The 57671-nt window shown below is 44.5% G+C and carries 46 protein-coding genes (1 of these 46 running past the window's edge); 16 read left to right on the forward strand and 30 right to left on the reverse strand.

Features of this window, described 5'->3' with window-relative positions; genetic code table 11:
* Nucleotides 1-181 precede the first annotated feature (181 nt).
* Together NC99_RS11785 and NC99_RS11790 are read right to left on the reverse strand one after the other, a co-directional pair.
* Nucleotides 182-463, reverse strand: a complete 282-nt coding sequence (locus tag NC99_RS11785) for a hypothetical protein (RefSeq protein ID WP_053183902.1) — start codon at nucleotides 461-463, stop codon at nucleotides 182-184.
* Between the two features lie 125 nt (nucleotides 464-588).
* Nucleotides 589-1215, reverse strand: a complete 627-nt coding sequence (locus NC99_RS11790; RefSeq protein ID WP_053183905.1) for a hypothetical protein — start codon at nucleotides 1213-1215, stop codon at nucleotides 589-591.
* Nucleotides 1216-1687: 472 nt separating this feature from the next.
* On the opposite strand from NC99_RS11790, the gene NC99_RS11795 reads away from it, so the two are divergent.
* From NC99_RS11795 to NC99_RS11870, 16 genes are all read left to right on the forward strand, one after another.
* Nucleotides 1688-2050 carry a hypothetical protein gene (locus NC99_RS11795; RefSeq protein ID WP_053183907.1) on the forward strand — a complete coding sequence of 121 codons (363 nt, stop codon included), beginning with the start codon at nucleotides 1688-1690 and terminating at the stop codon, nucleotides 2048-2050.
* A 21-nt stretch (nucleotides 2051-2071) separates the two neighbouring features.
* Entirely contained in the window at nucleotides 2072-2386 is a 315-nt protein-coding gene (locus NC99_RS11800; protein WP_082326455.1) for a DUF4134 domain-containing protein, read from the forward strand.
* Nucleotides 2386-2709, forward strand: coding sequence for a DUF4133 domain-containing protein (locus NC99_RS11805; RefSeq protein ID WP_053183909.1), 324 nt, complete (start codon nucleotides 2386-2388; stop codon nucleotides 2707-2709). The genes NC99_RS11800 and NC99_RS11805 overlap by 1 nt, the downstream gene beginning before the upstream one ends.
* Nucleotides 2706-5135 carry a TraG family conjugative transposon ATPase gene (locus NC99_RS11810; protein ID WP_053183911.1) on the forward strand — a complete coding sequence of 810 codons (2430 nt, stop codon included), beginning with the start codon at nucleotides 2706-2708 and terminating at the stop codon, nucleotides 5133-5135. Before NC99_RS11805 ends, NC99_RS11810 begins: the two co-directional genes overlap by 4 nt.
* A gap of 1 nt (nucleotide 5136) precedes the next feature.
* Entirely contained in the window at nucleotides 5137-5802 is a 666-nt protein-coding gene (locus NC99_RS11815; protein WP_053183913.1) for a hypothetical protein, read from the forward strand.
* Between the two features lie 83 nt (nucleotides 5803-5885).
* Nucleotides 5886-6611, forward strand: a complete 726-nt coding sequence (locus tag NC99_RS11820) for a hypothetical protein (RefSeq protein ID WP_053183915.1) — start codon at nucleotides 5886-5888, stop codon at nucleotides 6609-6611.
* A gap of 36 nt (nucleotides 6612-6647) precedes the next feature.
* Nucleotides 6648-7598: a hypothetical protein gene (locus tag NC99_RS11825; protein ID WP_157624833.1), complete on the forward strand. Its 951-nt coding sequence runs from the start codon at nucleotides 6648-6650 to the stop codon at nucleotides 7596-7598.
* 61 nt (nucleotides 7599-7659) lie between these two features.
* Nucleotides 7660-8286 carry a conjugative transposon protein TraK gene (gene traK, locus NC99_RS11830; RefSeq protein ID WP_053183919.1) on the forward strand — a complete coding sequence of 209 codons (627 nt, stop codon included), beginning with the start codon at nucleotides 7660-7662 and terminating at the stop codon, nucleotides 8284-8286.
* Between the two features lie 20 nt (nucleotides 8287-8306).
* Nucleotides 8307-8675, forward strand: coding sequence for a hypothetical protein (locus NC99_RS11835; protein ID WP_053183921.1), 369 nt, complete (start codon nucleotides 8307-8309; stop codon nucleotides 8673-8675).
* A complete protein-coding gene (gene traM / locus NC99_RS11840; protein ID WP_053183923.1) occupies nucleotides 8650-9858 on the forward strand; it encodes a conjugative transposon protein TraM in 1209 nt (402 codons plus the stop codon). The genes NC99_RS11835 and traM overlap by 26 nt, the downstream gene beginning before the upstream one ends.
* Nucleotides 9859-9866: 8 nt before the next feature.
* Nucleotides 9867-10676 carry a DUF4138 domain-containing protein gene (locus NC99_RS11845; RefSeq protein WP_053183925.1) on the forward strand — a complete coding sequence of 270 codons (810 nt, stop codon included), beginning with the start codon at nucleotides 9867-9869 and terminating at the stop codon, nucleotides 10674-10676.
* A gap of 81 nt (nucleotides 10677-10757) precedes the next feature.
* Nucleotides 10758-12785 (forward strand): YWFCY domain-containing protein, encoded by a 2028-nt coding sequence (locus NC99_RS11850; protein WP_053183926.1) that lies wholly within the window; start codon nucleotides 10758-10760, stop codon nucleotides 12783-12785.
* Nucleotides 12786-12796: 11 nt separating this feature from the next.
* A complete protein-coding gene (locus NC99_RS11855) occupies nucleotides 12797-13315 on the forward strand; it encodes a PH domain-containing protein (protein ID WP_053183928.1) in 519 nt (172 codons plus the stop codon).
* Nucleotides 13316-13333: 18 nt separating this feature from the next.
* Nucleotides 13334-14023 carry a DUF3945 domain-containing protein gene (locus tag NC99_RS11860; RefSeq protein WP_053183929.1) on the forward strand — a complete coding sequence of 230 codons (690 nt, stop codon included), beginning with the start codon at nucleotides 13334-13336 and terminating at the stop codon, nucleotides 14021-14023.
* A 250-nt stretch (nucleotides 14024-14273) separates the two neighbouring features.
* Nucleotides 14274-14642, forward strand: a complete 369-nt coding sequence (locus NC99_RS11865) for a plasmid mobilization protein (protein ID WP_082326456.1) — start codon at nucleotides 14274-14276, stop codon at nucleotides 14640-14642.
* Nucleotides 14643-14673: 31 nt separating this feature from the next.
* A complete protein-coding gene (locus NC99_RS11870) occupies nucleotides 14674-15594 on the forward strand; it encodes a relaxase/mobilization nuclease domain-containing protein (protein ID WP_053183931.1) in 921 nt (306 codons plus the stop codon).
* A 78-nt stretch (nucleotides 15595-15672) separates the two neighbouring features.
* On the opposite strand, the gene NC99_RS11875 is transcribed toward NC99_RS11870, so the two are convergent.
* The 28 genes from NC99_RS11875 to NC99_RS12010 all read right to left on the reverse strand — a co-directional run.
* Entirely contained in the window at nucleotides 15673-17751 is a 2079-nt protein-coding gene (locus NC99_RS11875) for an alpha-galactosidase (RefSeq protein ID WP_162231208.1), read from the reverse strand.
* Between the two features lie 62 nt (nucleotides 17752-17813).
* Nucleotides 17814-19253 (reverse strand): carbon starvation CstA family protein, encoded by a 1440-nt coding sequence (locus NC99_RS11880; RefSeq protein ID WP_053183933.1) that lies wholly within the window; start codon nucleotides 19251-19253, stop codon nucleotides 17814-17816.
* Nucleotides 19254-19280: 27 nt separating this feature from the next.
* Entirely contained in the window at nucleotides 19281-20396 is a 1116-nt protein-coding gene (locus tag NC99_RS11885) for a hypothetical protein (protein WP_157624835.1), read from the reverse strand.
* A gap of 86 nt (nucleotides 20397-20482) precedes the next feature.
* Nucleotides 20483-22336 (reverse strand): FAD-dependent oxidoreductase, encoded by a 1854-nt coding sequence (locus NC99_RS11890; protein WP_053183937.1) that lies wholly within the window; start codon nucleotides 22334-22336, stop codon nucleotides 20483-20485.
* Nucleotides 22337-22392: 56 nt separating this feature from the next.
* Nucleotides 22393-24861, reverse strand: coding sequence for a hypothetical protein (locus tag NC99_RS11895; RefSeq protein WP_053183939.1), 2469 nt, complete (start codon nucleotides 24859-24861; stop codon nucleotides 22393-22395).
* An 88-nt stretch (nucleotides 24862-24949) separates the two neighbouring features.
* Nucleotides 24950-26641, reverse strand: coding sequence for a RagB/SusD family nutrient uptake outer membrane protein (locus tag NC99_RS11900; protein ID WP_053183940.1), 1692 nt, complete (start codon nucleotides 26639-26641; stop codon nucleotides 24950-24952).
* 13 nt (nucleotides 26642-26654) lie between these two features.
* A complete protein-coding gene (locus NC99_RS11905) occupies nucleotides 26655-30029 on the reverse strand; it encodes a TonB-dependent receptor (protein WP_053183941.1) in 3375 nt (1124 codons plus the stop codon).
* Nucleotides 30030-30121: 92 nt separating this feature from the next.
* Nucleotides 30122-30979 (reverse strand): FecR family protein, encoded by an 858-nt coding sequence (locus tag NC99_RS11910; protein ID WP_162231209.1) that lies wholly within the window; start codon nucleotides 30977-30979, stop codon nucleotides 30122-30124.
* A 219-nt stretch (nucleotides 30980-31198) separates the two neighbouring features.
* Nucleotides 31199-31786 (reverse strand): RNA polymerase sigma-70 factor, encoded by a 588-nt coding sequence (locus NC99_RS11915; protein ID WP_053183946.1) that lies wholly within the window; start codon nucleotides 31784-31786, stop codon nucleotides 31199-31201.
* A gap of 277 nt (nucleotides 31787-32063) precedes the next feature.
* Nucleotides 32064-35057 carry a type I restriction endonuclease subunit R gene (locus tag NC99_RS11920; RefSeq protein WP_053183947.1) on the reverse strand — a complete coding sequence of 998 codons (2994 nt, stop codon included), beginning with the start codon at nucleotides 35055-35057 and terminating at the stop codon, nucleotides 32064-32066.
* Between the two features lie 11 nt (nucleotides 35058-35068).
* Nucleotides 35069-35398: a hypothetical protein gene (locus NC99_RS11925; RefSeq protein WP_053183950.1), complete on the reverse strand. Its 330-nt coding sequence runs from the start codon at nucleotides 35396-35398 to the stop codon at nucleotides 35069-35071.
* 121 nt (nucleotides 35399-35519) lie between these two features.
* Complete coding sequence (locus NC99_RS11930; RefSeq protein WP_053183952.1) at nucleotides 35520-36854, reverse strand: restriction endonuclease subunit S; 1335 nt, start codon at nucleotides 36852-36854, stop codon at nucleotides 35520-35522.
* On the reverse strand, nucleotides 36851-38668 hold the full coding sequence (locus NC99_RS11935) for a type I restriction-modification system subunit M (protein WP_053183954.1): 1818 nt from the start codon (nucleotides 38666-38668) through the stop codon (nucleotides 36851-36853). The genes NC99_RS11930 and NC99_RS11935 overlap by 4 nt, the downstream gene beginning before the upstream one ends.
* A gap of 86 nt (nucleotides 38669-38754) precedes the next feature.
* Nucleotides 38755-39660, reverse strand: coding sequence for a restriction endonuclease (locus tag NC99_RS11940; RefSeq protein ID WP_053183956.1), 906 nt, complete (start codon nucleotides 39658-39660; stop codon nucleotides 38755-38757).
* 526 nt (nucleotides 39661-40186) lie between these two features.
* The gene (locus NC99_RS11945; RefSeq protein ID WP_053183957.1) at nucleotides 40187-41026 is read right to left on the reverse strand and encodes a DUF4886 domain-containing protein; all 840 of its coding nucleotides are present in this window, start codon (nucleotides 41024-41026) and stop codon (nucleotides 40187-40189) included.
* Nucleotides 41023-41883 (reverse strand): sugar phosphate isomerase/epimerase family protein, encoded by an 861-nt coding sequence (locus NC99_RS11950; RefSeq protein WP_053183959.1) that lies wholly within the window; start codon nucleotides 41881-41883, stop codon nucleotides 41023-41025. The genes NC99_RS11945 and NC99_RS11950 overlap by 4 nt, the downstream gene beginning before the upstream one ends.
* A gap of 36 nt (nucleotides 41884-41919) precedes the next feature.
* Entirely contained in the window at nucleotides 41920-43641 is a 1722-nt protein-coding gene (locus NC99_RS11955) for an FAD-dependent oxidoreductase (RefSeq protein ID WP_053183990.1), read from the reverse strand.
* 121 nt (nucleotides 43642-43762) lie between these two features.
* Nucleotides 43763-44917, reverse strand: coding sequence for an SGNH/GDSL hydrolase family protein (locus NC99_RS11960; protein ID WP_053183961.1), 1155 nt, complete (start codon nucleotides 44915-44917; stop codon nucleotides 43763-43765).
* Complete coding sequence (locus NC99_RS11965; protein WP_239684448.1) at nucleotides 44914-46098, reverse strand: AGE family epimerase/isomerase; 1185 nt, start codon at nucleotides 46096-46098, stop codon at nucleotides 44914-44916. The genes NC99_RS11960 and NC99_RS11965 overlap by 4 nt, the downstream gene beginning before the upstream one ends.
* A gap of 11 nt (nucleotides 46099-46109) precedes the next feature.
* Complete coding sequence (locus NC99_RS11970; RefSeq protein WP_053183964.1) at nucleotides 46110-47045, reverse strand: DUF4434 domain-containing protein; 936 nt, start codon at nucleotides 47043-47045, stop codon at nucleotides 46110-46112.
* A gap of 37 nt (nucleotides 47046-47082) precedes the next feature.
* Nucleotides 47083-47808: a GDSL-type esterase/lipase family protein gene (locus tag NC99_RS11975; RefSeq protein ID WP_157624837.1), complete on the reverse strand. Its 726-nt coding sequence runs from the start codon at nucleotides 47806-47808 to the stop codon at nucleotides 47083-47085.
* Nucleotides 47795-49627: a sodium:solute symporter family protein gene (locus tag NC99_RS11980; protein WP_053183968.1), complete on the reverse strand. Its 1833-nt coding sequence runs from the start codon at nucleotides 49625-49627 to the stop codon at nucleotides 47795-47797. The genes NC99_RS11975 and NC99_RS11980 overlap by 14 nt, the downstream gene beginning before the upstream one ends.
* A 91-nt stretch (nucleotides 49628-49718) precedes the next feature.
* Nucleotides 49719-51173, reverse strand: coding sequence for a calcineurin-like phosphoesterase C-terminal domain-containing protein (locus tag NC99_RS11985; RefSeq protein WP_053183969.1), 1455 nt, complete (start codon nucleotides 51171-51173; stop codon nucleotides 49719-49721).
* Nucleotides 51174-51202: 29 nt separating this feature from the next.
* A complete protein-coding gene (locus NC99_RS11990) occupies nucleotides 51203-52576 on the reverse strand; it encodes an alpha amylase family protein (protein ID WP_053183971.1) in 1374 nt (457 codons plus the stop codon).
* Nucleotides 52577-52609: 33 nt separating this feature from the next.
* On the reverse strand, nucleotides 52610-53953 hold the full coding sequence (locus tag NC99_RS11995) for an alpha amylase family protein (RefSeq protein WP_082326457.1): 1344 nt from the start codon (nucleotides 53951-53953) through the stop codon (nucleotides 52610-52612).
* Between the two features lie 96 nt (nucleotides 53954-54049).
* Nucleotides 54050-55747 carry a DUF5018 domain-containing protein gene (locus tag NC99_RS12000; RefSeq protein WP_053183975.1) on the reverse strand — a complete coding sequence of 566 codons (1698 nt, stop codon included), beginning with the start codon at nucleotides 55745-55747 and terminating at the stop codon, nucleotides 54050-54052.
* Nucleotides 55738-57372: a RagB/SusD family nutrient uptake outer membrane protein gene (locus tag NC99_RS12005; protein ID WP_053183976.1), complete on the reverse strand. Its 1635-nt coding sequence runs from the start codon at nucleotides 57370-57372 to the stop codon at nucleotides 55738-55740. The genes NC99_RS12000 and NC99_RS12005 overlap by 10 nt, the downstream gene beginning before the upstream one ends.
* A gap of 18 nt (nucleotides 57373-57390) precedes the next feature.
* A protein-coding gene (locus tag NC99_RS12010; protein WP_239684449.1) for a SusC/RagA family TonB-linked outer membrane protein crosses the window boundary here: on the reverse strand, nucleotides 57391-57671 show its final stretch. 2830 nt of this gene lie beyond the right edge of the window; only the last 281 of its 3111 coding nucleotides appear in the window; its start codon lies off the right edge, out of view — the gene reads right to left on this strand; it ends in the stop codon at nucleotides 57391-57393.

Consider the following 57671-nt stretch of genomic DNA (forward strand, 5'->3'; position numbering starts at 1 on the left):
AGTGCAAATTTCATATATGTAGGCTATTTCGTAATCAGATTGTCTTTATTAAAATGCACGTGTTGCTCCTGATTTATAAGGATATTCGCAGGGGATGTTGGGGCATTTTTCAAATCCAATCTGGTAGTTATCGGCCTTTGCATATTATCAAGAGTGGAGGTAAGATAGAAATTGTCCAATGCTAATGGTCGCTTTCTTTTCGCATTTCTGCCAAAATATTACCATGTGTCAAACTGTATTTCTTCTTCTTACAGCGTTCCATTGCTCTTCGTACAGCATCAGGATCGACCTGGATAAATAATTCCAGTTCTTGCTTTTCTTGGTCGCTCCTTTGAAATGCTTCAGATGCATCAAATCTTCCGTGGTATCTAGTTCCAGCATATTTCTCAGAAAGAAAACGAAAAGCTCCAAACAAGATAAGTCCAAAAACAATAACTAAGATTAAACCGATTATGCCTTCCATTTGAATTTAATTTATGTCTTTAACGTTATCATATTCAAGAACAAGATGCATACATATTAGTCCTCGAATATAATAAATTCTGCTTTTATTTTTTCCATCTCTCCCGATCCATTTTCAATCAAAACTTAGCTCAAGATCGCTAAGCCATATATAAATATCGCAAGAAAAAAGGATACAATTTGCCATCTATGGCATCTCCATGTAGTATCTCCCAATATTTTTGATTCTTTTCTTAGTCTTTCAAATTTTTCGATAACCAAACCGCTATTAAAATCACTTTCAATTATAAAGTCTATTTTTCCCAAAAGATGATTTTTGAAGATGGGGTAGTGTTTAAGCCCTGATATGTCTATTATCTTACTGTCAATAAGCCCCTTTGATCTGTCTTCGGCTATTACATTTTTTTTATTTCGAACAAGATATCTTTTTCTGGAAAGAGCTAGATGCCGTGTTATTCTATAATCAAACAATCTGGACAAAATAGATTTGAAACCATTTCCTGCTGATAAAACTATTAAAATTATTGAAATAATGTAAAGCGCTAATGCCCAACTAAATTCTGAATAGCATGAAATATCGAGCTTAGGGAATGTTTCTTTACTAGTACCCAAATACGCCAAAAAAGCTATTCCTACTGTCGTAAAAAGATTTATTGAATAGCCTAATTGGCTAATTGTTCTCTCAGTCCAGAAGTTATCCCTATTTGTGTACTCAGTTAGTTTATTCTCGTATTCTGCTTCTGTCATTTTCATCGTTGACACTGTTTCATTTATGATTTGTGTACCCGCCCGCCCCTTCGTTTAAGCGCAGCGGAAACAAAGAGTTCGCTGTTTTGAGTTTGCCGCTCAATTCTCATTAAACTGCTTGGATCTATCCGAATTTCCAACATACCAAAGGTCTTTTTCCCTCCCCAAGATAAAGATTTTTGCTGATGAACACATGATCTATTTTCTGTTTTATATTTTTCTCTCGGCTGTTTCGCTTTTAACCTTCGAATTCCCGTCACGCGCGCCCATCCCCGTCTTTTACCGCTTTGATCCTATCCCGGAGGTACTGGAACGGAACCGCACCCCATTCTTTGCTTAACCATATAAAACACCCCACCTGACAAGGACTGTACAACAATTTAATTCCCACTTTCCAAACTTTGTCCCGGTGATTTGAAAAAGCGCTTCTGCCGCTTTCAATTATCACCGGAGTAGTAACCCATAAAACACACAGAAAATGTTTGGAATCGATCAAATCAGCTGGGGACAGTTTGGCACTTTTATCCTGATTTTTCTTGGACTATGGTACCTGTGGGTGATCCTGATGGCAATTGCCCACCAGACAGGTCTTAGCCGAAATACCCTTTTTGAAGAGGATCAAGCGAGCAGCTTTGCGAAGGAAGATTTCAAGCCGATTGCCGTTTGTTCATGGGATTTCCCGTCACAATTAATGCCGTTTGCCCATGAAACGGCTATCCCCCTGCCGGTATCTTTTTATGAAGAAACCGGGCTGGATGAGGGCTATGCAATCGACCGCTTTGCCAGCCCGAACGATCCCCACCTTCCTGCAATTCTTGAACAAGTCCAGTATCAACAGTAACCCTTTTAAATTTTAGCGATCATGAAAACAACGATTCAACGATTCTTCTCCAAAGCGGCCGCGATTGCTGCCGCCGCCCTCTTTTGGGCTTCCGATGCTTTGGCCCAATCATCTGCCGGGATTGACCAGGCCACCGCAGAAGTCAGCTCTTACGTCGATCCGGTCTCCAACCTGATTATTGCCATTGGCGCCGTGGTTGGGCTGATTGGCGGTGTCCGTGTGTATATCAAGTGGCAGAGTGGCGACCAGGACACCCAGAAAGCCATCATGGGCTGGTTTGGCGCCTGTTTGTTCCTGATCCTGGTGGGCGTTGTCATCAAATCCTTTTTTGCCTGATGGAAAGCTATTCGGTCAAAAAAGTCGATACCCGGTTGTATATCAAAGGGCTTTCGGGCCCTTTGGTTTTCCGGGCGCTCTACGGAATCCTGGCTGCCTTTTTCGGATTCTCCGGGCTGTATATCTTCCTGGGGGTTTTCCCGGCAATCATCCTGATCGTGCCGGCATTCTTTGCCTACCTCTATCGGCTGAATACCATCCAACGGAAATACGGCCCGGAAGGCTGGGACAAAAAACGGACGGCCCGCAAACTCCCGCAGTTTATCAGTTGCAAACGCCGGATCAATCACTCGGGACAATTTCCCAAAACAGAACAACTATGAGAATCAGAAAGCTTGAGAATACACTGCCCATACTGGGATTTAACGGGGACATCCAGCTATCCAACAACCTGGACCTGACCATCGGATTCCGGCTGAAGCTTCCCGAAGTACTGTCTTGTAGCCGCGAAAAGCTGTACATGCTGCACGATACTTTCCAGCGGGTGATTAACCTGTTACCCTCCGGGAGTCTGGTGCACAAGCAGGACTTGTTTTTGGTTCAGAAATTTGACGGGAAAAAACAGTACATCGCCAATGAAAAAGGACATCCCGCGAGCTTGGATGCCAGCTACCTGAAACACTTTGAAGGCCGCCAGTCCCTGAGCCACGAATGTTTTCTGTATGTCAGCCTGCTGAACCGGGGCCTTTTGAAAAACTACCTGGAGTCGGCCCTGATCTTGTCGCGCCGCGAGCGCAAGCTGGAAAACCTGCGCTTTGACAGGATCACGGAACTGAAAAGCAACCTGACGGCTGTTTTTACCCAAAACGGGATTGGTTGTCAGCCACTGACCGGTACAGAAGCCACCGGAGATGAAAAAAGCCTGGGGCTGATCGAGCGCTTTTTAAGCCTGAACTTTACCGATGACCACCCGGTATTGGGTGGCATTGATTTCCGCGACCGGCTGAAGGTGATGGACCAGTTTGTGGAAATTCTGAGTTTGAGCGATTATTCCCACATCCCGGGAGAGCTTCGCCCCTGGACCGACCATCCGCAAACCGGGCTGCCGGTGTCGATGGTGTACCCGGTGAGCTTTCACCTGCCGTTTTCGCACATCACCAACCAGTTTATCTACCTGCCCGAGCAACAGGAGATCAAAGCATCCCTGGAAAGCAGCTATAAAAAGATCTATAGTCTCTCGAAGTTCTCTTCGGAAAATAAGGTCAATGCAGGGCTGATCGAATCGTTCCTGGACCAGGCACAAGCTTCAGGTGAAAAGATCGTAAAAACCCATTTTAACGTGATGTTGTTTGATGCGTCGCTGAATGATCTGAAACAGCATAAAAGTGAAGCGGCTTCTGCCTTTTCCCTGATGAACTGCTTTCCGTACCGGCACAGCCACGATTTGCCCATGTTGTTTTTTGCCTGTGTGCCGTATTCCACGCAGCTTCCCGAGACGGAACTGTTCATCACCCAGGTGCCACAGGCCTGCTGCCTGACCGGCTTTGAAGGAGAAATCCAAAACAGCACTTCAGATTTTACCATCCGTCTGTCCGACCGGCTGGAAGGCTGCCCGGTGCAAATCGATATCTCGGATGAGCCCATGCAGCGCCACCTGATCCATAACCGTAACAAGATCATCATTGGCGGATCAGGCTCCGGGAAGTCGTTTTTTACCAACCACCTGCTGCGCCAATATGCCGAAAGTGAAAACTGCCACATTGTTTTGCTGGATGTGGGAAGAAGCTACGAGCTGTTGACCCGCTACCTGGATGAACGGCTCAAAGCTCAAGGCGGGGCCATGATGGTGGAATTCACCCCGGAAACCCCGATCTCGTTTAACCCGTTCCTGGTGGAAGGCGAACCGGATCTTGAGCGCAAACAGACCATCCTGTCGGTGATCTACACAATCTATAAGGAAAACCTGTCGGAAATGGAGAAAGATGTGATTGCCCATTCGGTCACAGCCTTCTTTGAATCAGAAGAAATAGTTGAACGCTCCTTTAACGGCTACTATGCGTTTTGCCGGGATTATATCCCGCAGCTGGTGGAAGAGCAATCCATCCAATTCAATGCCAACGAGTTTTTCTTTATCCTCTCGAAATACTACCGGGGCGGTGAATACGACTACCTGCTGAACCGGCAGATGAATACCGATGAGTTTTTCCGCTGTCCATTCCTGGTTTTCGAGCTCGATGTCATCAAGGACCATGCGGTGATCTTCCCGGTGGCCACCCTGATTATCATCGATATTTTCATGCAAAAGATGAGGCGGCTGAAAGGCGTACGCAAGGTCATTTGCATAGAGGAAGCCTGGAAGGCCATTGCCACGCCGCAAATGGCTTTGTACATCAAATATTTCTTTAAAACCATCCGGAAGTTTTTCGGGGAGGCGATGGTGGTCACACAGGAAGTGGATGATGTGATTTCCTCCCCGGTGATCCGCGATGCAGTAATCAACAATGCCGATACGCGCATCCTGCTTGACATGAGCAAATTTAGAAACAAGTTCGACAGCATCAGTGAAACGCTGGGCCTGTCGGAGTTTCAGAAAGAGCAAATCTTGTCCATTAACCGGAACCTGCCTGCGGGGCGCAAGCTCAAGGAAGTCTTTATCGGGCTGGGCAGCTACTCGCAGGTTTATGCCCTGGAAGTAGGCCGCCCGGAATACTACTGCTACACCTCCGAGCAAAGCGAAAAGGAAATGATCCTGAAAACGCTTTCCGGTGGCTCCTGTACATCCTTTTTAGAAACCTTAAAATCCATTTGACATGAACTTCAACAGCAACACAAAATTTATGCTTTTAGCACTCGCAGCGATGATGCTGATCTCCTGCCTCCCTCTTAGCACCCGCGCCCAGGCTCCGGTAACGGATGTGGGTGCCGGGATTCAGCGCGAGGCTCTATGGGAACAGGAAAAGGGAATCCTCTCGGAAATCAACTGGTACAACATCCTGATCAAAGTGCTGAACGGAGACATCAAAGGACTGACCGGTGAACTGCTGGGCATTGACCAGCAGATGCTGGAAAGCCTGCAAAAAGTCTCCTCACTGATCAAGGACTACAAGCGGGTAAAGGAAACCAAGGACATGCTGGACAAGATCATCCAGGTGTATACCGAAAAGCTTCCCCTGCTGGTGAAGGACGGAAACTTCACTCCGAGGCAGGCGGAGGCCATCGTGCAATCCTTTGACCTGATCTTGGATGACAGCCGCCAGCTGACCACCACGGTTTTAAATGCCATCGTGAAGGACAACCTGTTTTTGATGGACGACAAACAGCGCTATGACACGATCAACGGCATTTATGAGGATGTCCGCAAACACTACGGAACGATCTGCTACCTGTACAACAAGCTTTTGTACGCCTCCTATCAGAAAAGCTTTGAGTCGGGCCAGCTGAAAAGTTTTGCCTTGTATTACAGCCTGTATCAGTAAGAGTTACGAGTTGGGAGTGTTTACTCCGGCCCCTGCCGGATAGGATTTTTTGCATTTTAAATCACCATTAAAAACAGATCATTATGAAACTTATTTTTCCCTTACTTGGAATGACCATGAGCGTCATGCTTGCCACTGCCGTATTTCCACCAAAGGTCAATGCCCAGCTTCTGAATGTCAAGCCATGGCACGGGTATTATCCGGAGATGAACGGCAGTTATCCACTTAGTTTTGTCGCGTTTAAAGGCTGGTTGTTCCCGGTGCCGCATGTTTTTGTCCGTACCTGGCCCACCCATTATTATGTCGAAGTCGGGGCTTTGCCGGTTTCGGATGCTGAGGGATACGCCGATCTTTTGCGGATCAACCTGATGAAAATTGTTTCCAGGCTGATAGAGAAAAGCCAGATGAAAGACCGGCATGATGAAACAGCCCAGATCAAAGTTTATACGCAGGAACAAAAGGAGATTGAAAAACTTCTCTTTGATTCCCGCTCGGATGAGTTGCCCGATGTTTATGACATCGCCGGCGGTTTTATCCGCCTGTATGAAAGCATTAACCGGCTGGACAAGCTGGAGAACCGCCAGCGGGTGAAGCAGATCCTGGAAAAGGAGGCAGACGGACTGTTGTCCCGCTTTATCTCGGTCAACCTGCTGCAAACCGATCACGGTCAAAAGCTGGAAGCCTTTTCGGAAATCCGCGGCGAACTCAGCCGTCAAACCGGCGATGCGGACTATACCTACCGGAAGGTACACCATTACCAGTTCCATGCCAACAACGTCAGTCAATCCTATTCCTTTCTGACCCATTAGAATTTGCCCAATAAAAAACAGCTAAAAATTGAAACAATGATCTTACAGGTAATTACCACCAACGACTTCTTTTCCTTTACCGATGTGCTGATCCGGGGCGGGCTGGACAATGCGCGCCTGCTTGTGAATATGGCCCGGGCCATCGGGGGGATTGCGGCCTTCCTTTACATCTCCAAGCGGATTTACGAGCAGCTGATTGCCGACAACCCCATTTCCATTTTGCCGCTGCTCAGGCCTTTTGCCCTGGTGCTGGTGATCAGCTTTTGGGGGCCGTTTGTCCAATTGCTGATGGTGCCCACCAAAGGCTTGACCAAACTATCGGAAGCGATCTATGCCGATAAAAAACACATCGTGGCCGAGCGGCTGGAGGAAAAGCAGGACGCGATCCTGTATGCCGACCTGCCGGCCTTCCAGGAGAACGAGGAGAAGGAAGCCATGCTTTGGGACAAAGGTATCAACATGCTACTGACGACCTACAATATCATTTCCGGAAGGGCGCTCCGGCACCAGATCAATTTTTACCTGATGGACGGGATTCGTCAGCTGCTGGAAGCCCTGTTTGAAGCCCTGATCTACCTGGTGGCTTTTCTCCGAACCGTCTTTTGTGTGCTGCTGGTGGTCTTTGGCCCGCTGGTCTTTGCCATCTCCATCTTTGACGGGTTTCAGGAGAATTATCTGGGCTGGATTGCCCGCTTTATCAATGTGAACCTGTACCTGCCCATCGCCCTGATCATCCTGTCGCTGGTGCAGGAGGTGCTGATCTTTGTGCTGGAAGCTGAAATCACCCAAATCAAAAGCTCCCTGATCTATATGCCATCCCTTTACTACGTCTCCAACCTGGTGGTGCCGCTGTGTGGGATTATCGGGCTGATGATGGTACCCAAAATCGCCTCGTGGATCATCAGCGCTTCCGGGACCAACACCGGTGGTGGACGGCTGATTCGCACTGCAGCGGTGATGGCCGTTACCAAAGGGGCTATGAAGTAGGAAAACAAATATCCAATGTAAAAATATTCAATAATCAATATCCAAGAAATATCAATATGCAATGAAGAAAATCTTTGATATCCAACGCAAGTTTCGGTTTACCGTTTATGTCCTGCTGGCGATCAGCCTGCTGGTAATCGGTTTTAGCTCATTTGTTTTTGTCAGCTCGCTGAAGCTGGTGGAACGTTCTCGCGAGAAGATCTACGTGCTGGATAACGGCAAGTCCCTGCTGCTGGCCCTTCGGGAGGATATTTCCGAGAACCGTCCGGCCGAGGCCCGGGATCATGTGAAACGCTTCCATGAGCTGTTTTTCACCATGGAACCCGACAAGCAGTACATCGAAAACAATACCCGCGAAGCCCTTCACCTGGCCGATGGTTCGGCCATGAAACAACACCGGTCCTACAAGGAAAACAATGTCTATAACCAGGTCATCGCCTCAAACATCAGCATGACCCTGCTGACCGATTCGGTGCAAATCGACTTTTCCGCTTATCCGTATCAGTTTCATTACTTCGGAAAACAGCGAATTGTCCGCCAATCCACCATTACCCTGCGCAGGCTGGAAACTACCGGCCAGCTTCGCAACAGCTCGCGCACAGACAATAACCCGCACGGCTTTTTGATCGAGAACTGGCTGATCACCGATAACCGGGACCTGGATACCCAAAAACGCAAATCCTTTTAATCCTTAAATCCCTGAAAAAGATGAATTCATTCAATCCGTCAAACAAAACACAAAAACCGGAAACTCCGCGCTTCCAGGATGTGAGCCGCTTTACCCGGATGGTCAGCCAGCTGGATAGCCGGGACCGGAGCCTTGATCCCAAAAGACGAAAGGGCAAATGGATCCTTGTTCTGTCTATCCTGTTCCTGCTTATCCTGGCCTCTTTCCTGCTTCCCTTCCCGGACTTTTCGCATGAAAAGATTAGCTCCGGGGAGAAGTTCTTTCCGGCTGATTCTAAAGAAGCCGGACAAGCGGAGCAAGCTACCTTCCCCGGCTTTGAGATGCCGGTGGATTCTTTTGAAAACCTTTTAAAACAACATATCCATGAAGACATACCTGAAACAAAATAAGCCCTTGCTTTTCCTGCCATTGGTGCTGATCCCCTTCATTGTGCTGATCTTTTATATCCTTGGCGGAGGAGAAAGTCCCAAAGGAAAAGACCAGAGACAAGCGCGACAGGACACCGTTAAAGGGGCCAATTATGACCTTCCTGATGCAGACCACAGCCTGGAGATCCTGGATAAAACAGAACTCAGCCAGCAGGCTGGAGAAATCACCCTAAGCCGGGACTACAACATCCTGGGAGACACGAACGGATCGGGTGAAAGCGGAAACGGCTTGTCGGATCCTACCGGGAATGAAGAAACCCACGGCAGTTTGGATGGCAATGAGTCAGCCAACGATGCAGAACCGGGAACAAGTTCCGGTGATCCCGAAAATTTATTGAAGCATATCCAACAGCGGGAACAACAAATCCGCAGTGAGCTAGAAACCGGCCAAACGGAAAAATCAAGACAGACGGCAAAAGCAAGGGAGGTGAAACACCATTCAAAACCGGCTGCAAAGGAGATTGCCACAGGTAAGACTGAGTCCGAAGATCCGTCATTTCCGGTAAGCGGAATCGAAGAGTTGGACCGTGTTTTTCGTCAGAACCAGCAATTGGCCCGGCAGAATGACTCCCTGAAAATACAGATGGAGGAAGCCAGGGCTTTCCGCCAGAAACTGGAAACAGCGCGCTCCCGCTCATTTACCCTTGAAAAAGGGCAGCCATCCGCTTTCCGGCCTGCTGAGCCATCCTCTTCCCTGCTGAAAGCCGAGGTGTATGAAACGACCACCGTACTAACCGGCAACCGCGTGAAGCTGCGGCTGCTGGAAGAAGCTTCAGTCAGGGGAACCACGATACCGGCCGGTACTTTTATCTATGGGATTTGTGAAATCGCCAATGAACGGCTGCGGATCAGTGTCCGGCAATTGCCTGTCGGTGATTCGTTTATCCCGGTTGAGCTCAGCATTTATGACCTGGACGGGCTGGCCGGCCTGTATGTCCCGGACAATGCCGCGCGGAAAGTAGCCAAGGAAGTGGGCAGCTCAACCAACACCTCCTCCATGTTTGGGGTGACGGGCAATCCGCTGACCTACGCCGGTGTTCAGGCTGCCGACCGGACGGCCCAATCCCTGCTACGCATGGTGAGGCTTAAAAAGGTCACCATCAAGAAAAATACCATGGTTTATTTAATCAATCAATCCAAATAAATACGAATATGAAAGCATTTGTTATTGTCATCCTTTGTACCCAACTGCAAGTGGCGGTGAGCGCCCAAAGCACGTCCAATTCCTTAAAAATCTCCGATACCAAAACCAGCCACCTGGTTTGTCCCGAAAAAGTAGACTATGTGCAGGCTGGTGATTATTCGCTGGTACAGGCCGAAGTCGTCCCGGAACTGTCCAACCTGGTGCGCATTAAAGCTAACCGGCCCTTTGACACGCCAGTTTCGCTGACGGTGGTTTGTGCCGGCCGGATTTACTCCTTTGAGCTGGGCTACGGAAACGATGCACCCATCACTTACCTGCTCGAATCCTTTGACTCCGAGAATGCACGGACTTTTAGCGGCAAGCTCTTACCGGATGGTGTACTCCGGGACCTGTGCGATCAAGTTCTGGATAAGCACCGGAAGAACTACCGGAATCGAAAAGCCAAAAAAGACGGGATTCGGATCCGCTTAAACTCGGTTCACCTGCATGGTGATGCCCTGTTTTTTGAGCTGGAAATCCGAAACCAGACCCAGATGGCCTACGATGTGGAAAGTGTTCATTTTTGGATCACTGACAAACGGCAGACAAAAGCCACCAATGTGCAGGAATATCGGGTGCTTCCTGATTACAGGCGAAACAAGATCAGCCGCGTCCCGGGCTACACCACGGTCCGGGAAGTGTTTGTCTTTGAAAAAATGACCATTCCCGGGCAGCGCATCCTCCGAATTGAACTCAATGAAAAAGCCCTGGGCAACACCGGACGAAAACTGAAGTTTGAGCTCAAAAACCAAGACATCCTAAAAGCCCGCAAGCTTTAATTTGGATTGCCAATCAGATAAATATTTACCAAATATCTAACGAAGTTTCCCCCCAACGGGGGGATTAAGGGGGGCTCTAACATGAATCATGAACCACACGAACTGGTGAAACTGCACGAAGGCTTTCGCTTTTTCAGTTACCTGTTGTTGATTTTATCCTTATACATCACCGGCATCGGGTATTTTGCAAGGCTCGGGATCGTCATCCCGGAATTTACCCCCTTGCTGGAGAAGCTCCAACGCCTGCAATTCCTGTCGGATGTGTACCTGTCCAAACTGGTCTGCCTGGTGTTTTTGGCCATCACCTGCATGGGAACCAAAGCGCACAAGGACCGCGAGCTGGCCGTACCGGTAATTGTCCGGCAGGTGGTAGCAGGGCTCGTGCTGTATTGGGGAAGTCTGTTGGTTTTTACCTCGTACCCTCTAGCTTACCTGCTTCTAAGCTTTGTCGGCTTTGTGCTGTTGAACATCGGCTTTGACAACATCTCCAAGCTGATCAACGTCAACCTGATGAAAGACCGCTTTAACATCGAGAACGAAAGTTTTCCGCAGGAAGAAGCTTTGCGCGAGAATGAGTATTCGGTCAACCTGCGCTCCTCCTACCTGTACCAAGGCAAAGAACACCAGGGCTGGATCAACATTGTGAATCCTTTTCGGGCGACGATGGTCATCGGAACGCCTGGCTCCGGAAAGTCGTTTTCGGTAGTACTGCCCTTTATTCGTCAGCATTTGGCCAAGGGTTTTTCCATGTGTGTCTATGATTTTAAGTACCCCGATCTTTCGTTGGTGGCCTACAACCACTTCCTGAAAGCAAAGAAAAGCGGCCGTCTGCCGAAATCAGCAGAATTTTACGTAATCAATTTTGAGGATATCCAAAAATCCTTTCGCTGTAACCCGCTGGCACCGGAATTGATGGAAAGCCCGATTGATGCCTTTGAGTCTTCGCGGACGGTGCTTTACAACCTGAACCGGGAATGGATCCGCAAACAGGGCGAGTTCTTCTCAGAATCAGCTGTGTCCTTTTTTGCCGCGGTGATCTGGTTTTTGAAACGCTACAAAGGCGGAAAATACTGCACGCTCCCTCATGCCATTGAACTGCTACAGCTGGATTACGACGATCTGTTTGAAGTGCTGGGCACCGAGCAGGATGTGGCTGGCATTATCAACCCCTTTATCAATGCCCACCAGCGGGGTGCGCATGAGCAGCTGGAAGGGCAGCTCGGCAGCCTGAAAATTGCCATCGCCAAAATCATCAGCCCGGAGATTTATTGGATTTGTAGCGGCAATGATTTCTCCCTGGATATCAACCATCCGCAGGCTCCCAAAATTCTGTGCCTGGCCAACAACCCGCTAAGGGTGGAAATGTACGGGGCGGTGCTGTCGCTTTTTATCACCCGGATGCTGAAAGTGATCAACCGAAAGCATCAGGTGCCCGCCTCCCTGATCTTTGATGAGTTGCCAACCATTTACTTCCGCGGGCTGGACACGCTGATTGCCACCGCGCGAAGCAACCGAATCTCGACTTTGCTGGGTGTTCAGACCATCGACCAGTTGATCCGCGATTACGGCAAGGAGCAGGCCAATGCGATTACCAGCAACATCGGTAATGTGTTCTCCGGTCAGGCAGCCGGGGAAACGGCCAAATTTATCCAAAACCGGATGGGCAAGATCCTGCAGGAACGGCAGTCGGTCAATATCAACCGTAATACGCAGTCATCGACTTTCTCCACCCAAATGGATTACCTGGTACCTGAAGGCAAGATCGCTACCCTGCCGCAGGGCTACCTGGTCGGTCAGGTGGCCGACAACTTTGGGGAGACCGTCGGGCAGAAGAATTTTAACGCTCTCATCAAAGTGGATGTGAAAGCCTGGCAGCGGGAAGAGGCCCGTTATACGCCAATCCCGGACTTTTACCGCTTTGATCAAATCCCGGAGGTGCTGGAACGGAACCGCATCCGGATTCGAAACGATATCCGCAGCATTGCCAGTCAAACGGGCACAGACCACAAGGAAAATGAGGCGCTGACGGCTTCCAAAGCGGAGATCGCACAAGCGAACCAAGCCCGTCAAGCGAATCAAGCAAAGCAGTCTCAAACACAAAATAAATAACGAGCAACACCATGAAAAACAGCAACGAGAGAACAATCAAATTAAAGCCGTCCCAACTGGTTAACCTGCCGGTTTTCCTGCATGGAGTTCTGCTTATCCCGGGACTTTTCCTGCTGAATAAGCTGATCAAACGTTACCTGCCATCCGATTTTGTCCCGGATCAGTTTGAACCTTATATCCTGAACCTTCCGGTTTATCTGGCGGTATTGTTCGCTGTTTTCCTGGGATATCATATGCTGAAGACTTACTGTATCCGCTATGAAATCAGTTCCGAAGAACTCAGGTATTATTCCGGGATACTCCGAAGAAAGCACGAGTTTATTGAGCTGTACCGGCTAAAAGACTACAAAATTGACCGGCCCTTGATATACCGATTATTTGGTCTGGGCAACCTGACGATTTACACCTCCGACAAAACCACACCGGTTTTTAAGATGGAAGCCATTGCCAATCCTAAAATGATTTATAAAACCCTTCGCGATCTGGTTGAAGAGAACCGAAGGGAAAAACACGTTTTCGAAGTTGATTAACATTTAAAAAGTAAGATTATGGAACAAAACACACGCATGAAGGTGGAAGACATCCCCTTAGACAAACTGGAAAAAGCCGGTATTAACCGCAGTTTTGTGGACCGGATGGAAAAACGCGAACTGACCGATTTTTTGAACGGCTTCCGCTCAGAAAAGCTCTACACAATCAACGCCCGGATTAATGACCAGGATTATAAAATCCCGGCCAAGATCCGCTTGCAACAAGATCAGGATGGAAAAGTAGATGTGAAAGTACACCCGATTCAGCGGCTTTATATCCCCGATGAATACCTGGGACACAAGTTCACCAAAGAAGAAAAAGGGGCACTGCTGAATGACAAAAACCTGGGCAAGACCGTGGAGCTGACCAGCAAGAACGGGCAAAAGGACACCTACTACCTGGGAATTGACGGCAAAACCAATGAGCTAATTGCCTTGAAAGCAAGGTATATCCAGATCCCGGACAAGATCAAAGGTGTAAACCTGACCAGCGAGCAAAAAGATAAGCTGGCAGCGGGTCAGAAAGTGACCGTGGACGGGATGATGGGGAAAAACGACAAAAAGTTTGGAGCCACACTCCAGGTAGATGCCGCGGGCAGGAACATCAGTTTTTCCAATTTTAAACAGGAGAAGATGGCGAAATCAGAGGAGCAAAAGCAGGAAGCAAAATCTGAAAAGAAAGCCGGGTCCCGGAAAAGAGTGAGTTAGTTTTTTAGGTCTCGTTTCCAATTAGAAGGGGAAATTCGGAAGAGCAGGTTTCCCTTTCTTTTTACCCCGTTTGACCAAAGTGAATAAGAAAAAATCAATGAGGAATAGCTGGTTTAAATAGGGGAATGCAAGATGTGTTTTTATGGCCATAAAAACCTTTCATCTTGATCCCGACTCCGTCGGGAGGACATTCCCCAAAGGCATCATGCATTCCCCTCTCAAAAAGCAAAAAGTTACAAGTTCATAATCGATGCGCCCCAGATTAGCCGATAAAGAGAAACGTACGATTGTCGTTCGTTTTCTGATGACCAAAGAAGAAAAGATCAGGTTGGATTCATTGGTCAAACGGGGAAAATATGGGTGTGCGAGTGATTTTCTAAGGTTCAAAATATTTGACGAATCCAGGAGGAAAACGATTGTACTTGATGACAAGGCAAGCAACAAGCTTAAAAGCCTGGACTATGAGCTCAACAAGATCGGGGTCAACTTGAACCAACTCTCCAAGCGTATGAATTCGTTTGCCGGTTACCGAATCAGTGACAGTGACCGACAGCTTTTGAAACAGGCTTTTGCTATGATGCGACAGTGTTTGATTTTGCTTCAAAAATATCTGCGATAAATTATTGTCTCAACCAATAAACCGGGAAACCATGGTTATTAAAATCCACCAGGCTTGCAGCACAAAAAATGCTTTGTTTTACAACGAGCGGAAGGTTGAGCGACATAAGGCCTCGTTTTACCACAGTCAAAACATGCCGGTTGTCAATCCGTTCATGGGAGATAAAAACGACCGGTACCGGATTTTTCAGGAGATTGAGGAGCGAAATACCCGGGTTCGAAAGCCCGGATTACATCTATCCGTAAACCCGACGGTTGGCGATTTGGTGCGGCTGGGTGATGCCGGTATTCGGACTGAGATTGATAACCTGATGACCCACCTGGAATATGGAAATCAGCCTTACTTTGTCTATAAACACGCTGACTTGGAGCGGGTGCATTTTCATATCGTTTCCACTCGTATCGATTGTGATACCGGCAAGAAAATCAAAGACAGCTATGAGAAGGAAAAGACGCAGCGGTTCATCAAAGACCTGGAGCAGAAATACCAGCTAACCAAAGATGATCCTCAGGAAAAATTAAATTATCGGTTTTCCGGCTCCAGCAAAAACCTGAAACAAAACCTGGAAAGCTTATTTGGCCAGCTCAACCGGATGGAGTTTATCACTTCCAAAGAACTGTATGACCAGGCATTGGAGCTGTTTCAGGTAGAGATCAGAAAAGCTGGGAGGGGTCATCTGGTTTTTGTGACGGATGAGAACGGGAACCCGGTCCGACATCCGGTGAGAATGAGTGATTTTGAGGAGAGGCCAAGGTTTTATTTATCTGAGAAACAGGAACGCGCAACCAGAATGGAGCATTCTGAAAAGATGGCGATACCAGCCAGGGTTTTAAAGTCTTTGGTTTTGAAAGAATTAATCCGGCAGATACAAGAGCAGGTTTCCGGGCAAAAATTGCCGAACGATAGAAAGAGGAAAATAAGAGCGAAAAAAAGAAAGGGTAAGCGATATTAAATTCCCAAGGCACCAATAGGAACTCCTAAAGCGAAGAAATTAAGCGAATTTCCCTTCAAGACAGCCTTCCGCTTAGGTTTATTCAACTGTATATCGATATAAGACATAGGAATTGGCTTTCGGCAAATTGAATTTTAACGTTCCATTTTCAGAAACCACAAGCTGCAGGGACTCTTCCAAAGCATCTCCCAAAACCAACTGCAGACTAACTTGCTCTCCTTCCAAAAGATAAGCCTGAATTTGAGCACTACTAGCTTCTGTGCGTTCCCTGAAAACAAGAAAATATCCTCTATTCTCATGTACTGACTGAAAACCGGTCCACGATCTACCCGTTGGTTCATCTCCTATTGGAAAAATATACCCCGAATGAAAGTCATTCTGAATGGTTCGGTATTTTGTAATTGTTTCAGCAATACCAGATGCTTCATCTGTCAAACCCGTCGCTTCAAACCAAGCCAACGGTTGCCCAACCATCGCAATAGCGAATAGATAATCAAAATCATAATTTGAGGGAGCAAACAAATCATTATCAGGATATTTATCAGCATTTCGCCATTTGTTTAAAAACTCAATCTGCAATAGTTCAGGAGGGAAATAATGCGCCAAATTCCAAACATTACGAAGCGTGCGAAAAGGATAATAATTTCCCCAATCAGTATACCTATTCTCTAAAAACAGGTTTCCAAATGGGCGGTATGAGAAATAGCCACCGCGAACCCCAGCCGTCAGGTCTAAATTGAAAAAAGCAGCTCCATTGGTTTCCTTCTTTACTTTTGAAAAGAATTTTTCCAAGTTGATTGCAGCCTCTTTATCAGCTATTTCTACTCCATCAATTTTGAAATAGGCGATTCCGGTTTCTCTGTATAAATTGACTAAAATATCAGCATCAATTTCCCAGGTAGCATAGCTGTTTTGGTTACTTGGATGAAACCACAATCCCAACCGAATCCCCTTTGCTTCCGCTGATTCCAAAATCTCAGTTAACCCATTCGGAAAGCGCTCTTTGTTAGGCTGCCAGTTTTCCGGGCTCCAGGCGTCCCATAAGTTTCCCGATTGATGTATCGAATTTGCAGAAAGCCCTTGCTGCCACCCGTCATCGATCTGAAAATGACTGATTCCAAGCTCCTGTGCCTTTTCCAATTCTTTCAGAATAAAACGTTCACTGATCTTGCCATCCTGTCCCCGATCTCCCCAAGTATTCATCATCACCATTTCATACTGTTGGGGCTCGTAGTTAATTGATCCCTTCAGATATTTACGCAATGCAAATAAACAATCCGTGTTCGTACCGGAAAAGCCCATGGTGAAAGTATAACCCTTGATCCATTCATCCGGATTTCCATTGACAGGGAAACCCGCGAAAGCAAGCTCAATTCCCCGTTGTGACACCACAAAATCATATCCCGGATAATTTATCTGACTGGCTGAATTTGGAGCCTCTTTCAAAATGAAGAACTGATTTTCACTGATCAAGTCTTCTCCTAAAATTAAATTGCCAGTGTTTCTCTGAGCTAGTTGGTATGGCAGTATATCCTCCATAAAAACAAGGTTATCGTGTGTGTCTGTAGCATCCTTAAAATTTATAACCTTAAGTCTTACATGTTTCGAAGAAAACCCCAAGTATGCCAAATATGATTTGCCATTTTGCGATATTGAAGGCGTACTTTTTTCGGTGCCGTCACCCCTACCATTCTGAACTTGCTGTTCTGAAGCAAGCGAATGGTATTTTAAATAGAAATCACACGGGAACGCTCCTATACCAGGAAAAATTCGAAAAACACGCCTGCAAAAAAGCTGCCCGTATTGGTTTTCAATACTCACTTCAAGATGCTCCGGCATTAAAACCGTTTCATCCATCTGGTTAATTTCAAGCTTGATGTTTTTGATAAAATCGCTCCCTTCCAATGCAAAGCTAGGAGCGTGAGGATTCCAACTCATGACATCTCCGGAATTCAATTCCTTAGTTGAATACAAACGAATGTCTCCGGAATACCATAACCACTTTTGCTCAATTTTTGAATTGCGAATGACCAGCGTATCATTTGATAAATACGCCTCGCATTCTTTAACTTGTCTTTCTGCATGACAAACAATTGCTCCGGTAACAACCAAAAGAAAGGACAAGCATAGCTTTTGTATGACCTTAATGTTTTTCATGAATTCCATGAATAGTATTGTGTTTACTCTTCTTTTGACAAAGAAACAAGCTGTTCATGGGCTTATTCATATTGAGTTTGCTTTTCGATAATAGTTTTCGATTTCAAATTGAAGAACCAGCCAACCAGCGCAATTGAAGTGACCAGTCCAATGTTTAACGATAGATAGTAAGAAAGCTGTAGTCCTTCAGGAGCAACAAGAATGTAAGTTGTAACAACCGCGGTCATGAAAACCGCAGGCAAGAGTGCGATCCAATAATTGCCTCCCTGCTTGAGCATGTAAACTGCCGCAGCCCACAACACAATAGTTGCTAACGTTTGATTTGACCATCCAAAGTATCGCCAAATCACGCCAAAGTTGATGGTTGTAAGCAGAAACGCAATGACAAAAATCGGAATCGTCACCACCAAACGTTGCTGAAGGGCGCCCTGCTTGAAACGAAACGAATCGGCAATCGTCAAACGAGCACTTCGAAAAGCAGTATCGCCCGATGTAATGGGTGCTGCGACCACGCCAATGATCGCTAATAATCCTCCCACTTTCCCGAGCATCGTATTGCAAATTTGATTCACAACCCAGGCCGCGTTATGCCCTTGAGCAGCCATCGTATCGCCTAGTTCACGAACGCCACCAAAGAAGGACATGGCTGCTGCAGCCCAGATTAAGGCAACGATGCCCTCTGTGATCATAGCTCCAAAAAATACCTTTTTACCATCGGCTTCATTCGAAAGGCAACGGGCCATTAGCGGCGATTGCGTAGAATGAAAGCCGGAAATGGCGCCGCATGCAATGGTGATGAAGAGTAAAGGAAAGACCGGAAACTTGTCTGCTTGAGCATGCATATTCCCAAAGGTTTCTGGTGTGAGATTGGGGATGGCATAGTTCCCGGAAAAAAGGGCGACCAGAATTCCCCCAGCCATAACTAAGAGCGATAAGCCAAAAAGCGGATAAATTCTTCCAATTAGTTTATCAATCGGAATCATGGTTGCCAAAATATAGTACAGGAATATCATGACGATCCAATAAACTTGACTCACATTTGAAAGTTCGGTAAGAATGGTTGCCGGACCTTTGACAAACACAACTCCAACTAAAATCAACAAAACAACGGCAAAAACCCGCATAAAGTTTTTTACACCTTTTCCCAGGTACCTCCCCACAATTTCGGGTATACTCTCTCCTCCATGGCGAACGGAGAGCATACCCGAAAAGTAATCGTGTACCCCACCCGCAAACACAGCTCCAAAAACGATCCAAATGAAAGCGACCGGCCCCCATAAAGCGCCTGCAATTGCTCCGAAAATAGGACCTAGTCCAGCAATATTCAGAAACTGAATTAAAAAGATTTTGCTTGTTTTTAGGGGGACATAATCTACCCCGTCATTCTTTTCCATAGCAGGCGTAATCCGCGAAGAATCGCTTCCAAACTTGCGATCTACATAACCTCCATATAAAAAATATCCCCCCGTCAGAATAGCTATTGATACGATAAGTGAAATCATTTGCTTCGCTAATTTTAAAATATACTGCTATTTTTCAAATTTGCCCAACAACCTGCCCGTGAGGTTTCGAACATAGGCATCCTCATGCTCCGACAGACCTTCCAAAGCTAACATGACTTGCTGGTTATTGAGGTGTTCCGGACGGATCAAACGATAAATTAGGTTCAGGGAGCCAATGTTGAGCTTTTGCTCCTGGAAAAGGGTTAACAACTCAAAGACAATGTCCTCGGTTGCGTAACCTGATTCAATAAATTTCCAGATAATCGTATTCTTTTTATCTGTTGATAAGCCAGGCATCACTTCAACCAACAGTTTTTGAAGGGCAGCATCTTTTAATCCAGATGGCTGGAAGTACTGAAGTGCCCTTGCTGAGATCTCAAGGGTATCAGACTGGATGTACTGAATAAAAAGGGGATAAAAATCCTCATGGTACGATGAATCTTTCTCCACCGCCCGGATCCCCCAAAGTATTTTTTTTGTCTTATGACTTTCAAACACGCGTTTTAAAAAACTCACATCAACTCTTTCATCCAGTATTTCCATTATTTTAGTTTGAACCGGGCCATAAACCGTGTGCCAAAGGGTATGACAGGTATACACCGCGTCCTTTACTACAACTTCCGCAAGGGCAGGTTGCGTAGCTGCTGTGTATCCATCGATTTCATAAGCCGTGTAAGGATCAATTGAATCAGGCACAATGATTAATTCTTCCGATTCTAAATCTTTCAGTATTGAAGCAGTGTCGCTAAGGATTACATTTAACTTTTCATAGTCAGCAGCTTCAAATTCGGTATGGTCTGATTTGGTCAGTGGTTCTTCTGCCGGAACTTCCATACCCAGATAATTCCCGGCACCGTCCCAAAACAGTGTCAAACGGATCATTTTACATTCGCCGGTCATGCAGACATCTTTGTAAAAATGCCGGCTAAACCAAACGGGCAAGCCATTCTCATCCTGAAGTTCAATAATTTCAGAACTCGAAAGTGAATCAGCCTCGTTTTCAAAATGGTGCATTACCAATGTCCCTTCCCTATCGCTGAAATCAATCTGCCGAAAACCTGGCGGGATTTCAGTAAAGCCGGAAAGCAACAGAAAAACGATCGCAATCAATGCTTTTATGTAATTCCCATTTCTAAAAGTCATATTGTAAGACAAATTTTCACCCGGTGGAATTTCGACCACCGGGTGAATTAAAAAAAACTGTAACAAGTTTAGTTGGTAAAAAGGTTCTATTCTTTCGGTCCAAGGGTTGAACCCTCGTTATAATTCTGCATGTTTTCCACATCATATTTTCCAACGCCTTTTTCCATCAGGGTTTTCAGTTCATCCAGATGGTTTTGGTAAACTCCGCGCGGGCTGGTGTGGTGCTTTGCGGCAACCGAGGCAGCCATCCCAACGACTTCGCCCATGATGCCCGTGGTGCGCATCACCCGGACGGTCCCAAGTGCAACATGCGTTACGCTGATATTGCGCCCGGCCATAAACAGGTTGTCCACATTGCGCGAATAAAAACAGCGGTAAGGGATTGGGTACGGATGGATTTTTTTATGCACGGCAATCGACTTAAATTCCTTGTCGGGAAAATGTTCCGTGTTTTTTGGATCGGGGTAATGCAGGTCAATGGTCCAGGTGGTTGGAGCCGAAGCATCCGGGTAAATCACGTAATCGGTAATGTCCTGCTCTTTCAGTATCAAGTCACCCAACAACCTGCGTGATTCCCGTTTCCCGGCAATGTAGGCTACCCATTCCAGTTCCCGGTTTTTATAGTCTTCTTTCACCGAACTTTTGTTTTTCAGAAACGACCAGTTGGAATAGACCACCAGCAGGCCATAATCACGAATACGTTCAAACTCCTTTATTTGATCGAAATTCATTCCTGTTTCCCAGGTCCACTCGCCCATGGTCACTTTTTCCGTGTTTTCTTCGTTGAATTCAACACCGTAGCTAAATTCAGGAAACGAGCTTTCTTCTCCACTTTCAACCGAATACCACTGAACGGATGATCCCATCGTCATTTTGTCGGCTTTTTCCGGGGCAGTGGGCTCGCCAAATTCATCTTTTCCTTCACGCCCCATGGCAAAGTCGGCACCAGCCAGAAACCCAATCGTGCCATCGCCGGTACAGTCGGCAAACAAAGGCGCTGAAAAGGACAATTCTTCCGCTGTTTCAATGTGCCTGGCATGCACTTCTGTGATGCGTGAACGTTTCATTTTCACGTCGAAGGCCCGGTAGTTGGTAAACAACGAGATATTCTCTTCGGCCAGTACCATCTCCATCTTTTTCTCATCTTCATAATAGGCGGCCGGTTGTGCATTTCCTCCTTGCGTGGGACCGATTTCATTCACCACATCGCCCAATGAAGGATAGGGTTCCACCTTGATTCGTCCCCCTAAATGCACGCGTACCTCAGAGCTGTTATTACCCCCTAAAACAGGCCGATCCTGGATCAATGCCACTTTCAAACCTAACCGGGCAGCAGAAATAGAAGCCGTTGTGCCGGCAACACCGCCACCAATCACAACCAAATCAAATTCACCCGCCTGTTCAGGTTTTTTAGGAATGCCCAATTGCTTCCTACGAAACTTTTTAAGTGTAGCCATTTCATTTGGTGGCGCCGTGTTGCCTTTGGTGAAATAGATGGCATCCACCCGGCCGTTAAAGCCAGTTAGGTCGTGCAAAGTAATCGTTGCCCTGTTGCTGGTGATGCTCACCTTGCCGGCGTCTTGCCATAGCCACTCGAACCCGGAAGCGCCCAGTGTTGCGCCGGTACTTTTCCCATCGACTAAAAGCTCAAATTTGCCAGGTCCTTCTCCCTGAAACCAGGGTGAGGCCCAGTTATAGGTACGGACAAACACCTGATACTCTCCTGCCTCCGGAAAGTCAACGGTCGTTTCAGCATCGGTAACAGGAACCCCCATCCCGTGTGCCATCAGATAAGGCGACCCCATCAAATCCATAAACTGCTGGTCAATGACCCAGCCGCCTTTGTTGGCAAAGTTTTCAGCTTCAACAAAAACAGACTGCGCCTGGAGGGCAAACACGCTGTAAATAAAGACGAATGTGATTAATGCTATTTTGTTCATGCTTATTTTTTATATCGGTTTCCTATTGTTATCAAGGTAATGTTTCAAGATGCTCTCTATTCATATTTCAACCATGCTGTTGCCTGACAGTCTTGATCAGCAACAAATCGAATCCAGCGCGATTGGAAACTTTCCGAGAATTGATATTCAAAGGTTTCGCCCGGCTGCACAAGGACTTCTTTGTATGCCATCCACGGACCATGCCCGATGGGCTCCGCTTCAATTCTAAACTTAACTGATTGATTCGATTCATGTGAAAGTATCAGGCTTCTTTGGTCGTAAAAGCCAATCAGATACGGATCTGAAGGCTCATTTGCTTTTACATCCGAATCTTTCCAGGGACCACCTTCTCCGACTGGTTTTCCCAGTTTCCAAAGGTCATCAATGACGCCCGCCCAAACAGCTGCATGGCCGTCTTGAGATTGAATGATGTGGTCATCATTTTCCGGCAACTCAGTTTGAAGCCCTGTCATGACCAACATTCCCCGATAAGAAGCGTAATCATAAATTCTAAAATTATGCGATGCCACTGGCCGTATCTTTGCGTATCCGTCGGCATTTTCCGCAGGGAGTTCATAGAATGTACCCGAGCAGTTGAATAAGTCACGTTCGGTAGCCACTTCCCGGCAAATACGGAGCAAGCCTTTTTCTGTCAATCCTGAATATTTTTCATTTCCTTTGGGTAAGCGCCAGCGCCTTCCAATATCATCCACCACCAATACTGAAGCTTCGTCGATAGTGATTACCTCTTGTGGTATGCCAAATTTTTCACGAATAAAAGAAGCTGTTTCCGTATCTTCTTTTTTTACAAGTCTCATATTGCCATCCAATTCATAGTATCCAGTTTCTTCAAAACCCGTATCTGTGGCAGTGCCCGCAAGGATTCCCAAAGCACGACGATTCTCCCCCAGTCCCCAAAGCAGACCAGCTTTTGTTGAACCTTCAGCAGTATCAGCCAGTCCATTAAAAATTGGATCGACATCGCCATCTCGTGCATCGTTTTGTGCATAAAAAAAATGTACCGTAGCTTTGGTATCGTTATTCGTTGAAACACGAATCCATTCTCCAATCTCATTGTCTTTAAAGATGACATTTGCCGATTCTCCACTTTTCAACTCAACCGATTTCAGTGGTGTCCAGCTATTGTTTCCTTTTTGATCAACCTCAAAGGAAAAGCTGACAGTAGCCTTGCCTTCGTTTTGAACCCATGCTGAACGGCGGTCCCATCCTGAAAACAGGAATGGTTCTGAATCTTCAGCGGCTTTGATTTCTTCGGAAATCCATACAGCACCTTCAGCTGTATTCGGCCCCAACTGATCCGGTTTTTCAAATGAGGTGAACCATAAATTAGAGTTCGATTGTCCGGGGCCTTCAATGTTTCCCTTGGCTTTTCGTTTATTCAGGAATTCTTTGTTGGCCGAATCATCACAACCAAAAACAAGTTGGTCGTTCCAGCGGGCAAAGTCGCCGATCACTTTCAGATAAGCCGAACGCGGAAGGATACCAGACGAATTATCAGCAGTAAATGTTTGTGGGAAACGCCAGAACATGCCATGCATGGTCATTAAGTAATCCGGATTCTCTGGCGTACCAATATCACGGATACGCGGCCACTCGGTGTTCCAACCATGAGCGCCATCGTAGCTGTGGCTGGCTTTAGGGAGTCGATAAAAATCCCAGCCCGTTTCAGGATTGCGGACACCTAAAAGCACCGATTTGTGGTCCCAGCCCGTTGCCCAAATCGGATCAGTCTCAGGATTGGCATTGCCATATATCCCACCCGGGCCGGTCACTTCAACAAACTGGTTACGGCGGACTATTTTCCAGTCTTTACCGTCCCATTCGGCCAAAGCTCCAGATTTTATTGCAAAATTTGTAAGGGCTTCCTGTCCGGTTTCACCGTTGTTTGAATAAACCATTACCCCTTGTCCCGAATAAAGCCCTTTCCCGTGAGCGCCAACCAGCAAACTGGCTTCCTGGGCCATTTCTCCCGGTTTGCGGCTCACATTCCCATCTTGGTATAACATCGTCGGCTGAAGTGTCTTTACATTGACCTCATAAAAACCTTCTTCCATGGTGCCATAGTAAATTTTTCCGGCGGGGTCGGTTAAATGGCGGGCGTTTCCGGTGTGGCGGCCCGGCATTTTGGCATAGGGAATAACCCGGACGTTGCGTACCGAGTCAATGGCATACGGTCCAATAAAAAGTTGGTTACTTTCCTTGTGGATCATCCGGTTGGCGGGGGTGCCACCAATACTTTCTTCCCTGACAATTTGTTTCAAATCAGGCGTAATCTCATAAAGTTTATCAGACGAGCCTTTGGGCAGGTGAGGCCCGTAAGTAATGACCCAAAGCCTGTCTGCCCATGGCACCACCGCTCCGGTTCCACACTCGCCTTCATTGTTGTAATACGCCAGATGCGGATAAATTCCGCTGTAAAATTTAGGCTCCGTTTTCTTTTCTGACGAACAGGCGCTGAATATGGCAATCAAAAGGAGAAGACTATATAAGAATATTCGATTCATTTTATAATTAGTTTACATTATGCGTTTGGGCAAATCTCAGCTAATTAGTTGGACAACTTTTAAGTTGTCCAACTAATATCAATTTAGGTTAGTACCCCGGATTCTGCTCCAAATTACTGTTAATCAAGATTTCTTTGGTTGGAATTGGCCAAAGGTATTGCTTGGTAGCATCAAAATCACGCTGTGCTAATCGTTTTATCATACCTGCGTTATACATGGGCGTAAAATCAGCCGCCCCATCTTCGTCGATGTCTGGCGTTGAAGGGAAAAACCACAGTCCCGGATTTACTACTTTCTCGCGTAAGTCGTCAACATCAAGCATCCCATAAGTGTCTTTATTGAGCACATTCTCTGCAATTCTCCAACGAATGATGTCCATATAGCGTGTTCCTTCAAAAGCAAACTCCATACGGCGCTCAGCTCGCAAAATTTTTCGCAACTCAGTCTGATCTGTTGTTGTTACCGCAGGATATGCTGACAGGTTTGTATAATCAACCTGATAAGCCCGAGCACGTACTTGATTGATTGCATCCAAGACAGAGTCATCGATTTCGTTAAGTTCTATCTTCGCTTCCGCATACATTAAAAGGACATCTGCAAAACGCAAGATCATAATTTCATTCTCTGCTTTAAAGTCATCTGACCAATCTTCATCAATACCCTTTTTCCAAACCAGTCCATTAAATGACGCATAAAGCGCGTTACTCCTTGTATCATTGTTTTTCTGGTAGCTCCCCGTTTTTAGGTTCAGCACATTTAACGAATCGGGATGGGGTTGGTAGATGTACCCCAAATGAGGAGTCTGAAACTCTACAATGGTTTCAGAACAACGAGGATCTCTGTTTTTAAAAGGTTCATGAGGATCAAACAAAGGAGACTCATCAATGGGGAGACCATCGGTACACAGAAATGAACATAATAGATCCCATGATGGATCCTTAGCCGCCCATCCTCCAGAATTACGGGTAATGTAATTTTTCGTGTCTCCAAAAAATTGATCCAATTCCACAGATCGCGGAATGGAGAAAATAGACTCTTTTGTGTTCTTTGTTTTTGATAGAAACAATTCTCCAAAGTCGGCATACAGCTCATAGGTTCCCAGCTCCATGCAAGCTTGAGCCGCATCACGAGCGACACTCCAATCTTCCATATATAACGCAATCCGTGCTTTCATGGCTAGCGCTGCACCTTTGGTCGCACGCTTGTTGGCACTACTACCATAACTTACAGGCAACTTCTCAGCTGCCGCGTCAAAATCGCTGTATATGTCCTGTAAAATTGTGGCTTTGTCAGTTTTCGATAATGTAAAGGACTCTTCCAAACCCAACACATTGGTGAAATAGATAACGTCTCCCCAATGCGAGATCAATTTTGAATATTGGGCAGCTCTAACAAACCGGGCATCTCCTTCAAAAGCATCAAGTCTCGCCTGAGGCAGAATATCTGACACTTTATCCAGATTTGCCAAAACGGTATTAGCACGCGAAATACATTTGTAGGAGTTTCGCCACCACTCAAGTACAGTTCCCCACTCTCCATTGATGGTCGCCGAAGTTATTGGAGTTGTTCCTTCCCGATAAGTCCAGTCATCTGTCCATTCCGTATAATCAACTGGCCAGAATACTTCCCGATAGATGTCGTTAAGAGCCATGTCTATTTCAGTTTCCGACGAATACCAGCTCTCACTGGAACCTTCAGACAAGGGATTTAAGTTCAGATCAGTACAGGCGGTAATGAAAAGCACACCGATGGTTATAATAAATATAGATTTAATTTTCATGATATTCAAGATTTTAGAATTTTACAGCTAGTCCAAAGATATATGACCCAGTAATTGGGTAACCACTGGACGAAACTTCAGGATCCCAGCCCCGTGGGTAATTATCGATGGTCAAAAAGTCTGACACGCTGGCGTAAACTCGAATGCTCTGAATGTCCACTTTTTGCAAAAGCCGACCTGGAATGCTGTACCCTAGCGTAATATTCTTCAACCTCACATAACCACCGTCAATTAACCAGTAATCCGACATGGTGAAGTTATTTCCCTCACTCGTCCTTGATAAACGTGGATAGCTGACATTTTGATTCTGCTCATCGCTGTTATATTTACTCCAGTAATCACCATCCAGGATCGCAGGAATATGTCCCCAGTTCTCCATTAATGGTGTAACCATCAACCCTGAAAGTCTTGAATTCTGCTTTCCTATTCCTTGGAAAACCATTGAGAAATCAAAATTCTTATAGTCCAACATGATATTGGCTCCAAACATATAACGAGGTAATGATCCGCCTAATAAAGTTCGATCATATTCAGGAGAGATAATGCCGTCTGGGACACCCTCAGGGCCGCTAATATCTGCATACTTAATATCACCTGGCTTCACGGAAGAGTTCAATTTGGGAGATGCATCAACTTCTTCTTGTGTCTGGAAAAGACCATCTGAAACGTAGCCATACCATTCATTAAATTCACTACCTTCCTTTTTGATTTGGCTGCCCAAGAATTCGGTCCCCCCCAAATCACCCATAACTGATTTAAAATCACTTAGGTTCGCCGACACAGAATACCCCAAGTCTCCAAGCCGGTCATTCCATCCTAGCTCAAGCTCCCATCCCTCAGTATTCATTTTTCCAGTATTTTGATCCGGATTGTCAAAACCAATATAATCGGGAATTTCCAAGGCTAGCAACATATCCTTGGTCGTCTTTTTATAATAGTCTCCAGTTATCCGTAATTTATTGTCAAAAAATCCGGCATCAACTCCAATATCGATAGACTCTGTAGTTTCCCAGGAAATGTCTGAAATTGCATACCGTGTTTGAGCCGCCGTCTGAGCAGAAGTAACATTCGAACCTTGATAAAATAAGGCATCGGCAAATGCAATTGTAGCTTGGTAAGGATAATTACCAATTCTTTCATTTCCCAAACTACCCCATGATCCTCTAAGTTTTAAATAGGATAATACTCCGAGGTTGTTCATGAAAGATTCCTCCGATACCACCCAGCCTGCAGAAAATGAAGGAAAAGATCCCCACCTGTAATCCTTATGAAATCTTGAGGAACCGTCATATCGAATATTAGCTTGTAAAAAATATCGATTACTGTAATTATACATGAATCGCCCAAAATACGAGCGATACGCATTTTCAGAAGCACTACCACTATTGTCCCGGAATTCAAGTGGTCCTAGATTCAAATAAGGGTATGAATCAAGCACATATTGCCCACGAGAAGCTCCTAAATTTTCGTCAAAAGCATAAAAATTCTCGTAACCAGCCATTAGGTTTAAACTGTGCTCTCCATATGCCTTGATATAGCTTCCGATCAACTGAGATGTAACACTGTAACTATCATCCCTAGTTTCCTGTAAGCTGGTTTCAGAACCCCATTGCAAATAACCGCCAAACACCGTTGGGTCATCCCAGGCATAATAGGGGACTTTTTTTCTGAAGTCCTTTGCCTTATCAAAATTCAATGTGGGCGCGACTATTGCCGATAACTTAAAACCGCTAAAAGGAGTCAGGTCAATAGAAAGTTTTCCTCCAACTTGATTATACCATCTGTTTTCGTATCCCCCATTTTTTAGCTGTCCGTAAATATTAGCACCTGTTTTCCCCTCAGCAACGCGACCATCCGACCATTCAGCAGCATAAACTGGAGCTGAAATAAGCATATAGTACATCGGATCGATGCTGGCCAGGTTGGATATCGATCTTTTAAAGAAAGCATCGGCAGTTGCTGAAAGATATTTATTAACAGTAATATCATTGTTAAAGCGAGCAGTGATGCGCTCGTAAGAACGGCCATCATAAAGTGCGTCTGTTTTATCATACGCAATGGAGGCTTTCGTGCGTATTGCCTTTGTTCCAGCAGTAATGCTCAGCACATGACTCTGCCGGGGAGCGCTATCTTTCAGTATTAAGTCAACCCAGTCAGTTATCGGATAAAGATCAGGATTTTCGGCATTCAATGCATGATAGTTATCAACGACATCCTTCGTGTAGGTTGGGTATTCATTGTCATTATTTCCATTATCATTCCACCTAAGTTCGTTTGTCATCTGCATATACCTGGTCACATCAACATAGTCCGGCATGGCAGTCGGCTTTTCAAATCCATAAGTGACATTGTAATCGAAATTTAGTTCGCCGGATTTTGCTCTTTTGGTTGTAACCAATATGACACCAGCAGCAGCACGGGATCCATAAATAGATGCTGAAGCCGCATCCTTCAATACGGAAATACTCTCTACATCATTGGGGTTGACGTCGTTAATGCCACCTACAGGGACGCCGTCGACGATCACCAGCGGATTACTCTCACCAATAGAAGTTATTCCACGGATACGAATGGTTGCTGTAGAACCAGGTGCATTGTTATTTCGAGTTACCATCACCCCAGACATAGCGCCCTGAAGCGCCTGAGAAATCTGGGTAGACTGGCGGCTTGCTATTGCTTCCCCCTGAACAGACCCGACAGCTCCTGTTAAGTCACTCTTTTTAACAGAACCATAACCAATCGCAACAACTTCCTCTATGCCAATGGATTCTTCCTCCAAAGACATATTGATCACGGTTTGTCCGTCCACTTCTTCTTCAACCGTCCGCATCCCAACAAACGAAAAGACAATCGTTGCGTCTGCGGTCACGTTTGATAAATCATAATTTCCATCGAAATCAGTGATCGTGCCGATTGTTGTTCCTTTTATTACAACAGTTACTCCGGGGAGCGGCTCACCCGAGGAGTCAGTCACCTTTCCGGTCAGTGTTACCGTCTGCTGGCTCAATACACCTCCAGCCTCGCGCCGTGGACTGATAACAATGTCCTTATCGAGCATATAAAACGAAAGATTAGTCCCTTGTAAAATTTTCTCAAGTATGACTTCAACCTGTAAGTTTTTGTATTCTGCCGAGACTCGCCGGTCAACAGGAATCTGGTCCGTTTTGTAGAAGAAATCATAATCCGTTTGTTCATGAATGATGGCGAAGGCTTGCTCAAGCGACACATCGTCCAATTTCAGACTAAGCCTGGTTTGCTGTGAGTAAACCGAGGCGGACACACGGAAAACAAGAATCAATGTAAGAAAAATCGTCAGGCGCATAATTAGCCAGGTTTTTTGGATCTTATTCCTTTTATAGGGAATAGGTCCGATTAACATTTTTTTCATAAATTTGAAGTGCTTAAAGTTTAAGTTATTAATGAAATGACTTAGATTAAGAACGGGGAATGGTGGTACATTCTCCGTTCTAACTTTTATTATTAGTTCTTAGTTTGTTTCGCTTCTTTTACTTTACTGATTTTTACTTTCTCCATATTAATTTCATAATTGATTGGAATGGAATACCCTAGCAAGGTCAGGAAGTGCTGGATTGAATTATTTCGTTTGATAACACCTGAAAAATTCATCAACTCAAAATCTTCTTTACTGTAAATCAACTCAACGTCATACCACCGCTCAACGACTTTAAAAACTTCAATTAAGTCCTCATCAACAAATTCGTAACGCCCATCTTTCCACGAATCGAAGTTTGATGGATTGACTTTTTTAAGGGTGAGATCGCCTGTCGCTTTGTCCAATTCGGTTTGTTCACCCGGCGAAATGGCTAGCTTCCCTTTCTTGGTTTGAAGGGTAATCTTACCGGTGTTCAATGTCGTTTGAATAACCGAAGAATTGGGATAGGCTCGGACATTGAAAGAAGTACCCAAAACCTCAATCGTCTGACCTTCAACCTTAACTTTAAAAGGATGTTTAGCATCTTTGGCAACTTCAAAAAAGGCCTCCCCACTTAGCTTAACCACGCGCTCATCGCCCGTGAAAATCGATGGAATTTCTATTGTTGATTCAGAGTTGAGCCAAATTCGTGATCCATCAACCAAAAATATTTGATTAATCTGTCCCTTAGGAACAGAAACCTCTCGCATTTCCACTTCATGAGCCAGCTGTTCCTGATTTAAATATTGAGACTGAATGAGCCAACTAGATACGAAAGCGAATACGAATACAGCGGCAACTTTTATGTAGGGCAGAACAACTAATTTTGTCTGCTTGGCTTTCCGAATTCGTTTATGCAATTTTCTACTCTCAATTTCAGGAGAATAATTCTTCGAATCTTTCACCAAATCATAAGAATCCCAGATATCTTTTTCCTGATAAAACTCTTTTCGCTCGGCAGGATGGTCTTGCAGCCATTGGAAAAGAACTTGATCTTCTTCCTGCCTCGATTCCTTTCGGATATATTTTGATTTTATCTCTTCAATGTTTCCCATTTCAAACAGGTGTGTTTACCTAATTGATCGGTAAGTCGATCTCAACCCTACCTGGGAAATGCAAAAAAGTTATTTTACTGATGAAGAAAAGCAGGAAGGAAAGAGAACCAGCAATGGAAGATAGTCTTTCAATTGCACACGAATTATTTGTAAAGCCTTGGAAATATGCTTCTCCACCATCTTAACGCTAACTCCAAGCTCTGCGGCAATTTCTTTGTGCATCTTATCTTGAAAACGGCTCATAACAAAAACCTCACGGCATTTCTCAGGTAGCGCTTCAATGGCTTGTTGCAGTTGCATTTGCAATTCTTTTTCGATCAAACTTGAAGCTCCACTCGAATAAAAAAGAATTTCATCTTCACGCATTTGCGATACAACCTCTTCCTGATAGCGACTTCGAACTTTTTGCTTCTCCAGGTGCTGCAAACATTTATTTCGAACCATAGTAAACAACAGACCATTTAGCGAGCTGGAAACATTTAAGCTTTGGTCTTCCCACAACTTGAAGAATACATCCTGAACAACATCTTTAGCAACCTCCTGGTCTACAAATTTCAAAGCATAATAGAATAACGGCTGACTATATTCTTGAAACAACAGACTGAGATTTAAATGTCCATTATCAAGGTAAAGTTGCTTATTTCGACTGGCATTCATCCAAGTTGGTTTTGGGTTAAAGTTTAAAGAAATAAATTCGAAATCAAAATTGCAATCTTCTTTAGTTTACAAAGAATTCCATTTTCTTCTCTGTATGCTACTTTAGTTTCCTCTCAGAACTTACACGCCGAAATCACCAGACCGTAGCTGTGCAATCTTTTCCCCGCTCGCAGGAAAACTCGAATTCAACATTTTGAAAGCTCCGTTATCTGATCGGAGACATGCTGTTGAAGCAATCGCAACATCAATTCGAAATCATACTTCATTATCCTCAAGTTTAGATCGTTTCATTCATTTTCTTATAGACCTTCTTCATCATCAATTCTTTCACTAAGTCGCCAAATATTTTGTCTTCCAAGATTTTTTCAAATATCTCTTGGTTTTGGTCCATTCGTCCGATCAGTTTGTCAATGAACTTGTCGTTGAATGCGAATTTAAAGGTGTCGATTTGATTTACTTTGGCCTGTGTTTGCAAGGTTTCATCTTCCATCAGTTCTGCTTCTATCTGGTCAAAGAAAAGTTTGTCTGCTTCTTCAAATTCGGTTCCAAAACGGTCATTCAGCACGTTGATGATTTCAGACAGCAGCGCCTCTTCTTCCGGGCCACGTTTTAACCCAGCTTCTAACGTTCCGCTGAGTTCGCCTTCTTCACCTTTTTGTAACTCGATTGAGCCGTCTTTTATCTTCTGTAAACGGTAATATTCCAAAGCCACTTCATCATCCAAATGCAAGGATTCCGATAGTTCTCGCTTCGGTAGTCTGGTTTGTAGCAGCTTGGCATAGGCGTAAAACTTCTCAAATTCTGAATCAATAAAAGGCATAATCTGAGAAAGGAACGCATACAGGTTTGTCCAGGATCGCAATCCCTTTTTGAATTCGTCCTGTTTCTCTTCTTCTGTGATTTCTTTATACCTGTCAACAGCGGGGTCGGTGAAAGCGTACAGATGCTTTTGCTGTTTTGGATTGCTCAGCTTTGTCTTAGGATCAAAATACACATTGGCAAAGGCTTCAATTTCTTGTGTCCAATACACTTGAAATTCATCTAATCTTACTTTCAGGTCATACAAATGGTTGATGTCCGTCTCTTCAGTGACGGAAGTAACTTCGTAGTAGGGTTGAAAAGAATCTAAAATGGTTTGCCTATCGTTGGCGAAATCCAATACAAAGGTATCTTCCTTGCCAGGGCAAGTTCTATTCAATCTTGAAAGCGTTTGAACAGCTTTTACTCCTGACAGCTTTTTATCAACATACATCGTATGCAGTAAAGGCTGGTCAAAGCCTGTTTGGTATTTGTCGGCAACAATCAGAATTTTGTATTCGTCTTTGTCGAAAATGGTCGGCAGTTCTTTTTCGCTGTAGCCTGTCATTTCAGGTTCCGAAACGCCATCAGGAGTATTGCCATCAACAACTTTTCCTGAAAAAGCGACCAGGATTTTAATCTCCTTGTCATAGCCCAATTTTTTGATGTACCGCTCGAATTCTTCGTAATAACGTTTAGCATGAAGCCTTGAACCACAAACCAACATGGCTTTGGCTTTTCCTCCGATTTTTTTGGAAACAATATCTCTGAAATGCTCTAAAATTATTTCAGTTTTTTGTGCCAGGTTGTGTGGATGCAGCGATACATATTTCCCTATCGCTTTTGCCGCTTTTTTCTTGTTCAGATTTGGGTCTTCTTCAATCGCTTTTGTCAGTTTGAAGTAGAGTTCATACGTGGTATAATTCTGCAACACATCCAAAATAAAGCCTTCCTCAATGGCTTGACGCATGGAATACAAATGGAAGGGCTTAGGCTTTTCGTTGTCGTCCTTGTCACCAAAAACTTGCAGGGTTTTATACTTTGGTGTTGCAGTAAACGCAAAGAATGAAATATTGGCTTGCTGACCTCTAGCTGCTGCTGACCGTTCAATTTGCTCTCTAACAAAATCGTCGCCTGTATAATCCTCTTCCAAATCGTTTTTGGTGGCATCTTCCAGTGATTTTGCAGCCAATACCTCTTTGAGTTTTTTACTGGCTTCGCCGCCTTGCGAGCTATGCGCTTCATCAATAATCACAGCATATTTGCGGTCGGGCAATTCACCAACCTTGTCTACTATAAAAGGGAATTTCTGCAAAGTCGTAATGATGATATTCGTGCCATACCCCAAAGCAGATGCCAACTGAGTGCTGTCTTTGTCTATTTTCTGAACGACACCGGTTTTGTGTTCAAATTGGTAAATGGTATTCTGCAATTGCTGGTCAAGAACTTTTCTGTCGGTTACTACGATAACGGAATCAAAAATCCGCACATCCAAAGCATTGTGCAAACTTGATAAACGGTAGGCCAACCAAGCAATGGAATTACTTTTTCCTGATCCTGCCGAATGTTGAATCAAATAGTTTTTCCCTGTTCCAACTTCCAATACTTTTTCGCTAATCTTTCTTACTGCATCCAATTGGTGGAATCGTGGAAAAATCAGTTTTTCTTTCTTGTATATTCTGCCTTCTGATTTAAATTCTTCGGTTTGCAGATGCACAAAACGTTGAATGATTTCCATCCAACTGTCTTTTTGCAGAATGTTTTCCCACAGATAGGCGGTGCGGTAACCATCAGGATTTTGTGGATTGCCTTTACCATTGTTTGCACCTTTGTTGAATGGTAGCCAGTAGGTTTTGCTTCCGTCCAGTTTGGTGGTCATGAATACTTCGTCTTGGTCAACCGCAAAGTGAACCAACGCCCGCTTTTTAAATGCAAAAAGAATTTCCCTGTTATCTCTGGTGCTGCTGTATTGCTTTAAGGCATTGCCTACATTCTGACCTGTAAACTGATTTTTAAGTTCCAAAGTAGCCACTGGAATACCATTAAGCGAAAGCAATACATCAACCGAGTTTTTGTTTTTGGTGCTGTAATAGATTTGGCGGTAGACCTTCAGCTTGTTTTTGTTGTATAATTCCACCGCATCAGGATTTAAGCCCGAAGCAGGCTGAAAATATGCCATTTGAAAACGTACCCCATAATCGGTAAAGCCATTGCGAAGCACATCCAAGCAACCCCGTAAATCTAATTCCTTGTACAATCGTTGTATCACCCGGTTGTCAGAATCTGCTCCATGAATGGCAGCTATTTTTGCCCAACGCTTGGGTTGTGATTCTTGTAAAAATTGAATCACCTCGTATTTAAACAAGCCCAGCTCAGGGCTGTAATCCGGGGAATTGCCTTCGGTGTAGCCACCATTTTCAACAAGTGCCTGTACAAGTGCTGTTTCAAAAGTTTGTTCGGTTGTGATGCTCATATGGTTTAGGGTTACGTATCAAATAGGTGGTTCTTTTTTATTCTCAGCCCATCCTCAAACGATTTCATCTCGTGTTTGGAAAGAAATGCCAATGTTCGGTATTGAATATCATTAATATTCTCAAGGACGTATTCTCTTTTCAACCGATTTTTTCTTGTGCCTTGGCCTAATGGTTCAGGAAGGAGGCTGGACATTCTGTATGCCAGATGATTCCCCGAACCAAATAATACAAGTTCATTTGTACGGATATTTCTAAGTTGATAAATACCGTACCCCCAGGGAGCATACAGGTATTCGCCTTCTCTGGGGTCAGGAAATTTTATCCATTCAGTCCATTCCATAACTTAGTCGGTTCTTCTGAGTTTTCTTCTCGATTTCTCTTTTTTTATGTCATTTGGTTGCTCTCGACATTCATGTCGGGAGCAAATGGTAATCTACTGGTACACCTGCTTTTAAATATACTTAAAAATCTGCCGTTACTTTTACTTTTCCCGTTACCACCTCACTAATCAAGGCCGTGCGGTATTCGGTTAATAGTTCAATTAGTTTTTGGGTTTTGGATTTTTTAGAGTTGATCCGGTCACACTCCGTTTTGATACGGTTAACGATGTTTTGTTGTTCTTCAATATCTGGCAATGGCATTGATGAATTTTGAATTGTGCCAAGATAAATTCCAGGTTGAGCGGAGAATCCAGCGTTCAACCATAAGAATGATTGAAAATTTGAGCTTTTTAGAAAATAGAACAAATATTCTGGGATACACTTCTCATTTGCCCGTAAAGTAGCAACGCTTCTTTGAGTGACAAATGGTTCTGGCAATGCTTTTACAATTGCAACCTTACCAAGAGTTGCTCCCACAATGGCTAATTGAATGTCATTTAGTTGAATTAAAAATCTTTTTGAAATCTCATAAAAATCCTTTTCAGATACCTTGCTGTCATCATCTCTAAAAACAAACTGATCATTAATAATATTTCTAACACTCAATAGCCTATAGCCACTTTCTACCCTCGCAAAAGAACCATGGGTTCCGTCAAGTATAAATTCACATACATACTTCATATTTGGAACTCCCCAATGCTCCGGAATTTCCCCCAGCCACTCAATCCCGGAACCTTTCATTGGTGCATCAGGGTTTATGCCTTTAGTAACGGCTTGGTTGATGACGGCGGTTTTTTCTTCTTCGTAGAGTTCGAGCAGGCGTTTTTTGTCGGCTATCAGTTCGTCTATCTCGACTGTTTTTCTGTCGAGGTAGTGGGCAATGACGGTTTGTTCTTCGGGTGGGGGAATAATAATTGAATAATTATTCAAGTTAGTTTGAGTTATCGTATTTACAACACCTCCGTTTAGATCTTGAGTTATTTGGGCCTGAATTATTCGAGATATTATTTCATAATAAAAGAAGATTTGGTCAATTCTGTAATTTTTGAATACTACCAACTGTGGATTTATCGTAGCTAAATCATTTAAAGATCTGATGATTGCTGCTTTGCCAACTGATGCTGTTTTTACAAGTACAACATCATTTTCATAGACCATTATTTCAGGTGATTCTTCATATTTTTCTTGTGTAATTCTTGTAACAGATTCTAAGGTAAGTTTTTGATTTTCAATATTTGATGGACTTAATGAAATAGCTCCACTTTCATCAAAAACAATATCCTCAACAGTATATCCACGATACCCAATTCTTCCGAATATATCTGCTATATGTCTTATTCTTTTTGTATCCCAATGACTCGGAATCTCTCCAATCCATTCAATGCCGGAGTCTTTGTATGCTTCGTATTTCCTCATGAGTCCAGCACGGTTTTTTCAGTTTCCAAGGTCTTTTCTTCCAAAGCCAAAATGTCTGCTTTGATACTTGCTAATGGTCTTAATGGCTTAAACTCATAGAAATACTTGGTAAAATTGATTTCGCACCCAGTTTTTGTCTTGCTGTGGTCTATCCATGCTTCGGGTAGGTGCGGTTTGACCTCTGCATCAAAGTACTCTTCAATGGTTTGGGGGACAAGGTTCTGATCGGCATCTTTTTTCAGGAAAGGAATATTCTCATAATCCCTAAGAGATGTATCAGGCTTGGGTTTCCCTTTGCTTTTTACCACTTTGCCATTCTCTTTCAATGGTTGTTCTACGGTTATTCGCCAATAGCCAAAGAATTCATTCGGTAGAATTTTACAAAACTCATTTTCTTCAAAATTACCGTAGAGTTGAGTGATAAAACCAATACCTCTTTCATTGCCATTTTCGACTATTCTCTTTCGTTTGTTGCCTAAGCTTCTGTCCATTTTTTGCCAAAAGCGGTTGAAGTCGAGTTTGCCACCTTTGGTCAGTTCATCATCTTTTGCACCGGTGGCGTTTATTAACTGAACTTTACCGCTTCGCTCTGCACTTTTGTGGTTGGTTACAATCCAAATGTAAGTGCTGATGCCTGTGTTGTAAAAAAGCTGGTCGGGCAGGCCAATCACCGCCTCCAACCAATCATTTTCAATAATCCATCTGCGGATATTGCTTTCGCCACTTTCGGCAGCCCCAGTAAACAAAGGCGAACCGTTAAACACAATTCCGATACGAGTGCCACCAGCTTTCATTTTTGAAATCATGTGTTGTAGGAAAAGTAAAGAACCGTCATTGATTCTTGGTAAACCTACTCCAAAACGACCGCTCATCCCTTTTTTATCGGCTTCCGCAGCGATGATTTTCTGAGCCTTTTTCCAGTCCACTCCAAAAGGCGGGTTTGAAAGCATGTAATCAAACTTTTCATCTTCCAATCCATCTACGGTAAAGGTGTTCCCAAACTTGATGTTGCTTGGGTTTTGTCCCTTAATCAGCATGTCTGATTTGCAGATGGCATAGGATTCGGGATTGATTTCCTGCCCGAACACTTTCAAATCTGCTTTGGGGTTCAGTTCCTTTACATACTGTTCGCCAACCGATAGCATTCCGCCTGTTCCGCAAGCAGGGTCATAAAGGGTTTTTACAATTCCTTCCTGGGTTAAAATGTCTTTGTCTTCAATAAAGAGTACATTCACCATCAGGCGGATAACCTCTCTTGGTGTAAAGTGCTCTCCTGCGGTTTCGTTGGATTGCTCCGCAAACTTTCGGATAAGCTCTTCAAACAGATAGCCCATTTGCATGGAATCATCTGCCATATTCTGCCTGTCGGGTTTCAAATCGATTTCTTGAAAGGATTTTACTACACGGAACAGAATATCTGCTTTTGGGTCATCCATTCGGTCAATTTGGTCGTCGAAATTGAAATATTCAATAATTTCTCTTGCGCTGGTCGAAAAGCCGTTGATATAAGTTCTAAGGTTGATAGCCACATTATTTGGATCGGCAATCAGCTTCTCAAAATTGAATTGGCTTCTGTTGTGGAAGTTAAAACCTGCAATTTTATTGAGGGCGATATCTTTGGAACTTTCTTTTAGCGAATCCACCTTTGGAAGGTAATCCAGCACTTTCTGTTTGGTTGGTTCAAGCACACAATCCAGGCGACGCAAAACGGTCATTGGCAGGATTACTTTACCGTAATCGGATTGTTTGTAGTCGCCACGCAGCAAGTCGGCCACGCGCCATATCAGGTCAGCTTTTGCTTTAAAGTCTTTCATTATATTTTATGTGGTATCTATCGTTTAATTAAATCACTTCATCTTCTAAACTTCGATTATTAGTTGATTTCTTTCATGTTATCAAACTACGCCTCAAAATAATCACCATCTACTTCTTTCAGTAAATACGTCTTTTTTGCCGCCACCCCAACATTGAATTCAATCATCAATTCGGTCAGGTGCTTTCCGTTGATCAGTATGATCGTGCGGTCAATCTTTTCGCAATAGTCAATGGCTGTTCTGGGAAAATCGGAGGTGGTAATAAAAATACCCTTTTGCGCGCTATGGGCCAAAAGCGTTCCTCCAAAATCCCGGATGGCTGAAATTGTCACAACCCCTTCCCACTTTTTTGCTTGCACATAAATCTTATCCAGGCCTAAACGATCTTCATTGATGATTCCGTCAATCCCTCCATCCCCTGATTTTTTGGTCACCTTGGCGGCTTCCTCCCTGTTACCTCCATAGCCCATTGCTTGTAGGAGGTCGATCACCAACAGCTCAAATTTATAAGGATCCATTCCTTTAACGTAGTCCAATAATTCAACGGCTAATTTTTGATTAATATCTCTAAAGGAAGTATCTAATTTTTCAATTGGCGTATGAAACTCATTTGATGTGGGTGTGGCCTCTTGTTCGTCTTTGGAAGTGTTCGGAGAAATAAACGCACTGAATTCGTCGAATTGCTTAAGGAAGGCCACATTGATTGAATCAGGTTTTTCGCCTAAGACTCTCAATCCTCGATTTGTAATTTTAACATGAGCTCTTTTCGGGGCACCCAACAATTTCGATTTTACCAGATATGTCTTTGCCCATGCCACACGATTATCGAATACATTCTGGGTACCACTGGGCAACAGCTCCCGCCGTTCTTCCGGTGTCAGTCTATATTTTCTGGCTAATTCCTCTCTTAATTGTGAAACTTTGTATTCCTTTCCGTCCTGAGCAAATTGTAATAAGGGCAGCATTAATGATTGGTAATCGGGTACAGGCATCTTTCGGTTGTTTATTTAGTACCTCGAAAGTAGTAAAATTTGTGAATACTGTACAGATTAATTATGTCAGATTTTCTATCTAGCGATGGAATACATAAATATCAAATATGAACACTATTTCCGATTCTTGCTAGATTTACCTGCACCGAAGCAACGGGCCAGAGTCTACATTCCGCTGTGGTACTTCATATTCGGTCATTTCTTGGAATTTATCCCCTACTTTATCCCCTACTTTATCCCCTACTTTTTAACTGACCAATAACCGGTTTTTCTTGATCCTAACCTTTCGATACGATCCTCCTTTTTTAGTACGGAAATGATTTTCTCAACGCCTTTAACTGAGATTCCAATTTTGTCTGCAATTTCAGGAGAGGTCAAGGGGCGCTCGATTCATAGTCTCTATGCATGATGAAATATTTGCAATCACCTCCATGAAAAATTTATCGAGTAAACTTATTCATTGGTCATCTTGCAGGCAAAACGGATAAAAAAACAAAACGGTTTTCCACTTTTACAGGACTCCTCCTCAATTCTGTTTTTTTGTTACTCTTAACTCTTTTGTGGCAATCCGCCGTAAAAACCTTGCGGTTTCAGGCTTCATGCCTTCAGGAACAAATTCAATCTTTTGTGGAGATACGCCAAACATTTTTCCAAACCAGACACAGCCCGCAAGATAACAACCATTCATATTGGCATGATACCGGTCTTGAGTCCATAGATCAATGCTTTTGCTTTCTAGAGTCACCCTGTAAAATGCTTGTCCTGATGGCAGAATATCCAGTCCGTACCGCTCGGCAAGCACCTGATAACTGGTTACCAATCCATTATGCATCTCTTCTCGCAGCATGTTCCATTCCATTAGCCGCGGGCTGTCGGCTCCATAGGCCCAGGTTTGATGAATCATGATTTCTGCGGGAGGCGCATGTTTGCGGATAAACTGAATCAGCACATCGGCATAGGGCTCGAATGACTCTGGCTTAAAACTCAGACTGCTAACTTGTTGTATGGTTACAAAATCATAAGTATCCATCTTCAACAAATCTTCTAAACAATAGGTGTTTGAATAGGGCTTCGATCCGTCGTCCTCCGCGCACCTCTCGATTAGAGAGGCGTGTCTTTCCAGTGAACAACCACCAAGGTTAGCTTTTGTAATCTCGATCGACAATCCGGGAACTGATTCAGTAATTTGTTGCAAATAGGTGCAGGCATTATCAGCAAAGCTATTCCCTACAGTCAAGATTTTCACCGTTCTGTCTTCCGACTTGTTATTGGCTGTTTCACCCGCGTATGCTGTTGTCAAATTAAACAAGCATGCGGCACTCACAAAAAGGCTACGAATAAGCCAGCGAATAGATAAATTCATCATTTCTGATTTAGTTTCTCAATTGTTTGATAAAAATAGTTGATACTTTTCTGAATGTCCGGAACCGAATTCTCCCAATTATGCTCATACTCAATCGAAAACAAGCCTTCAAACCCTTGCTTTTTCAATTCGATCAACATCCCTTTCATATCGAGAATACCAGTTCCCCAAATCACATCATGTTGTTCAGCTTCGCCTACTGCCTTTTCCTTGATGTCTTTAAAGTGAAGTGCTTTTATGCGACCTCCATATTTTTTCAGTCCTTCCACCGGATCTATTCCCATTCTTTTCCAGTGCCCCACATCAGCACAAGCTCCAATGCGATCACTCAAACCATCAACAGCCTCAAGAAACAAGTCCGGATTCCAGTAATTTGAAGGTTTCGGGTGATTATGAATAGCCACGTCAATCCCATATTCATTCGCCAACTGATCAACATATTTCAGGTGTTCGTACTCCGGCTCACAGGTTATTAGCCTGATTCCCATCTGGTCGGCAAACTCAAACAATTGTTTCCACTCCGCTTCATCCCTGCAAACAACCACTCCACAAGCGACAATTTTCATTTTTTTTGAACGGGCATAATCCAACACCTGCTGTTGGGTTTTCTTATCCATTCTAAAATCCATGGTTCCTTCCATTCCTTCACCCAACGGTTGACCAAAATACACTTCGATGGCATTCAGACCAAGTTGATTCACTTTATCAACCGCCTCTTTGAAGCTGAATTTATGAAAGGTGTAACTCTGAACACCCAATTCCCATCCGGCCTTTTCCAACTCTCTTTTTTGAGCCGAAAGGTTTAAAGATGTTGCGAGCACAAGCAAGAATACAGCTGATTTATAGATCGTTTTTCTCATGACAATTAATTCTATGGTTATCCATTCGTTTTTGCACTACACAGGCCACTTGATTTCTATCCCCTGGCTCTGGATAAATTGCTGAAAATCGGCTAAAAGTTCTTTATCCTCACGCACATCTCGCGGTTTAACCTGCTTTTTCGAAGCAAACTGAACCAGCATACCTACTACTTCGCCAATGTTCCACTCGACCGGGTGAAGTCTGTAACAACCATTGGTGATATGCGTTGTTCCGATATTCTTGCTGGCCGGTAGCAAGTTTTCCATTCGCTGCGGAATCAAGGAGCCCAGCGGCACTTCAAACGGTAAAGAAGGCAAATCAATGTAATTGTCGCCTTTGGTGGAAGGGTGCAAATCAAGGTAGTACGATCCTACACCAATGCTGTCATAAAAGCTCTCACAGGTAGCCGCTGCTTCTTTTCCCTTCACCAAGGTCCGGTTTTCAACCCCCACATGTTCTTCCGACACGGTAAACAAGGCTTTAATTCTTCGTCCTTCACGAATATAAGGATATTTGGCCATGCCATCAGCAGTTCCCATCACGTCCTCGCGCAGACGAATTCCAGGCCAGCCGGCGCCGCCATCAGGCCGCTCCACCTCGGTTTGCAACCAGTATATCAATGACAAGTTCAGTTGACGAGCTCCCTCCACATGCTTTTGAAATTCTTTCTCTCTAACATCAACCAAACGTCCTAATAAGTAATCATTTTGTGGCCAATTAACCACCGTCATATCTCCGGCATAAAAGCCAGGAGCAAAGTTATGCCGGTTAATAATTTTCCGGTAGTTCCACAAATTCATCACATCACCAGTCCTCCCCCCTTCAGGGTGAAAACCCAGCGTCCTGGGTTTAAGAGTAGATGGAGTTGAATATGTCAAATCAAGCAAGCGTCCCGGCCAAGCAGGACTAATATCAGGGACATAAGAACGCCAGAAATCATAGTTTGCCGGTTTGTCAATGACATGGTTTTCGCCCGGGCGGTAGTCCAACGCAAAACACAACGTAAAGGCTTGTTCATTTTCAGGATCACCCACTTCCGGTGCATGCAACTCACCGGTTTCCTTTTTCGATTCGGTTCCGGTCACATACTCCGTTCCGGTTAAAGGCAGCAGATCACCCATTTCGGTAGCATCCACAAAGTAAGGTGCTGTAAGGACAATTGCTTCGCCCCGGTGCTTGTTCACGACCTCAAGGCCCCTTACGCGGGCCCCATCCACATCGGCTGCCGTTGCTTTATGTTCCAATAAAAGTGTTAACTGTCTGGAACTGATATAGGGTGCAAACATGCTGTTGAGAACAGCTAGAGCCACCTTCGGCTCAACACACAAACGCGACACCGCCCCATCACCGGGGTTCAGATTCTCTTTTGCTGCTGCTTCCTCAGTTAACGGATAATTCCGCTTATAATATTGGCGCAATGCGCTACGAAACTCACGATATAATTGAGTTGCTCCGTGCGTTTCAATCCAGCGGTGTTCATCCAGTGGTACGCCTTGTTGTGTTATTTGTCCTCCAATCCAGTCGGTTTCTTCGGTCATAATTACCGAAAGCCCGTTGCGCAAAGCACCCAAGGCACACGCACAACCGCCAATTCCACCACCTGCAATCACCAGGTCAGCTTTCATCTCCCTTTCCGCTTTTCGCTTATTTCGTTTAACTGTTTTCGCGTTTGCTCCAGTTGGGCTGGCTATAAGCGGAGCAGTAGCCAGCAATCCCCCTGTGGCTCCGATCATTCCAATAAAACTACGTCTTTTCATATCCATTTTGTTTTAGCAAGTAAGATGGTCAGAACCGGATTCTATTTCTTGCTGATTTATCTTCAGTTATTTCTCTTAGTTACGCTAAACATCCTCAAAAAAGGCTGTCTCCTACCCCACCTCAATGACTTTGTATGACCGGCAAAATTTCATCCATTAAAAAGTCCCAGTGCAACACGGTCCCCATCACAGGCAAAATCATTCCGGCAGTTTTTAACTGTCCCCGATAGGACGGATGCGAGTCAGCGCCCAAATCCGTTTCCGGATTCATCAGCTGAAGTGGCACTCCTACGAAGACCAGACCTCCTGAATTTGTTTCCCCTCGTACCTCGTGCACCGTTCTTTTAGTATAGGTGAAAGCTGGTTCATCCGTCATGGGCCCTGTGATACAGAAGATCTTCACTCCGGGATATGTAACCAGCAATCGATACAACAGTGCCTTTCCTGCTTCTACGAAATCGGTTTCATCCGGAAATGGCTGGGTGGAAAAATCATTGGTTCCAAGGTTGATCACAATTGCATCCGGCTGGTAATCATTCAAATCGTACTTTTTTGTCGAATCATTGTCCAGCAGGTACTCTAACCGGGCTGGCATCGGTTTCCGTTTTTCGGATCGCTTTTCTTGATCGCCATAATTACGAACCATTCCAAGCCCCGAGTGTGAAATCAGATGATATTGCGCGTCGAAAGCACGTGCAATAATCGTTGCATACGATTTCTCACAATTCTCGGTGAAAGGTTTAAAACACTCCGAGCGATCTTTCCCTTCTGTTCCATAGCCACACGTGATGGAATTGCCAATGAACAGGAGTTTCCGATCCGGCAGGGGAGCTGGCTGAATTAACTGTTCTTTCGCTCCAAGGTACAGCCCGTAAAATGTGGCCGTTCCCATATCCGCTTCGGTTCGTTTGACCAAACGCAGATGGTGCTTCCCTCGCGAAAGACGTCGCGGGAACCACCAAACTGTGTCGTTCACTGCATGAACGACCTCAATCGGATAATCATCAACCCAAACATTGAAATAATTGCGCTCACCACCATCCAGACGAATGCCGAGCGACCTTCCTGAAAATTCAACGGAAACTGTAACCCCAGGCCAGTTATAAGTTGCTTCCCCTGACTTAACAACCACTCTTCCCATGTATTGAAATTGTGGATGATCTGCGGCGAAAAAGCGTACTTTGTCTGCGCCCAGGGCTGCCGAAACAAAACAAACAACGAGAATAGCCGCCAATCCCATTTTCGCTAAAAAGAATTTTTTCACAATTCGTTTCATTGTGCTGATTCACTAATTTTTTCCAAAGTTTTCCAGCATTGATAAAGCCCGCGTGGCACGTGAAAACAGCCTTTCCATTTTCCTCCCTTCAACGGGAGCAACACTTCGCCTCGTCGGTTCAAATACCCAAACCACTCGGGATGCTCCCGATCTTTAAAGTGAGACCAGGTATATTCATGAACTTTGAGAAACCATTCCAGGCTTTTTTCAGAACCGGTGAGGTGATAACCTTTCAACATAGTAATCAAGGTTTCCAAATGAACCCACCAAAGTTTCTGGTCCCACTCCAGCTGTTGCGTCGGATATCCCAGCCGGTCCATGAAATAAAAAATACCGCCATGCTCCTGATCCCAGCCGTACTCTACCATCTGAATGGCGATATCATTGGCTTTGGCAATCAGTTGCGGACGCTTAAGCCGAACGCCCAGATCCATGATAAACCACATAGCCTCAATGGCATGCCCGGGATTAATTAAACGCCCATCGAACGTATCTGACAAGGTTTCGTCGGAATTGAGATTTTCAACTACCAATCCCAATTCCGGTCGGTAGAACACATCCATCACTTCGTGAATGCAGGTTTCAATCGTTTCCTTCAGAAAATCCTCCTCCAGCAAATGCTCAATTTCAAGTGCCAGGTTACAAAGAATCATGGGCAAAGCAAAGTTCTTCAGATTACGCGTTCCTGGATATGCTTTGTTCCACTGCCCTTTAGGGTTGCTGGTTTTCGCCAAAACAAGCTCGAAGGTTTTTTTGGCAATCGCCGCATATTCATCGTTTCCGGTGGCTTTACCTAACTGACCAAAAGCCATACTCGCAAAAGTGTATGAAAAAATATTGTATGGTTCAACCAACGGTTTCCCATCCTGCGTAAGCGAGAAGTACCAATTCAGGTTCCCGTCATGGCCGTATATCTTCAGAAACTCGCCCCCCCGAATGGCTGCATCCAGCCATTCCTGCTTTTGCTCTACTTGGTTGTATAACATCGAAAATAGCCACACTTCGCGCCCTTGTAACCAGATAAATTTATCGGTATCAAACACGCTTCCTTCCCGATCGAGGCAAGTGAAATAACCTCCGTGTGCTTTGTCTTGTGAATAATTCAGCCAAAAAGGGACGACATTCTCAAGCAATTCCGTTTGATATTTTTCGGCTAAATTTTTAAAATCAATTTTTTTCATTGCTTCAGCCATCACTTTAATTGATCCAGGTATTCCTTATAGCGGTTATACAAATGCCCGGCTTGCAAGTAAGCCGACTGCGGGCTCATGAAATGGGAAAATTCAAAGGTGATGGCCTGTTCCATACCGGCACGCTCAGCAGCCTTCAACTTCATCAGCAGCTTTTCCCACTTAATGGGTAAAAACTTGATCGGCATATCCCGGTCAAATGACTCTGAATTAGTCCAGCTTCGGATGCCATGCCTATCGGCAAGCTGCTTGTTAATTTGCAGAAAATCATCCAGTTCATCAAAATCAATATGTCCGTCCTGAAAAGCGACGATGTCCACCGCATTCTTAATGCCATCGAAAATCTCGTTCCAATCTTCTTCATGTCGTTTAAGACTTACACCCAACGTTCGGCTCGTTTCGGGTTTATATTGGCTAATATTTTTGATCCCGTCAATATAGGGCGATATCAGTGTTGTCAGCGATCCGGAGACGGCTTTGCAATGTTCGCCCAGTCCGGCATACATTTTAATAATCGATCCTGTTTTACGGCTACATTCCTGCGAAATATACCAGCCTTTGAAAGCCGGCATTTGCCCGTACTTTTCCCATACCTCTTCAATCAATGCCTTATTTAGGTCCAGTTCTCCCTGAAAATCGCCATTGACCCAGTAGCGCCCGGAATCGTATAAGCCAAAATAAAAATCCATTCCATGCTTGCTGCTCAGTTCCAGAAACATTTGTACCAGATCAACCGATGACTGATAGGCCCGTTCCTGCTCCATCAAGATTTGTGAAGGATAAGTCAGCCATTTTCGGTACCCGCTGCGGATTAAAACGACCGTGTTGATGCCAACCTTTTTCATGTAGTCAAAATCCAGATCCCATTCCTTTCTGCCCCAATTTTGGTGCGGAATGTCGTGACTGATTTCATCCAAAAAAGTTCCTTTAATCTTCATTCTTAAGTCCTTTATTTCTTTAATATTCTTGATTTCCTTACAATTTAATGCCTTCTTCTTTAAAAACCTTCCGCCAATGCAGGTAGCCCTCGGCGCTTAAATGAATGCCATCAGCCGTATACTCGGGAAGAAGTTGACCATTTTCATCAGCAAAGCTGGCATACAAATCCAGATACGTAATATTTTCATTTGCAGCAATTGTCTTGAGTTTTTCATTTAAAAGGACAATCTGCTTCGATTTATTTTTCATGTATTCATACCAAATCACCTGCTCGTTGATCGGTAACACACTTTGCAAATACAGTTCTGTTTTGGATGATTCTTGCTGAATTGTCTGTAGAATTTCCTGAATTTTTCCGGCTATGACATCCACGGGGACTCCCCGGCCAATGTCGTTGATTCCGATCATCAGAAAAATGCTTTCGGGCTGTGAAGCAAGCACTTCATCCAAACGGTCAAGCAGACCAAAACATACATCACCACCAATTCCACGGTTGACGATATTTTTATTCTTGAAAAGCTCATTCCAATCGCCGTTTTCAGTAATGCTATTCCCCAGAAAAACAATCTCATTTTTCCCATTGGGGAGACCTTCATAGAAGGCCCGCCTCACTTTATAGTGCGCAAAAGTGTAAGTGGTATCGTACGGCAGGGAATTTTGGGCACATGCATCTCCTGCTGAGGTTGCGCCGACAAGAAACAGAAGTATGAGCGGTAACAGCATATTCTTAAAAGTGAAAACTATTTCTCTATATTTTTTCATAATCTTTGATTTTATCCAACCAATTAAATTTTAGAATAATAGAAGTAATTGCAAACAATGCCAACGATACGATTAACCCGGACTGATGCCGGACAACAAAATAGATCGGAGCCGCAATGAGTGTCATTTGCCAAACGATCGCCACCATTACATTGAAGGTATCACGGGATAAATCCTTGTTTTTCGTTATGCCGGGATAGACCTCACGGGCTTTTAACAATACCGGTTTCCACCATCCCCAGGGACGTACGTTTTTATAAAACTCGATGAGGATTTGATCGTCAACGGGAGCGGTAAAAAGACACCCCAGAAAACTGCCGGTTGCAGCCATCGCCAGGATGATCGGGAACAGAAAAATATCGGGTGTATCGGGAAAAAACAAAAACTTAATGGTCGATCCGGCCAGGCCAGCCAGCATTCCCCAGAAATATCCAAAACCGTTAAAACGCCACCAAATCCATTTCAACACATTGGCAGCTACGTAACCACCATAAAGTGACGAGGTGATCCAAAGGGTCAGCGAATTAATCGATGCGGAAAAAAAACCAAAAATGATCCCCACCACGACAATCCCGGCAGAAGAAATATAACTGATCCGCAGGTATTTTTTCTCCGATGCGTTCGGATTGATGTACCGTTTATACAAGTCATTCACAATGTATGCCGGAGCAGCATTTACAAAGGCAGATACCGTTGACATGAAAGCAGCCAGAAGTCCGGCGAGGATAATGCCCTTCAAGCCAACCGGCAACAGGTTGTTGATTACATAAGGCAAAATCTTCTCGAAATCGACCTCTCCGCCACCTGCCTTCAACACCGGAGCGACATACACTAGTCCCAGAATTCCCAGTCCTGCAACCATCAGATAACGGGGAGGAAAAACCACCAGAGAGGTTAAACCGCTCATTTTGGCAGCATCGCGCGGGGTTCGGGTAGACAAGACCCGCTGCATGTCGTAACCCGGCACGGGCCCGGCCAGACTGGAAAAGATGCCCTTGAAAAACATCATCATCACGAAAGCGCCAAACATACCAAAACCGTCCTGTGCGATTTTGTCGTTCACCTGGTCAAACAATCCTCCCCAATCAAGCCCATCCTGCCAGCCAGGCATAATATCAAACCAACCGTTGGGAACCGCGGCGTTAATCTGTTCCGCTGAAACCTGATCCATAGCGAACCAAGCCACGGCGATACAGGCAACAGTCATCACAACAAATTGCATAACTTCGGTGGCTACCACACTGTACATCCCGCCTTTAATCACGTAAAGAGTGGTCAGGACAAGCAGGATAGTCGCGTAAGAATATTCCGAGATAACCCGGAAAGCACCAATCGTAAAAGACAGGTCCCAAGGGAAAATGGTAACCGCAAATTTTCCTATTCCAACGAAAAAATAGGCAATAAACCCGATGGCACTGATAATGGCGAAAACCACGACAATAATGTGCGCGAGCTTTCCGCCACGATCATTCCCAAATCGGGTCGTAATCCACTCTGCCCCAGTCATCACACCTGACCGCCGCAACCAGATAGCCATAAAGATCATCACGATCATTTGGTTCCAAACAGGCCAAAGCCAGGGAATCCATACACTTTTCAACCCATACACAAAAAGAATGGTGACCGTCCAAGTGGTGCCGGAAATGTCAAACATCCCTGAACCATTGGAAAGCCCCAAAAAATACCACTTCAAGGTATTACCCCCCAAAAAATAATTTTGGAGGCCGGCACTTGCCTTTTTCGATATCCAAAACCCGATAAAGACGCTTAGGGAAAGGTAGCTTGCAATGATTAAAATATCTATTAATGCAAAATTCATTCTTGTTATAGTTAGTGATTCTTAGATTTATACCGGCTATTGCGCATAACAAATGAAGGATCCGCGCAAAAAGTCAATCGGTAAGCTTTTTTCATTTATTTGTGTGCTGTTTCAATTCCATTTTATAGCTGGAGCCAAAGCGATCAATTACTTCAACAGTCAATTTTGAAGAAGCAGTGCGTGGCCTGGCACGAAACATATGATTTGACTTCCGGGCTGAAATCCATTTATAATCAAGTGTTCCCTTATCAGAATATACCTCGGCCGTTTTCGGATCGATCCCACTATAGGGCTCCATTTCTCCCATTCGGTTGCCATCCTCATACCAATAGACCGTCCATTGCGGATCATAGTTCCACACATTAGCGGTTACAAACTCCGGCTGCTCCGGATTCTCTCCAACAGCGTATGCCCTAAACTGGTAGTCTCTATCATAACCAAAGCTTTTAAAATACCAGCTCAACTCCGATCCATTAGCTTCAAATACGGCGTAGCCTTTGGGCGTTCCATCTTCAGCATAAGGCCCCTGCCACCATGCTCCACAAACCGAGGATATGTTGTGTTCGAACAGGTTTGGCGCAATTTCAAGGTTCCCATTTTGGTGTAAGTGCCCCGATAAAATATGCACTTGATAAGGCTTCAGTATTTTATACAACGCTTGTTTATTTACCAACGATTGTGAAATGGTCGAATAGGCAAATTGCATCACATCCTGGTCATTCAGTGCCGTTGGAATGTGAAGGGTAAGCACAACGGTACTGCCCTCGTCAATTTGAGCCAGATCCTGCTCGAGCCAATTCAGTTGTTGTTCGGGCAAATATCCAATGTAGAAATAGTCTCGTCCAATATAAAAAACATCGTTTAGCACCACATAATGAATTTCTCCACGGTTAAAGGAGTAATACGACGGTCCGAAGTGACTTTCGAAGACTTTCCCCGAGGCATTGTCTGACCGGCCGTTATAATGCAAATCGTGGTTTCCAATTGACTGATAAAAGGGAATCCCAAGTGGGGACAACATGTTCTTTATGTCGTCATAAAGTGCCGGATTGTCGCCTACGATATCACCACAACCCAACCCATGAAACGGACGTTCATCATATGTTTTCAGCCAGTCTCCCAATTCTTCTGCAACATGGCGGGCTTGCAATGCCTCTTCCTGGTTTTTCACCTGTGGGTCGGCCCATACCACAAATCCGTGATTGATGTCGTCAACCACTTGCTTTACCAGCTGAAAATCAATCGACTTTACATGTTCATGATTAACACGATGAAAGAATTGCGGAACAGAATTTACGACAGGTACTTGATAGCCCGACGGAGATGTGATATACACAAAATCGCTTGTTGCACTTCCCTCCAGAGAGTACCTACCCTCTTTATCCGTCCTACAAACAGAAACACCATCCGTGACTGCAACTCCAGCAACCCCTTTCCCTTCGCAAGTTACGTTTCCACTATAGAGTACTGATCTTCCTGATTGACCTGCCAGCGAACCAAACGCTAAGTTGATCAGCAAAAGAATTAAGCCAATATTTCGTGTCATGATGCGGTTGTTAAGATCAAAGCCGGGAATTAGTTTTCAAGGTATATTTTGTTTTCCGCTTTATCGAAATAATCAGGATCGGCTGCCATTTGGAAACCAGCTTCCACTTCCTTCCACATGTTTTTGCGGATGATGTGTACGATATCAAAAACCATTAAACCATCAGAAGCCTGAAAATTCATGGCAATTGAGCGAGATAGCTGATGACGGTTTTCGTAGAACTGATCCACCAAAATACCACCGTAGAACGGATGCCCATTCAATATGCCTTTGATTTTATCGCATGACCCCTCAACACAATACCAGGTTCCACGAGAAGCCTTGCTGTCCGTTTCATTTTTCACCAGGTTATTATTTTTCAGGTATTCCTCCATGGTCACATTCGTATAGTAGTTTCCCACAGTAAAAAGGTCAAGCACTTCAGCATAGCCATAGTTCTTGTAATCGGCCGTGGCCCAGTCAAAATCTTGCGAAGGATCATACTGGTTGCTCGCCCAGTTCACACCCACCTCAAAATAAGAAGGATACCAGGCGCCGGTATAGGTTCCGAACGAAATCTCAGGATTGACCTCTTTTACTGCTCGGGCGGCCAGGGACATGAAATCATGGATGTTTTTAGCCCGCCATTCAATCCACTTTTCAAAATACTGCCCACGTACATAATTGTTTTTTCCGTCTTCATCCTTTTTCCACTCATAAATATCCGTTGGGAAATTCTTGATTTCTTCGCCCAGGTATTCTTCGAATTTCTGCTTCGACAGTTCTGAAAAATCGGCCATAATCCCATCGTAACGGACCCGGTCAAGAATAATTCCATCCAGTTCAGGATACTTTTCTGTGACCTCTGTAAATACATTCAAAATGTGCTTTTGAAAATCTGGATTGATTGGATTGATCATGGCTGAATATTTTTTCTTTTGAGTCATGATCGAGACAATGCCTTCATCCGGAGTGTATACCATTGTTGCCCACTCAGGGTGATCCATATAAGTTTGCCCCCGGTCGAAAAAGTTGTGACCACCCACAAAGGTATTCATCGACGCATGAACTTTCAGCCCGAGCTCGTGAGCCTTCTTAATAAAATGACCCAAGTAATCAAAATCTGGCCGTTCAAAGCCATCCCACTCAGTCATCTGAGGAGCATAATCACTTTTATAGAGCACTTCTCCAGTAATGGGCCGGATATCCACAACAGCATCGGTAAAACCAATGTTTTTAATCTTCTCCAGGTAAAAATCGATGGAGTCAGGGTAGCTGAAACGTTCAAAGTTCGCTTCAGCATCGAACCAAATTAATGCGGGCTTAGCAACTGAATTTCCTACTTCTGATTTAGGAGTTTTCTGGCTACATGCAGAAAATATGATGACTGAACACAGCAGTCCTAACACAATTGAATTTCTCATTTTGTATCAATTAAAAAATACTTAAATGCTTTTTTACTTTTCCTCGCCGGTTACCGCGTCAATTCCTTGTTTGACGTACTTCCACTGATCTTTTTGTTTCAGGTGAATCATATCAAACAGAAAATATCCATCACAGGAATTCATGGCTGCATCCACAGATTGGATAATGGCCTGATTAGTCACCTCACTGCTACTGGTTGCCCAATCGCCATTTCCTACATCAGGCCCCCCAATGACAATAGCCTCATCTTTTATCTTATCTGCTGCACGGGAGCAAAATCCCTGAATTGTCCATTCAGAGGTTCCATAAACTCTTGTTGGTGCGGCATATGCTCCAATCAGGATAATATCCATGTGGTCGGCATAACCGTAATTTTTATAGTTTGCAGTAGCCCATTTCGGATAGTCGGATGCCGTGTTGTAGTTCGGGCTGGCCCAGTTGACCCCAACACCATAATAGGAAGAATACCAACCTCCGACGTACACACCAAATTCGATATCAGGATTGACCGATTTTACCCTAATTTGAGCCTTTTCCATAAAATCGTGAATGACTTTCACCCGGAATTCAAGCCACTGTTTAAAATATGTTGGCAAACTTGATGGAAGTCCTCCGTTTGTCATTGAATACTCCATGACATCAGCAGGAAAATCTTGTAAAGAATAGCCCAAAAAATCTTCAAAATTTTTCTTGGTGTAATCGGAAAAGTCGCTATCAAACCCATCAAAGCGTCCACGATCAAGTATAATACCGTCTAAATCCTGATAGGCAGCTAGATCTTCCAGCATATCGCAAAGGTAATCCTGGACTTCTTCGTTCGCCGGATTAAAGAATTTTGCACCGCTGCCTCCCAAATCCATGGTATTTACGATTCCAGATTCTGTCAGCAATTGCGTAGCCCATTCCTTCTTGTCTGACTCTCTGAACAGCATCCCTTCAGAACCTATACTGGTGGTGTTACCTCCAGAGAAGGTGTTGACTCCTGCATAGACTTTCAGGCCCAGACTATGGCCGGCATCAATAAATGCCTGCAAATAATCCCAAGTAGCTGTTCGTTCAATTTTAGTGTATCCTGAAGGCAGCCACGCGCCCAACCATTGAACTTGTTCAACAACGTCGGTTTGAAACAATACATCTCCGGTGGTTGGTCTCACATCAACGACCACGTCGGTGAAACCCGCTTCTTTAGCTAAAGTCAAGTCACGCACAATATTCTCTTTACTATTGGCGAAATCAGGAAAGTTGGCGGCAGCATCCACCCAGATGACCCGGGGCTTTTCTGAATTATCCTTTTCTTCTTCCCATTCCCACTCCAATTCATCGTCTTCTTGACCGCCACACGAAACCAACGTTCCGGCAAATGCCAAATATATCATTGTTAGGAACAAAAATCGATTCAGTTTACTATTCATAAATATTGAGAATATAGATACTGGCACCACTTTTATGGTGCCAGTATCTGATTAATAAAATCACATATCAATGCAGTCAAATTGGTATCCTACCACATAACCATTGGTAAACATGAAATAGAGGTACATGTAATAACCATCTTCCGATACACGCAATGCAACATCGCCTGTCCCATTAGCATTTACTACCGGTGGATCAATTGACTTACCGCCGTAGACATTGCGTTCAGCTTCCCAAACAACAGCATCGCAAGTTCCTGTTTCCAAATTGCCTGAGAAGTTGGCATCGTTGCTTACATCCAACAGCCAAACGGCATCAGCTGATCCCCAGGAGAAGCTATTTACCCAGTTGAGTACCGCATAGCCCGCATTATTGAACATGGTATAATCCACAGCATTCTGAATATAGTTTGCGCTGATCGGCTCAAGTGACTTGCTAACCGTATTGCTTGAGCCATCGACCCAAGCAAAAGTATTGTCGGAGTATGAAGCCACAAAATAATCTGCGGTTAAATCCGTACTTGAAGTCGAAACCACATCAACATTGGTGGTCCATCCTTTTGTCAAACCACTCATGGCAACAATTTCAGGTGTTTGAGAGCTCAAGGCACCTCCAACGACAGTCCAGCGAGCAATCTGTTGTCCGGCAGCAAGTATCGGTGCAGTGATGATTGCGTCACCGGCAATACTTCCCTGAATAGAGAATTTGCGGCCGATGGGCACGCCTCCATCCCATTCAATCATCAACTCCGGTGTAGAAGTCAAAGATGTCAGTTTCCAAATTTTGAATGCCCCTGCGTTTGGAGCCAGATTGCAAATCAAAACATTACCATCAGCATCTGCAGTACTATAAAAGTTGGTCAATGACCCGGTGATAGCGCCCAAGTCAATTTCGCCTAGCTTTTCGCCCGTTTTGGCATCAATGTACACGCTGCTGGCGTTTCGTGTATTCAATACAACATAATCGCCAGCAGCTGCCATTCCACCGGTTAGGTGATCGACTGTGATGCCGAGGTCAGCTTTGAGTTTTTTGGCAAACATCAATTTAGCACTTCCGGAGCGAATACCATAAGCCAATTTCTCTGGTACTTCCTTTTTCACAGTGTACACATTTTGCGTAACACCATCATGCGCAGTTACTGTTAGCTCCACATCGCTGTTGTAGTCCAATTCTGTTGTTCTCGGATCAGGTGAAATTGTTGCATGATACGATAGCGCCACATTGCCCAGAGCAGGTTCCAAATCACCAATCGCAACCAATGAAATCGTTTTGGCTGCTTCATTGATTACCCCAGAAAGGCCCAGCGATGGAAGTGAAAAGTCTTTAATCAGGCTTTCTGAGCTTTTACGAATTTCGCCTTTTACAATGATCTGCCTTTGCGCCTTCACCTGATCCGTAATCGTGATCATATTTTCCTGAGTCAAGTCCAGGTATAATAGCGCCGGACTTACCACAACATTATCGTCCAAATTGGCCGTTACACGCATCCGTTTCAGCATTTCTTCCGTTACTTGGTTATCACTACTCTCTGGAAAGAAATAAGGAATTGGGATAACAATCTCATCGATGTCTTCTGACAAATAGCCCGTAAATTGTCCTGTACCGTCTTCAAAAGTAGCCGTAATGCTGTTTATACCATCCCTTGAAACAGAAGGCAATAATTCATCTGGTTCGTGGCAACCGCCCAAGAATGTGAGCAGAACCAACATGATCGCTATAAACTTATTATTTCTCATAATTCTATGTTTTATTTCCATTCATCATACTGTTCGATCGCCGAGTTATTTGCCAACTCACTGTAGGGAATTGGAAATACGTAGGTCTTATTCAAAAACTTACGATCCTGCAAATCGCAGTCAACATATTCGTACAAATACCCGGCAGGATCCTTCGAAATTTTCAGGCCGTGTACGCGATAGTTATTGTACTCGTCATCAGCGAGCTTCCACCGACGCATATCCCAGTACAAGTGACCTTCGTAAGCCAATTCAATCTTGCGTTCCTTACGAATGGCGGCAAACAATTCATCTCCTGTGATTCCGCTAAGTGCTGGTAATCCGACTCCGGCACGTGTACGTACTGCATTGATGTCCGCAAGCGCTGGTCCGCTATTCCCCAAACGATAATTTGCTTCTGCACGATTGAGATAAACTTCCGCCAGGCGAATTTCAACCCAAGTTTGCGTACTTAAATAAGTTACAAGATCGGTATGCTCCTCATCTCTGAACTTTCGAAGGTAATATCCTGTAACCGTGCGGCCCTTTGTGTAGGTGTCTTCCCGGTATCCCATGTATTTTCCATTGGTTCCGTCAACACTGTTTTCCATGGTCTTTCCCATCCACTCTGAGCCGTTGTAAATCACTGTCGCGTGAAAACGGGGGTCCAGTTGATCGTATGGAGGAGTTGCTGTGGTGCCGCCCTCAACATGCCAGGGACTCCAGTCAACGACTGTTCCATCCTTGCTCTCGTATGATTCCACCATTTCCTGAGTTGGCACACCGCTACCTCCCTGATTTTCAATTTCGCCAAATGTTGAGTAATCTTTATCAAAGGTATGATTCGGCCCTGTGATCAGGTAATTGTATTCCAACAAGGATTCAGAGTTGCCACCTTTCCAGGCATCCTGGTAATTGTCAACCAGAGCGTAGGTGTCTAGTTCTAAAACGGCGTCAGCCGCATCTTTAGCAGCTTGCCAGCGTTCAGCATAGAGCATTGCGCGGGATTTCATGGCTAAAGCTGCTCCCTTGGTCACTCTTCCGGCATTATCTCCAGACCAAACAACCGGTAAGGTTTCGGCGGCAAAATCCAAATCATCTGCTATCAAGTTCCAAGTCTCTTCGGCTGAAGAACGGTCTTTGTTTTTCTCCAAGTTCATATCGGTATACAGAATAACTCCCCCGTGCCGTTTGGCTAATTGGAAATAGAGGAAAGCACGGAAGAAGCGCGCCTGCCCTTCAAAAAGCTTATTCGCCTCTTCATCCAGTTTGGAATAAGTTTCCAGTCCAACCAGGAATTCATTGACCCTCCGTATCCGTTCATAAGTAGTGCCCCAGGTATTTAACAGGTTACCTGTAGAAGACATCACTTCCGGAGTAAATACATAATTATTGGCATCTCCCGCTTTTGATCCGGGTACATATGACCCGTATTTTAGCGTTTCTGTCAAACCTTCGGTTAAACTCCCACTAAATTGAGAATTCCCAAAATTTCCATAACGATCGATATAAGGGTAAAAACCGTTGATGTACAGGGCTACATTTTCTGCACTTTCCCATACAACTTTATCGGAGATTCTATCTGTCGGTGTTGTTTCGAGTAAATCATCACAGCCGATTAAACTGACAATCCCGAGCAATAAGACTAGTTTTAATATTTTATTCATAACAACAATTGTTTATTTTTAAAATATCAGTTTAAGACCCATGGAAACAACGCGTTGTTGCGGATAGTAGCCGTTCGATACTCCAGGTTGTTCCGGGTCGATATTGTATTTGGAGAGTTGACTAATTGTGAAAAGATTCTGGCCTTCGGCATAAACCCGAAGATTATCCATTCCAATACCTTGAGTCCATCGTTGGGGAAAAGTGTAACCTAATTGCAGGCTTTTTAGCCTCAGGTAATCGCCATTACGATACCAGAAACTTGAAGAGTAAGCATTGTTTGAACTTGCGGTAACAAGTG

The sequence above is a fragment of the Sunxiuqinia dokdonensis genome, assembly GCF_001270965.1.
Taxonomy (GTDB): Bacteria; Bacteroidota; Bacteroidia; order Bacteroidales; family Prolixibacteraceae; genus Sunxiuqinia; species Sunxiuqinia dokdonensis.

Coding starts and splice junctions, on each gene's coding strand:
- NC99_RS11785 (WP_053183902.1), bottom strand. CDS start 463: ATGGAAGGCATAATCGGTTTAATCTTAGTTATTGTTTTTGGACTTATC.
- NC99_RS11790 (WP_053183905.1), bottom strand. CDS start 1,215: ATGAAAATGACAGAAGCAGAATACGAGAATAAACTAACTGAGTACACA.
- NC99_RS11795 (WP_053183907.1), top strand. CDS start 1,688: ATGTTTGGAATCGATCAAATCAGCTGGGGACAGTTTGGCACTTTTATC.
- NC99_RS11800 (WP_082326455.1), top strand. CDS start 2,072: ATGAAAACAACGATTCAACGATTCTTCTCCAAAGCGGCCGCGATTGCT.
- NC99_RS11805 (WP_053183909.1), top strand. CDS start 2,386: ATGGAAAGCTATTCGGTCAAAAAAGTCGATACCCGGTTGTATATCAAA.
- NC99_RS11810 (WP_053183911.1), top strand. CDS start 2,706: ATGAGAATCAGAAAGCTTGAGAATACACTGCCCATACTGGGATTTAAC.
- NC99_RS11815 (WP_053183913.1), top strand. CDS start 5,137: ATGAACTTCAACAGCAACACAAAATTTATGCTTTTAGCACTCGCAGCG.
- NC99_RS11820 (WP_053183915.1), top strand. CDS start 5,886: ATGAAACTTATTTTTCCCTTACTTGGAATGACCATGAGCGTCATGCTT.
- NC99_RS11825 (WP_157624833.1), top strand. CDS start 6,648: ATGATCTTACAGGTAATTACCACCAACGACTTCTTTTCCTTTACCGAT.
- traK (WP_053183919.1), top strand. CDS start 7,660: ATGAAGAAAATCTTTGATATCCAACGCAAGTTTCGGTTTACCGTTTAT.
- NC99_RS11835 (WP_053183921.1), top strand. CDS start 8,307: ATGAATTCATTCAATCCGTCAAACAAAACACAAAAACCGGAAACTCCG.
- traM (WP_053183923.1), top strand. CDS start 8,650: ATGAAGACATACCTGAAACAAAATAAGCCCTTGCTTTTCCTGCCATTG.
- NC99_RS11845 (WP_053183925.1), top strand. CDS start 9,867: ATGAAAGCATTTGTTATTGTCATCCTTTGTACCCAACTGCAAGTGGCG.
- NC99_RS11850 (WP_053183926.1), top strand. CDS start 10,758: ATGAATCATGAACCACACGAACTGGTGAAACTGCACGAAGGCTTTCGC.
- NC99_RS11855 (WP_053183928.1), top strand. CDS start 12,797: ATGAAAAACAGCAACGAGAGAACAATCAAATTAAAGCCGTCCCAACTG.
- NC99_RS11860 (WP_053183929.1), top strand. CDS start 13,334: ATGGAACAAAACACACGCATGAAGGTGGAAGACATCCCCTTAGACAAA.
- NC99_RS11865 (WP_082326456.1), top strand. CDS start 14,274: ATGCGCCCCAGATTAGCCGATAAAGAGAAACGTACGATTGTCGTTCGT.
- NC99_RS11870 (WP_053183931.1), top strand. CDS start 14,674: ATGGTTATTAAAATCCACCAGGCTTGCAGCACAAAAAATGCTTTGTTT.
- NC99_RS11875 (WP_162231208.1), bottom strand. CDS start 17,751: ATGAAAAACATTAAGGTCATACAAAAGCTATGCTTGTCCTTTCTTTTG.
- NC99_RS11880 (WP_053183933.1), bottom strand. CDS start 19,253: ATGATTTCACTTATCGTATCAATAGCTATTCTGACGGGGGGATATTTT.
- NC99_RS11885 (WP_157624835.1), bottom strand. CDS start 20,396: ATGACTTTTAGAAATGGGAATTACATAAAAGCATTGATTGCGATCGTT.
- NC99_RS11890 (WP_053183937.1), bottom strand. CDS start 22,336: ATGAACAAAATAGCATTAATCACATTCGTCTTTATTTACAGCGTGTTT.
- NC99_RS11895 (WP_053183939.1), bottom strand. CDS start 24,861: ATGAATCGAATATTCTTATATAGTCTTCTCCTTTTGATTGCCATATTC.
- NC99_RS11900 (WP_053183940.1), bottom strand. CDS start 26,641: ATGAAAATTAAATCTATATTTATTATAACCATCGGTGTGCTTTTCATT.
- NC99_RS11905 (WP_053183941.1), bottom strand. CDS start 30,029: ATGAAAAAAATGTTAATCGGACCTATTCCCTATAAAAGGAATAAGATC.
- NC99_RS11915 (WP_053183946.1), bottom strand. CDS start 31,786: ATGAATGCCAGTCGAAATAAGCAACTTTACCTTGATAATGGACATTTA.
- NC99_RS11920 (WP_053183947.1), bottom strand. CDS start 35,057: ATGAGCATCACAACCGAACAAACTTTTGAAACAGCACTTGTACAGGCA.
- NC99_RS11925 (WP_053183950.1), bottom strand. CDS start 35,398: ATGGAATGGACTGAATGGATAAAATTTCCTGACCCCAGAGAAGGCGAA.
- NC99_RS11930 (WP_053183952.1), bottom strand. CDS start 36,854: ATGAGGAAATACGAAGCATACAAAGACTCCGGCATTGAATGGATTGGA.
- NC99_RS11935 (WP_053183954.1), bottom strand. CDS start 38,668: ATGAAAGACTTTAAAGCAAAAGCTGACCTGATATGGCGCGTGGCCGAC.
- NC99_RS11940 (WP_053183956.1), bottom strand. CDS start 39,660: ATGCCTGTACCCGATTACCAATCATTAATGCTGCCCTTATTACAATTT.
- NC99_RS11945 (WP_053183957.1), bottom strand. CDS start 41,026: ATGATGAATTTATCTATTCGCTGGCTTATTCGTAGCCTTTTTGTGAGT.
- NC99_RS11950 (WP_053183959.1), bottom strand. CDS start 41,883: ATGAGAAAAACGATCTATAAATCAGCTGTATTCTTGCTTGTGCTCGCA.
- NC99_RS11955 (WP_053183990.1), bottom strand. CDS start 43,641: ATGAAAAGACGTAGTTTTATTGGAATGATCGGAGCCACAGGGGGATTG.
- NC99_RS11960 (WP_053183961.1), bottom strand. CDS start 44,917: ATGAAACGAATTGTGAAAAAATTCTTTTTAGCGAAAATGGGATTGGCG.
- NC99_RS11965 (WP_239684448.1), bottom strand. CDS start 46,098: ATGAAAAAAATTGATTTTAAAAATTTAGCCGAAAAATATCAAACGGAA.
- NC99_RS11970 (WP_053183964.1), bottom strand. CDS start 47,045: ATGAAGATTAAAGGAACTTTTTTGGATGAAATCAGTCACGACATTCCG.
- NC99_RS11975 (WP_157624837.1), bottom strand. CDS start 47,808: ATGAAAAAATATAGAGAAATAGTTTTCACTTTTAAGAATATGCTGTTA.
- NC99_RS11980 (WP_053183968.1), bottom strand. CDS start 49,627: ATGAATTTTGCATTAATAGATATTTTAATCATTGCAAGCTACCTTTCC.
- NC99_RS11985 (WP_053183969.1), bottom strand. CDS start 51,173: ATGACACGAAATATTGGCTTAATTCTTTTGCTGATCAACTTAGCGTTT.
- NC99_RS11990 (WP_053183971.1), bottom strand. CDS start 52,576: ATGAGAAATTCAATTGTGTTAGGACTGCTGTGTTCAGTCATCATATTT.
- NC99_RS11995 (WP_082326457.1), bottom strand. CDS start 53,953: ATGATATATTTGGCATTTGCCGGAACGTTGGTTTCGTGTGGCGGTCAA.
- NC99_RS12000 (WP_053183975.1), bottom strand. CDS start 55,747: ATGGAAATAAAACATAGAATTATGAGAAATAATAAGTTTATAGCGATC.
- NC99_RS12005 (WP_053183976.1), bottom strand. CDS start 57,372: ATGAATAAAATATTAAAACTAGTCTTATTGCTCGGGATTGTCAGTTTA.